At 61.6% G+C, this 57096-nt stretch carries 59 protein-coding genes, 1 tRNA gene and 3 pseudogenes (1 of these 63 only partly in view); 37 read left to right on the top strand and 26 right to left on the bottom strand.

Annotation, left to right across the window (positions count from 1 at the left end):
- Together Q363_RS14340 and eutC are read left to right on the top strand one after the other, a co-directional pair.
- On the top strand, positions 1-49 hold the 3' end of the coding sequence (locus Q363_RS14340; protein ID WP_035351282.1) for an ethanolamine ammonia-lyase subunit EutB. 1346 nt of this gene lie to the left of the window's left edge; only the last 49 of its 1395 coding nucleotides appear in the window; the start codon falls outside the window, past its left edge; its stop codon occupies positions 47-49.
- Positions 46-816, top strand: a complete 771-nt coding sequence (gene eutC / locus Q363_RS14335; RefSeq protein WP_035351279.1) for an ethanolamine ammonia-lyase subunit EutC — start codon at positions 46-48, stop codon at positions 814-816. The genes Q363_RS14340 and eutC overlap by 4 nt, the downstream gene beginning before the upstream one ends.
- Here eutC and bshC read toward each other — a convergent pair whose 3' ends face one another.
- Complete coding sequence (gene bshC, locus Q363_RS14330) at positions 817-2487, bottom strand: bacillithiol biosynthesis cysteine-adding enzyme BshC (protein ID WP_035351276.1); 1671 nt, start codon at positions 2485-2487, stop codon at positions 817-819.
- A 201-nt stretch (positions 2488-2688) separates the two neighbouring features.
- On the opposite strand from bshC, the gene Q363_RS14325 reads away from it, so the two are divergent.
- From Q363_RS14325 to Q363_RS14295, 7 genes are all read left to right on the top strand, one after another.
- On the top strand, positions 2689-3345 hold the full coding sequence (locus Q363_RS14325; RefSeq protein WP_051978767.1) for an NUDIX hydrolase: 657 nt from the start codon (positions 2689-2691) through the stop codon (positions 3343-3345).
- A gap of 172 nt (positions 3346-3517) precedes the next feature.
- The gene (locus tag Q363_RS14320) at positions 3518-3739 is read left to right on the top strand and encodes a cold shock domain-containing protein (protein WP_035351274.1); all 222 of its coding nucleotides are present in this window, start codon (positions 3518-3520) and stop codon (positions 3737-3739) included.
- 170 nt (positions 3740-3909) lie between these two features.
- Positions 3910-5655: a DNA polymerase/3'-5' exonuclease PolX gene (polX, locus tag Q363_RS14315; protein WP_035351272.1), complete on the top strand. Its 1746-nt coding sequence runs from the start codon at positions 3910-3912 to the stop codon at positions 5653-5655.
- Between the two features lie 53 nt (positions 5656-5708).
- Positions 5709-6674, top strand: coding sequence for a heme o synthase (gene cyoE, locus Q363_RS14310; RefSeq protein ID WP_035351271.1), 966 nt, complete (start codon positions 5709-5711; stop codon positions 6672-6674).
- Positions 6674-7234, top strand: coding sequence for a DUF420 domain-containing protein (locus Q363_RS14305; protein ID WP_035351270.1), 561 nt, complete (start codon positions 6674-6676; stop codon positions 7232-7234). The genes cyoE and Q363_RS14305 overlap by 1 nt, the downstream gene beginning before the upstream one ends.
- Before the next feature lie 2 nt (positions 7235-7236).
- On the top strand, positions 7237-7479 hold the full coding sequence (locus tag Q363_RS14300; RefSeq protein WP_245632222.1) for a hypothetical protein: 243 nt from the start codon (positions 7237-7239) through the stop codon (positions 7477-7479).
- Between the two features lie 57 nt (positions 7480-7536).
- Positions 7537-7995, top strand: a complete 459-nt coding sequence (locus tag Q363_RS14295; RefSeq protein WP_035351268.1) for a single-stranded DNA-binding protein — start codon at positions 7537-7539, stop codon at positions 7993-7995.
- A 59-nt stretch (positions 7996-8054) separates the two neighbouring features.
- On the opposite strand, the gene Q363_RS14290 is transcribed toward Q363_RS14295, so the two are convergent.
- Positions 8055-8900, bottom strand: coding sequence for a hypothetical protein (locus Q363_RS14290; protein WP_157466875.1), 846 nt, complete (start codon positions 8898-8900; stop codon positions 8055-8057).
- A gap of 136 nt (positions 8901-9036) precedes the next feature.
- On the opposite strand from Q363_RS14290, the gene cyaY reads away from it, so the two are divergent.
- The 4 genes from cyaY to Q363_RS14270 all read left to right on the top strand — a co-directional run bounded on the left by cyaY (position 9037) and on the right by Q363_RS14270 (position 12445).
- Positions 9037-9381 carry an iron donor protein CyaY gene (gene cyaY / locus Q363_RS14285; protein WP_035351264.1) on the top strand — a complete coding sequence of 115 codons (345 nt, stop codon included), beginning with the start codon at positions 9037-9039 and terminating at the stop codon, positions 9379-9381.
- A gap of 104 nt (positions 9382-9485) precedes the next feature.
- Entirely contained in the window at positions 9486-10367 is an 882-nt protein-coding gene (locus tag Q363_RS14280) for a glycosyltransferase family 2 protein (RefSeq protein ID WP_342667414.1), read from the top strand.
- Between the two features lie 23 nt (positions 10368-10390).
- Positions 10391-12007 (top strand): M28 family peptidase, encoded by a 1617-nt coding sequence (locus tag Q363_RS14275; protein ID WP_051978766.1) that lies wholly within the window; start codon positions 10391-10393, stop codon positions 12005-12007.
- A 21-nt stretch (positions 12008-12028) separates the two neighbouring features.
- Entirely contained in the window at positions 12029-12445 is a 417-nt protein-coding gene (locus Q363_RS14270; RefSeq protein WP_035351262.1) for a cobalamin B12-binding domain-containing protein, read from the top strand.
- Here the strand turns inward: Q363_RS14270 and Q363_RS14265 are convergent.
- The 5 genes from Q363_RS14265 to Q363_RS14240 all read right to left on the bottom strand — a co-directional run bounded on the left by Q363_RS14265 (position 12435) and on the right by Q363_RS14240 (position 17433).
- Entirely contained in the window at positions 12435-13169 is a 735-nt protein-coding gene (locus Q363_RS14265) for an SDR family oxidoreductase (protein ID WP_035351259.1), read from the bottom strand. The two genes, Q363_RS14270 and Q363_RS14265, sit on opposite strands and share 11 nt — an antisense overlap.
- Positions 13170-13215: 46 nt before the next feature.
- Positions 13216-13650 (bottom strand): acyl-CoA thioesterase, encoded by a 435-nt coding sequence (locus Q363_RS14260; RefSeq protein ID WP_035351256.1) that lies wholly within the window; start codon positions 13648-13650, stop codon positions 13216-13218.
- 52 nt (positions 13651-13702) lie between these two features.
- Positions 13703-14485 (bottom strand): enoyl-CoA hydratase/isomerase family protein, encoded by a 783-nt coding sequence (locus tag Q363_RS14255; RefSeq protein WP_035351255.1) that lies wholly within the window; start codon positions 14483-14485, stop codon positions 13703-13705.
- A gap of 51 nt (positions 14486-14536) precedes the next feature.
- A complete protein-coding gene (locus Q363_RS14250; protein ID WP_035351254.1) occupies positions 14537-15406 on the bottom strand; it encodes a hydroxymethylglutaryl-CoA lyase in 870 nt (289 codons plus the stop codon).
- Positions 15407-15720: 314 nt separating this feature from the next.
- Positions 15721-17433: an acyl-CoA carboxylase subunit beta gene (locus Q363_RS14240; RefSeq protein WP_035351251.1), complete on the bottom strand. Its 1713-nt coding sequence runs from the start codon at positions 17431-17433 to the stop codon at positions 15721-15723.
- Positions 17434-17541: 108 nt separating this feature from the next.
- Here Q363_RS14240 and Q363_RS14235 point away from each other — a divergent pair, with 108 nt between their 5' ends.
- On the top strand, positions 17542-18018 hold the full coding sequence (locus Q363_RS14235) for a hypothetical protein (protein WP_051978765.1): 477 nt from the start codon (positions 17542-17544) through the stop codon (positions 18016-18018).
- A gap of 395 nt (positions 18019-18413) precedes the next feature.
- Positions 18414-19052 carry a bifunctional nicotinamidase/pyrazinamidase gene (pncA, locus tag Q363_RS14225; RefSeq protein WP_035351247.1) on the top strand — a complete coding sequence of 213 codons (639 nt, stop codon included), beginning with the start codon at positions 18414-18416 and terminating at the stop codon, positions 19050-19052.
- On the opposite strand, the gene Q363_RS14220 is transcribed toward pncA, so the two are convergent.
- Positions 19033-19656, bottom strand: a complete 624-nt coding sequence (locus Q363_RS14220) for an HD domain-containing protein (protein WP_035351245.1) — start codon at positions 19654-19656, stop codon at positions 19033-19035. The two genes, pncA and Q363_RS14220, sit on opposite strands and share 20 nt — an antisense overlap.
- Before the next feature lie 224 nt (positions 19657-19880).
- Between Q363_RS14220 and Q363_RS14215 the strand changes: the two genes are divergently transcribed.
- On the top strand, positions 19881-20414 hold the full coding sequence (locus Q363_RS14215; protein ID WP_035351242.1) for a helix-turn-helix domain-containing protein: 534 nt from the start codon (positions 19881-19883) through the stop codon (positions 20412-20414).
- Between the two features lie 186 nt (positions 20415-20600).
- On the opposite strand, the gene Q363_RS14210 is transcribed toward Q363_RS14215, so the two are convergent.
- Complete coding sequence (locus Q363_RS14210) at positions 20601-23420, bottom strand: M16 family metallopeptidase (protein ID WP_245632221.1); 2820 nt, start codon at positions 23418-23420, stop codon at positions 20601-20603.
- Positions 23421-23577: 157 nt separating this feature from the next.
- Here Q363_RS14210 and Q363_RS14205 point away from each other — a divergent pair, with 157 nt between their 5' ends.
- Together Q363_RS14205 and Q363_RS14200 are read left to right on the top strand one after the other, a co-directional pair.
- Positions 23578-24495, top strand: coding sequence for an undecaprenyl pyrophosphate synthase (locus Q363_RS14205; protein WP_245632220.1), 918 nt, complete (start codon positions 23578-23580; stop codon positions 24493-24495).
- Between the two features lie 38 nt (positions 24496-24533).
- Positions 24534-24935, top strand: coding sequence for a cupin domain-containing protein (locus Q363_RS14200; protein ID WP_035351237.1), 402 nt, complete (start codon positions 24534-24536; stop codon positions 24933-24935).
- 22 nt (positions 24936-24957) lie between these two features.
- On the opposite strand, the gene Q363_RS14195 is transcribed toward Q363_RS14200, so the two are convergent.
- Positions 24958-25413, bottom strand: coding sequence for a PadR family transcriptional regulator (locus Q363_RS14195; RefSeq protein ID WP_245632226.1), 456 nt, complete (start codon positions 25411-25413; stop codon positions 24958-24960).
- A 224-nt stretch (positions 25414-25637) separates the two neighbouring features.
- Between Q363_RS14195 and Q363_RS14190 the strand changes: the two genes are divergently transcribed.
- The 4 genes from Q363_RS14190 to rseP all read left to right on the top strand — a co-directional run bounded on the left by Q363_RS14190 (position 25638) and on the right by rseP (position 29957).
- Entirely contained in the window at positions 25638-26525 is an 888-nt protein-coding gene (locus tag Q363_RS14190; protein WP_342667413.1) for a phosphatidate cytidylyltransferase, read from the top strand.
- Positions 26526-26602: 77 nt separating this feature from the next.
- Positions 26603-27298 (top strand): hypothetical protein, encoded by a 696-nt coding sequence (locus tag Q363_RS14185; RefSeq protein ID WP_157466871.1) that lies wholly within the window; start codon positions 26603-26605, stop codon positions 27296-27298.
- Positions 27299-27386: 88 nt separating this feature from the next.
- The gene (locus Q363_RS14180; RefSeq protein ID WP_035351231.1) at positions 27387-28574 is read left to right on the top strand and encodes a 1-deoxy-D-xylulose-5-phosphate reductoisomerase; all 1188 of its coding nucleotides are present in this window, start codon (positions 27387-27389) and stop codon (positions 28572-28574) included.
- A gap of 36 nt (positions 28575-28610) precedes the next feature.
- Complete coding sequence (rseP, locus tag Q363_RS14175; RefSeq protein WP_035351229.1) at positions 28611-29957, top strand: RIP metalloprotease RseP; 1347 nt, start codon at positions 28611-28613, stop codon at positions 29955-29957.
- A 108-nt stretch (positions 29958-30065) separates the two neighbouring features.
- On the opposite strand, the gene Q363_RS40500 is transcribed toward rseP, so the two are convergent.
- Positions 30066-30224, bottom strand: a complete 159-nt coding sequence (locus tag Q363_RS40500; protein WP_157466869.1) for a hypothetical protein — start codon at positions 30222-30224, stop codon at positions 30066-30068.
- A 78-nt stretch (positions 30225-30302) separates the two neighbouring features.
- The gene (locus tag Q363_RS14170; protein ID WP_035351227.1) at positions 30303-31292 is read right to left on the bottom strand and encodes a DHH family phosphoesterase; all 990 of its coding nucleotides are present in this window, start codon (positions 31290-31292) and stop codon (positions 30303-30305) included.
- 187 nt (positions 31293-31479) lie between these two features.
- Between Q363_RS14170 and Q363_RS14165 the strand changes: the two genes are divergently transcribed.
- The gene (locus tag Q363_RS14165) at positions 31480-32208 is read left to right on the top strand and encodes a DUF4386 domain-containing protein (RefSeq protein WP_035351225.1); all 729 of its coding nucleotides are present in this window, start codon (positions 31480-31482) and stop codon (positions 32206-32208) included.
- 55 nt (positions 32209-32263) lie between these two features.
- A complete protein-coding gene (locus Q363_RS14160; RefSeq protein ID WP_051978764.1) occupies positions 32264-33307 on the top strand; it encodes a CPBP family intramembrane glutamic endopeptidase in 1044 nt (347 codons plus the stop codon).
- Here Q363_RS14160 and Q363_RS44070 read toward each other — a convergent pair.
- Positions 33297-33779, bottom strand: coding sequence for a cation:proton antiporter (locus Q363_RS44070; RefSeq protein ID WP_035351223.1), 483 nt, complete (start codon positions 33777-33779; stop codon positions 33297-33299). The two genes, Q363_RS14160 and Q363_RS44070, sit on opposite strands and share 11 nt — an antisense overlap.
- A 60-nt stretch (positions 33780-33839) precedes the next feature.
- Positions 33840-34268 (bottom strand): cation:proton antiporter domain-containing protein, encoded by a 429-nt coding sequence (locus Q363_RS44065; protein ID WP_035351222.1) that lies wholly within the window; start codon positions 34266-34268, stop codon positions 33840-33842.
- Positions 34269-34540: 272 nt separating this feature from the next.
- Between Q363_RS44065 and Q363_RS14145 the strand changes: the two genes are divergently transcribed.
- The 4 genes from Q363_RS14145 (at position 34541) to Q363_RS14125 (ending at position 40447) form a co-directional block, all read left to right on the top strand.
- A complete protein-coding gene (locus Q363_RS14145) occupies positions 34541-37273 on the top strand; it encodes a penicillin acylase family protein (protein ID WP_035351221.1) in 2733 nt (910 codons plus the stop codon).
- Between the two features lie 47 nt (positions 37274-37320).
- Positions 37321-37530 (top strand): hypothetical protein, encoded by a 210-nt coding sequence (locus Q363_RS42035; protein WP_035351220.1) that lies wholly within the window; start codon positions 37321-37323, stop codon positions 37528-37530.
- 146 nt (positions 37531-37676) lie between these two features.
- On the top strand, positions 37677-39338 hold the full coding sequence (locus Q363_RS14130) for a hypothetical protein (protein WP_051978763.1): 1662 nt from the start codon (positions 37677-37679) through the stop codon (positions 39336-39338).
- Between the two features lie 62 nt (positions 39339-39400).
- Positions 39401-40447: a polyprenyl synthetase family protein gene (locus Q363_RS14125; protein ID WP_483782890.1), complete on the top strand. Its 1047-nt coding sequence runs from the start codon at positions 39401-39403 to the stop codon at positions 40445-40447.
- Between the two features lie 10 nt (positions 40448-40457).
- Here the strand turns inward: Q363_RS14125 and Q363_RS14120 are convergent, their stop codons facing one another.
- Both Q363_RS14120 and Q363_RS14115 read right to left on the bottom strand, forming a co-directional pair.
- Complete coding sequence (locus tag Q363_RS14120) at positions 40458-41372, bottom strand: DUF1259 domain-containing protein (protein ID WP_245632219.1); 915 nt, start codon at positions 41370-41372, stop codon at positions 40458-40460.
- Positions 41373-41383: 11 nt separating this feature from the next.
- Positions 41384-42313 carry a chromate resistance protein ChrB domain-containing protein gene (locus tag Q363_RS14115; RefSeq protein ID WP_035351215.1) on the bottom strand — a complete coding sequence of 310 codons (930 nt, stop codon included), beginning with the start codon at positions 42311-42313 and terminating at the stop codon, positions 41384-41386.
- Between the two features lie 144 nt (positions 42314-42457).
- Between Q363_RS14115 and dinB the strand changes: the two genes are divergently transcribed.
- Entirely contained in the window at positions 42458-43612 is a 1155-nt protein-coding gene (gene dinB / locus Q363_RS14110) for a DNA polymerase IV (protein ID WP_084080357.1), read from the top strand.
- Positions 43613-43669: 57 nt separating this feature from the next.
- On the opposite strand, the gene Q363_RS36085 is transcribed toward dinB, so the two are convergent.
- The 4 genes from Q363_RS36085 to Q363_RS14090 all read right to left on the bottom strand — a co-directional run bounded on the left by Q363_RS36085 (position 43670) and on the right by Q363_RS14090 (position 47842).
- Positions 43670-44185: a bleomycin resistance protein gene (locus Q363_RS36085; protein WP_051978762.1), complete on the bottom strand. Its 516-nt coding sequence runs from the start codon at positions 44183-44185 to the stop codon at positions 43670-43672.
- Positions 44182-46827 (bottom strand): ABC transporter permease, encoded by a 2646-nt coding sequence (locus tag Q363_RS14100; RefSeq protein ID WP_051978761.1) that lies wholly within the window; start codon positions 46825-46827, stop codon positions 44182-44184. Before Q363_RS14100 ends, Q363_RS36085 begins: the two co-directional genes overlap by 4 nt.
- A gap of 10 nt (positions 46828-46837) precedes the next feature.
- Positions 46838-47164: a PadR family transcriptional regulator gene (locus Q363_RS14095; RefSeq protein ID WP_035351212.1), complete on the bottom strand. Its 327-nt coding sequence runs from the start codon at positions 47162-47164 to the stop codon at positions 46838-46840.
- Between the two features lie 189 nt (positions 47165-47353).
- Positions 47354-47842 (bottom strand): NHL repeat-containing protein, encoded by a 489-nt coding sequence (locus tag Q363_RS14090; RefSeq protein ID WP_211256186.1) that lies wholly within the window; start codon positions 47840-47842, stop codon positions 47354-47356.
- A 655-nt stretch (positions 47843-48497) separates the two neighbouring features.
- Between Q363_RS14090 and Q363_RS14080 the strand changes: the two genes are divergently transcribed.
- The 8 genes and pseudogenes from Q363_RS14080 (at position 48498) to Q363_RS14050 (ending at position 54164) form a co-directional block, all read left to right on the top strand.
- Positions 48498-49103, top strand: coding sequence for an FG-GAP repeat domain-containing protein (locus Q363_RS14080; RefSeq protein ID WP_169746989.1), 606 nt, complete (start codon positions 48498-48500; stop codon positions 49101-49103).
- 10 nt (positions 49104-49113) lie between these two features.
- Positions 49114-49704 (top strand): annotated as a pseudogene (locus Q363_RS46225) (FG-GAP repeat domain-containing protein); the annotation flags it as partial.
- A 137-nt stretch (positions 49705-49841) separates the two neighbouring features.
- Positions 49842-51050: pseudogene (locus Q363_RS14070) on the top strand (FG-GAP-like repeat-containing protein); the annotation flags it as partial.
- Between the two features lie 79 nt (positions 51051-51129).
- A pseudogene (locus Q363_RS46220) lies at positions 51130-51303 on the top strand (hypothetical protein); the annotation flags it as partial.
- Positions 51304-51444: 141 nt separating this feature from the next.
- The gene (locus Q363_RS42030) at positions 51445-51885 is read left to right on the top strand and encodes a hypothetical protein (RefSeq protein ID WP_035351194.1); all 441 of its coding nucleotides are present in this window, start codon (positions 51445-51447) and stop codon (positions 51883-51885) included.
- Positions 51886-52269: 384 nt separating this feature from the next.
- Positions 52270-52641: a metal-sulfur cluster assembly factor gene (locus tag Q363_RS14060; protein WP_035351192.1), complete on the top strand. Its 372-nt coding sequence runs from the start codon at positions 52270-52272 to the stop codon at positions 52639-52641.
- A gap of 4 nt (positions 52642-52645) precedes the next feature.
- Positions 52646-53494 carry a class I SAM-dependent methyltransferase gene (locus Q363_RS14055; RefSeq protein WP_245632218.1) on the top strand — a complete coding sequence of 283 codons (849 nt, stop codon included), beginning with the start codon at positions 52646-52648 and terminating at the stop codon, positions 53492-53494.
- A gap of 103 nt (positions 53495-53597) precedes the next feature.
- Positions 53598-54164, top strand: coding sequence for a redoxin domain-containing protein (locus tag Q363_RS14050; RefSeq protein WP_169746988.1), 567 nt, complete (start codon positions 53598-53600; stop codon positions 54162-54164).
- Positions 54165-54266: 102 nt separating this feature from the next.
- On the opposite strand, the gene rplK is transcribed toward Q363_RS14050, so the two are convergent.
- The 6 genes from rplK to Q363_RS14020 form a co-directional block, all read right to left on the bottom strand.
- A complete protein-coding gene (rplK, locus tag Q363_RS14045) occupies positions 54267-54704 on the bottom strand; it encodes a 50S ribosomal protein L11 (RefSeq protein ID WP_035351191.1) in 438 nt (145 codons plus the stop codon).
- Positions 54705-54814: 110 nt separating this feature from the next.
- Complete coding sequence (gene nusG, locus Q363_RS14040) at positions 54815-55480, bottom strand: transcription termination/antitermination protein NusG (RefSeq protein ID WP_157466863.1); 666 nt, start codon at positions 55478-55480, stop codon at positions 54815-54817.
- 27 nt (positions 55481-55507) lie between these two features.
- Positions 55508-55768 carry a preprotein translocase subunit SecE gene (secE, locus tag Q363_RS14035; RefSeq protein WP_035351189.1) on the bottom strand — a complete coding sequence of 87 codons (261 nt, stop codon included), beginning with the start codon at positions 55766-55768 and terminating at the stop codon, positions 55508-55510.
- A 64-nt stretch (positions 55769-55832) separates the two neighbouring features.
- Positions 55833-55908: transfer RNA gene (locus Q363_RS14030), tRNA-Trp, on the bottom strand.
- A gap of 39 nt (positions 55909-55947) precedes the next feature.
- Positions 55948-56097 carry a 50S ribosomal protein L33 gene (gene rpmG, locus Q363_RS14025; RefSeq protein ID WP_022844519.1) on the bottom strand — a complete coding sequence of 50 codons (150 nt, stop codon included), beginning with the start codon at positions 56095-56097 and terminating at the stop codon, positions 55948-55950.
- A gap of 279 nt (positions 56098-56376) precedes the next feature.
- A partial coding sequence (locus Q363_RS14020; RefSeq protein WP_035351184.1) for an EF-Tu C-terminal domain-related protein occupies positions 56377-57096 on the bottom strand: 720 nt, incomplete at its 5' end.

Genomic DNA, 57096 nt, shown 5'->3' with positions numbered 1-57096 from the left:
CGCAATGAGCCGTCTGTTGCCGGAGATGACCACCTCCAGCCTGCGATGACGCTCGCCGCGCCAGATCCCTGGCAGGCGCTGACGCGATGGACCTCCGCGCGGATCGCGCTGGGGCGAGCGGGAGCGAGTGCGCCGACGCGAGTGAATCTCGACTTCCAGAGAGACCATGCGCTCGCGAGAGATGCCATCCATGCGGCGCTCGACGTGGATGGACTGGAGGCACGGCTGCGGCAGGCGGGGTTCGGAGTGATTCGCGCGTGGAGCATGGCGCGTGAGCGCAGGGAGTATCTCTGCCGGCCGGATCTTGGGAGATCGATTGCGCCGGAGTGCGTGGAGGGCCTGAGGCGCGCGGAGCAGGCTGAGCGGCAGCTTACCGTCGTCATGGCGGATGGGTTGTCCTCGATCGCGGCGGAGACGAATGCGGTTGCGCTGCTCGATGACCTGCGCGCGGGGCTTGAGGGTTGGGTTCTGGATGATGTGGTGATCGCCACGCAGGCGCGGGTTGCTCTTGGGGACGGCATCGGCGAGTTGCGAGGAGCGGAGGCTGTGCTAATGCTGATTGGTGAGCGGCCGGGGTTGAGCTCGCACGATAGTCTCGGGGCCTACCTGACCTATCGGCCTCGAGTGGGGCGAACGGATGCGGAGAGGAACTGCGTCTCCAACATCAGGCCGGGTGGGCTGGGGGCTGATGAGGCAGCATCGAGGTTGGTGCGGCTGCTGAACGGGGCGCGCGCGTTGAAGGCTTCGGGCGTTGCGCTGAAGGACACCTTCGGAATGGACAGCCTTGCCGCTTCGCAGCGTTCGTTCCCGGTTTGACTAGAGGCGGACGACGACGTGGCCGGGACACTGGTTGTTGGCGACCTGCACGAGGCGCTCGATGAGGTCCTCGCCGTAGCGGGCGAGGAACCAGGCACCGGCGAGCAGGCGCTCCTGCGGGTGGCCGTCGGGGAAGAGATTGAGCGTGATGGCCTGGGCGTGCTTTGCGAGCGACGCCTCTTTCTGGAGTTCGTAGGTGGCGGCCATGCGACGCAGGCGACCCATCTGGTAGCGCATCTTGGAGCTGGAGGTCTCGGCCGTGGTCCCGAGGTTGGGGTCGATACCGCGAAGGTACTCGGTCAAGGCGCCAAGCTCAGACTCTAGCGCGTTGCCGACCGCAGCGAGCTTGCGCTTGAGCGGGATGGGCATGGCGCGCGCGCCGAGCCGCAGCGCAAGGTCGTCTGCGGTAGTCATGGCGTCGGGCAGCTGGACCTCGTCCTTCTCCATGACGGCGGTGATGGCGGGCTCGATGAGCGTGGCAGAGAGGCGCGGAAGGACGGGAGTAAGGCGGCCGAGAATCTGTTCGTAGAGCACGGCGCTCTGCGCGAAGTAGGCGATCTCGGCAGGACCGCCAATGTACGCGGCGGTTGGAAATACGGTGTCCTGGAAGACGGGCCGAAGGATGGCGTTCGGGCTGAGGCGCTCAGGGGTACGGTCTAGGATCTCCAGAAGACCCGCGGTGGTGAAGACGTGGGAGTTCGATCGCCACTGGGTCTCGCCGGTGGCAGGGTCGGTGATGCGGTGGAGTGCGATGCGCTCACCTGTGTGCTCGTCGAGGAGAAAGAGGAGCGAGGAGGACTCCGCGACGAGGACCTGGGCGTGGTAGCCGTGGGAGGTGAGCTCGCGGTTGCGTTCGAGCAGAGCGTCGTGGAGCTGATCGGCGCACTCGATGGCGTGGCGCAGCGTGGAGACGCCCATGGCGTGGAACTCGCGGCTGGAGGCGTCGACGACGATGAGGCCCTGCGGGGCGAAGATGTGTGCGATGAGCCTGCCGAACGCCGAGCCGAGTGTTGGCCTTGGGTTGGTCTCGGAGGCGAGGTAAGCCTCGCGGATCGAGTCGGCGATGGGAGCGTAGGCCAGCAGCTCGGTGGCGCGCTCGCGCGCCTGCTCGAGGAGGTGGGCGGTCTCGGGAGTCAGCGCGACCTCGCCGACAGGGATTGGGTGCGGGACGCGCAGGCCAGCCTTGAGGATCTCGACGCTGGTCTTGGTGAGGAGAGCGACCTGATCGACCTCGGGAAGGTCGTGGTCCTCGGTCGCCATCCAGAAGACGGGGACGTGATCGACGCCGGTGATGCGGGTTGCCTCACGCGCGCGGGAGACGGCCGTCGCCGCCTTGAGCAGCGTGAGCAGCGGGCCGCCGAAGAGGACGACCTGCTGGCCGGTGATGACAGCGCGGGCTCCATTGCGAAGGCGCTCGATGTTGGCGAGAGTCTCAGGGCTGGCCGCGAAGGATTGGTTCTGGCGGAGCAATTCGTCGGCGAGCCGGTTGGAGTCGGCAACAGGAGGGAGCGGAGAGCGCATCCAGCCGCCCGCGAAGGGCCCGCCGGAGTCACCGGAGCCATACCAGCGGCGAACCGGAGAGTCCGCTGCGCTGTCGCCCATCACGAGATAGTCGCGGTAGAGCTGCGATATGTGGGGCAACACCGTGATCGGATAACACTCAACGTTCATCGCAGGCCTTCGTCTTCAAGGTCGTTCGTCATGCCGCAGACTCTTGCGATGAATCCGCGAACTATCTCTCTCTACAGATGCTTTGATTTTGCCTTACGGCTCGCCTATTTGATGCGTCCCGGTCGAGATTCGCACTATTTTCTTTGCTTTCGGTTGGATGCCGGTTCAAGCGCTCCCGATGCAGGATGATACCGTAGCCGTATGGCGCAAAAGAAAAAGATTGAGAAGAAAGTGACGGAGAAGAAGTCTCCTGCGGGCAGGCCGGTGAGGAGCCCGGCTGCGACGGTGATCTCTCAGAAGGGGACGAAGACAAACGTGCTCTCGTCGAAGGTCGTCTTCAAGGGCAAGGTCTTCTCGGTCTTCCGGGACGAGGTGATTGAGCCGACCGGCATGAGGAACGTGCGCGAGGTGATCCGGCACAACGGGTCGGTGGTGATCCTCGCGGTGGACGAATCGAAGAATCCCGCCGATCCGGACGTCATCCTGGAGCGGCAGTATCGTCATGCTGCCGGGCAGTTTCTCCTGGAACTTCCGGCAGGGCGGGTCGAGCCTGGCGAGTCGACGCTGGCGGCGGCCAAGCGCGAGATGATCGAAGAGACGGGCTACCGGGCGAAGCGATGGACCTTGCTGACGAAGTACTTTGCCAGTCCAGGATTTCTTGGCGAGTGGATGCAGATCTACCTGGCCCGTGAGATTCGCAACGGCAAGGCGCAGCCGGAGGACGACGAGAAGATCGACGTGGTTCGGATGCCTCTGTCGGAGGCGCTGGCGCTGGTCTCAGCCAATAAAATTCACGACGGCAAGACATTGATCGGGCTGATGCTGTACGACCGCGCGCGACGCCAGGGTTTGCTTTGAATTGAAAGCTCAACGCGTTACCTTTGATGCAGTGGTCTTTACACAATTCCGACAAACTATTTTGTAGGAAACCCGCCTCCTCACTTTTGCGTCAGATGTTTTGAGCTGTCCTGTTTAGGGGGGGACTTCCTCCGGCGGCAGGCACTCGAATCGAACGCAAGGAGTAAGGGTCTTGGCACAGTACAAAGGCACCGTGAAGTGGTTCAACAACGCAAAAGGGTACGGCTTCCTGGGCCGTGATGGCGGAGCCGACGTGTTCGTTCACTACACCTCGATTCAGCGCGAGGGCTACAAGAGCCTGAAGGAAGGCGATGAGGTCGAGTTCGACATTATCCAAGGAGCGAAAGGACCTCAGGCCGATCAGGTCTTCCGTCTCAAAGAAATGGCCAGCTAATCGCTGATTGCGAGTCAGGAGATTCGCTCACCTCTTGATTGCCCTGCCCGCCGCAGCGAGCAGGGCAATCGTTACTTGCGGTGTGTGAGATTTCGCTCCGGGCCGCGGATGCGGCATACTGCTCAGAAGCCAGGTGACTCGAACTCCGGGCTTCGAGCTGGCTTCACACAATGGATAACATCACAATCGCACGAGTGCTGGACGAGACGGCGAATCTGCTTGAGATCGATGCCGCCGATCCCTTCCGCATCCGCTCCTACCGGCGCGCCGCCGAGGCTGTGGAACAACAGACAACACAGCTGGCAACGCTGATCGCGGAGCCGAAACAACTGCTCGCTATCGCGGGAATCGGCAAGGGCATGGCCACGAATATCGTGGACATCGTCTCGACCGGAACGATGCCGCTGCGCGAGGAGCTGCTGACCAAGTACCGCCCGACGATGCTCGAGCTGTTGCGACTGCCGGGCATGGGTCCGAAGACCGTGGCGCTGGTCTGGTCGGCGCTTCAGGTCGCCGATATCGATGCGCTTGAAGAGGCCGCGAAGGCCGGACACCTGAATAAGCTGCCGCGGATGGGCGAGAAGTTTACCGCCAAGCTCCTGAAAGGCATCGAGGACTACCGGAAGAACTCAAGCCGCTTCCGGATCGACCAAGCCAGGGAGCACGCCGACCGCATTTCTATGTTGATCCGCGAGTTTCCGGGCATCGAGGAGATCACCCCGGCCGGTTCCCTGCGGCGCGGGCGAGAGAGCGTGGGCGACCTGGACCTGCTGGTGACCGGCCCGGCGTGCGAGCCGGATGTCGTTACCGCAGCCGTCGAGCATGTCGCGGCGCTGCCGCTGATCGATAAGCTGTTGGCTAAAGGGCAGAACAAGGTGAGCTTCACGCTGAGGAACAACCTGCAGGTGGACGTGCGGCTGCTGCCGCGAGCCAGCTACGGGGCCGCTCTCCAATACTTCACAGGGTCGAAGATGCACAACGTGGCGCTGCGCCAGCGGGCGATCAAGCGCGGCCTGACGCTGAATGAGTACGCTCTGCTGCGCGTGGAGGACAACACGATTGTGGCGGCGGCCACTGAGGAGGCAATCTACCGCGCCCTCGAGATGGACTACATTCCTCCCGAGCTTCGAGAGAACTCCGGGGAGCTGGAGGCAGCGGCGACCCATGCGCTGCCGGAGCTGATCACCCTGACCGACATTCGCGGCGACCTGCATATGCACACCATCGAGACCGATGGATTGAACAGCATCCGCGAGATGGCGGAGGCGGCGTTCGCGCGCGGGCTGAAGTACATCGCGATCACCGACCACTCGAAGAATCTCGCCATGACCAACGGAATGGACGACCGGCGCGCTCTCGAGCACGCAAGGCGCATCCGCGAGGTGGACGGCGAGATGGAAGGACGGATTCGCGTGCTGGCCGGCGTGGAGGTCGACGTCCTTGCCGAAGGCGAACTCGATCTGGCCGACGAGACGCTGGCCGAGATGGACATCGTCGTCGCCAGCGTGCACAGCCGCTTCGATCAGCCGGTCGAGCAGATGACGGAGCGCATCCTGCGCGCAATGGAGAGTCCTCACGTGCGCATCCTGGGGCATCCGACCGGGCGCAAGGTGTTGAAGCGCGATCCTTATGCCGTGCAAATGAACACGATCCTGAAGCGGGCGGCGGAGCTCGGGGTCGCCGTGGAGCACAACGCCAACCCCGCGCGTGCCGACCTTAGCGATCTGCACCTGCGCATGGCGAAGCAGCACGGCTGCCGAATTGTGGTGAACACCGATGCCCACTCCATCGCAGAGCTGGACCTGATGCGATTTGGCATCACGCAGCTTCGCCGCGCATGGCTGACTGCGGCCGATGTGCTCAACACACAGCCTACGGCGGAGGCTTTATTGGCGCAGCTTCGGCCCAGGAGATAAAGCTGCGGCCCGGGCGATAAACGGTTCACGGAAGGACGGGTTATCCTTACAACGTGGCGCAATCCGCGACAACTCCGACGGCCATCTCCGCGCAGAAGTCTGTGGCGGAGCCTGGGCTCTTTGCCGACTACGCGACCCTGTTCAAGGTCCGGGTCACGGTCATGGTCATTATCACGGCCGGGGCCGGGTTCTACCTGGGATCGCTCGCCAGCGGCATCAGTCCGTTTCACGCCGGACTGGTGCAGGCACTGGCCGGAATCGCCGTCGTCACCTGCGGCTCGAGCGCCTTGAATCAGGCCCTGGAGCGGCGCACCGACGCGCTGATGCGGAGAACGTCCAACCGGCCCATGGCCGCGGGACGCATCTCGCTGGCGCACGGGCTTCTGCTGGGATTTGCGGCGATCTTTCTTGGCTCGCTCTACCTGGCGTATACGACGAACCTGCTGACGGGCACGCTCACGCTGCTGACGGCTATCGGCTATGTGGGGATCTACACGCCGCTGAAGCGCATTACGGTCGTGAACACCTTCATCGGTGCATTTCCCGGAGCGCTGCCTCCGTTGATCGGATGGACCGCCGCGCGGGGCGTGATCGAGTGGCCGGCGGTCGCGCTCTTCGCCATCCTCTTCGTGTGGCAGTTTCCGCACTTCATGGCCATCGGATGGATGTACCGCGATGACTACGCCGCTGCGGGAATCCGCCTAACGCCGACGCAGCCGGACGAGCAGTTCGCCGCGCAGTCGACCGTGATCCAAGCCCTCTTCTACGCCGTGCTGATGGTACCGGTGAGCCTGTGGCCGACCTGGCTCGGTGTGACGGGGCACATCTACGGGGTTGTGGCGGCGGTGCTGTCACTCGGCTATCTGTGGTACACAGTGCGATTTGCGCGCATCACCCGCTCGCCGCTGTCTCTGGAGTCGCGCGCCTATGCCCGCGACCTGCTGAAGGCCTCGGTGATCTATCTTCCCCTTCTGATGGCCGCAATGATGCTTGATGCGAAAGGACGCCTGCTCTTCTGATGACGAACGCCCGCTCGACTCTGCCTTCCCCTGAACTTCGTACCCCTCCTGCGATCATCGCGGGAATCATCGCTGTGAGTGCGGCCGCCAGCGCCTTCATCTGCTGGCTGGTGTACTTCCACGCGCCGACGGACGTGGCCGGGACGCAACTCCGCTCGCTGCCGCTGGTGAACGCCATGCTGAACGCGCTCTCGACCATCGCCCTGCTCGCCGGCTACCGGTTCATCCGCGCGCGGCAGATCGCGAAACACCGTGCGGCGATGTTCACGGCCTTCTTCTTCTCGTCGATCTTCCTGGTCTCGTACCTGGTGAACTTTACCCTGCATGGCGAGACGCACTTCGACCGCCTGAGTGCATGGTGGCCCTTCTACTGGAAGCTGCTGCTGTCACACATCCTGCTCTCCGTCATCGCTCTGCCGATGATCCTGATCACGTTCTTTCTCTCGCTGACGGGACGCTTTCCCGCACACCGGCGGCTGGCTCGCTATACCTACCCCATCTGGCTCTATGTCTCGATCACCGGAGTCATCGTGTACTGGATGCAGTCGGCGATCCGCTAACTATGTCCTTCTCTTCCACTATGCAGCCCGACACGCGCAAACTTCTCCGCACCGGCCTCTGGATCTTCGGTACGGGATCGCTGGCGATCCTGGCGGCCTTTACCGTCCTCGGCGGAGTGGGCCGGCAGGGACCGCATACCAACTCCGGCTGGCTGGCGCTGGTGCTGGCCATGGGGTGCCTGCCCACGGGCACACTCACCCTGGTGCTGGCGTTCATGAAGCTGTTTGCTGACCGCCACCGGTGACGCCCAATCTGCTATCCTCAACCTTCATACCTGTAAACAACCAACCGGAGCATCAGCATGGCAAAAGGCGTCAACAAAGTATTTCTTCTGGGCAGACTCGGAAAAGATCCGGAGATGCGCGCTACCGCTGGCGGCATGACCATCGCAAGCTTCACGCTTGCCACTTCCGACCGCCAGAAGGATCAAAGCGGCAACTGGGTCGACAAGACCGAATGGCACAACCTTGTCGCATTTCAGCGTACGGCCGAGATTGTTCGTGACTACTGCAAAAAGGGATCGCAGGTATTCGTAGAAGGTAAGATCCAGACTCGTTCCTGGGATGACAAGGAATCCGGGCAGAAGAAATACCGTACCGAGATTCTCGTCAACGATCTGAGCCTCCTCGACAGCAAATCGTCCGGTGATTCTACCGGCGGCTACTCGCGCTCTAGCACCGCCAGCTTCGACCAGCGCACCGCCGCGTCGCAGCCCGACTATGCCGACCAGGGAATCACGGACGACGACATCCCCTTCTAAACGCGTCCCGCTACGATAAGCAAGGCCCGCCGGCCAACCGATGGCGGGCCTTTTTCATCTCAGAACGCGAAGCGCACGCTGACAACACCGGCGTGGTTGTAGGTATGGATGCTGGTGACCGCCGTCTGGAAGGCGACGCCAGCGACGATGCCGATGCGGCTGTTCGTATCTTCCGGCTTCAGGGAAAACTTGCCGAAGAGGATGCCGGGGCTGAGAAACATCTGGGTCTTTCCATCGCGAGATCCGCCCACATAGGTGGTGGAGTTCAGCTCCAGCTCAGGGAAGAAGTACTTCTTCACGTGGTACTGCGCGACGGTGTTCCAGTGGATGGTGCGCCCGCTGGTCGCGGTCTGCGAGGTCGGAAGACCGCCACCAAGGCTGCTCATGAGCGCGAAATTGCCGAAGCCTTTGCCGGTGAGAAGCGTGGGAGTGAGGACCGCGCTGGGAGCGCCGTTTTTATGGCTGCCGGTGGGGATCGTCCAGGCAAGCGCGCCGCTCACGATGTAGCTGCCATGCTGCTCATTGGCGGAGGCGAAGCGATACTTCAAAAGCAGTGTGGTGTCGCCGATGCCGTCCTCTCCGCCATCGCCATGAACGGCGTAGCCTGGCGGGAGAATGTCGATCTGCGTGTTGGCAAAAGGGATGAGATTGAAGCCCTTGCCGCTGCCGAAGTTCCAGTTTACGTCGCCAGCCGGGGTTATCTGGCGGGTCATGTCGGTGCGGTAGACCTGCGCCAGCTGGGGGAAGGGCGAGATCATCGGGACGGCCCACTTCGGCTGCTTAGCCTGTGTCCTCGTCGCACGCGCCTGCCACTTGTGGGCGAAGTCCTCAACGAAATTGTCGTCCGCCTCGGCGGAAAACGGAGAGAGACCGAGAAACATCAACAGAAATAGAATCCTGCGCAAAAAATGGCTCCTTCTATCCCGTTTGAATCTCAAAAATGAACCTTGCGGAGATCGATGTCCCTCGATCGTCGCCTGTTAGTCTACTAGACGAACGGGTTTAGCTTGGTCGGAAGCGGCCACCGGCTACACTATCTCCATGCTCGACGAAGCCACCTTCCGCCGTGAATCCGACCGCGCCCTTGAGGCCCTGAAGCAATCCCTGATCCTCGCCGAAGAGAAGAGCGACGACGCTCCCTTTGAGACCGAGGAAAAGAACGGCGTGCTGAACGTGGTGTTCGAGGACGACGGCAGCAAGTTCGTCTTTACGCCCAACACCCCCGTGCGGCAGATCTGGATCTCGGCGCTGACGACCAGCTTCAAGCTGGATTGGTCGGAAGAGGCGCGGGCCTTCATCCTTCCCAAGACCGGTGAGGACCTCAAGACGCTCACGTCTCGCCTGCTTCGCGAACAGCTGGGAGATGACGAGGTCTCGCTTTCGTAACCGAAGGGAATGGAACGAAAGAGGGATTCAAAGAACGGCTCATTGACATTGACAATAGCGGGAACGTGTCACAATCCCCTCCAACGCGCCGCTACAATGGAGCCATGCTGAAGTCATCGCTCCTCGGGCCAAAATCCGACAGGTCCGCCGCAGGCGTGTCTCTGCACGATACCCCGAACTCCAGACGGGTCCATGACGAGATGCCCCAAACCCTATCGGTTGCCATCATCACCATGAACGAGGAGCTCAATCTGGCTCGCACGCTGGCCAGCGTTCAGTTTGCGGACGAGGTGATCGTGCTCGACTCCGGCTCGACCGATCGCACGCTCGAGATCGCGCGCTCCTTCGATGCCAAGGTGTACTTCGAGCCGTGGAGGGGCTTCGCTGCGCAAAAGAACTCGGCCATCGAAAAGTGCTCCGGCACATGGATTCTTTCGCTCGACGCCGATGAGGAGCTGACCTTCGATCTCCAGCAGGAGATTCGCCGCCTGCTTGCCCACAATCCCCGGGCGGATGCCTACCTGATCAAGCGCCGAAACCTGTTTCTGAACCGCTGGATACACTACGGCGGCTACTACCCGGACCCCAAACTGCGGCTCTTCCGCCGCCACTCTGCCAACTTCGCTCCGCCGGCGCGCTTTACCGAGAGGCCGGTGCACGAGACGATCGCCTTCGACGGCAACCTTGAGACGCTCCAGTACGACCTGATCCATCACGCCTACCCCACCATTGAGAGCTACATCGAGCACATGGACCGCTACAGCACCCTCGGCGCCGAGATCATCGTCGCAAAGGGCAAGACCGGCCGCGCGTGGTTCGGCTTCTACTACAACGTGCTCGCGATCCCAGCCCTTACATTTCTGTGGAATTACATCTTCCGGTTAGGCTTCCTCGACGGACGCGAGGGATTTCTGCTGCACTTCTATCACTCCACCTACACGAGCTGGAAGTACTCCAAGGCGTGGCAGACTACACGAAACGGCTAGCGCCGCCGTGCTACAACAGACGCATGCCCAGACATTCGGCCCTGTGTATCCTGCTCCTTACTGTCTCTCTTTCTGCGCAAACCACAGGAAAGTCGGCCGCAGAGGCTGCCAGCCTCATTCAGCCTGCCGATCTGAAGGCCGACATCTTCTTTCTTGCCTCGGATGATCTCGCCGGCCGCAATATTGGCAGCCGCGAAGATCGCATCGCCACCGGCTACATCGCAGCGGAGTTTATGCGGCTCGGCCTCAAACCGATGGGCGACGACGGCACCTTCTTTCAGAACCTGGACGTCGTGACCGGAAACCTGGACGCCGAACACACATCACTGATCGCAACCGTTGGCGGCACCGAGCACCACTACAAGCTCAATCAGGACTTCCAGTGGGCCCACCAGAGCCTTCGTCCCACGCAGTCCTGCGGCCAGGTCGTCTTTGCCGGGTATGGCATCAGCGCTCCCGAGTTCGCCTACGATGATCTGGCCGGAGTCGACCTCAAGGGCAAGGTCGCGCTCGTCTTCCTGCGCGAGCCGCAAGCGAACGATCCCGCCTCGAAGTTCCTGGGAATGCTCGACAGCTACCACGCTTTCTACTGGCAGAAGATCGAGGAACTGCGCAAGCACGGCGCCGCCGGCGTGCTCGTCGTTCAGGACCGCGTGCCGCGCGACGTCAAGCCGATCCCCGCGAGTTCGCCGCGCCCATCCGGCGGGCCTTCGTATGCGCTCGCGGGCGAGATGTGGGACATCCCCGTCTTCCTCGTCAAGCGTAATGTCGCAGACCAGCTCCTCGCTCCATCCGGCAAGACGGCCGATGGCCTGCAAGCCGAGATCGACCGCTCGGCCCAGCCGAACTCCTTCGCGGTGCCGCAAAGCTCTGCGTGCCTGACGAAATCATTCACCGCGCTCGAAACCCACAAGGGCCGCAACGTCATCGCCATGCTTGAAGGCTCCGACCCGAAGCTCAAGGCGCAGACGATCATCGTGATGGCGCATCACGACCACATGGGCACGGCCGACGGACACATCTACCACGGGGCCGACGACAACGCCTCAGGCATCGCCGGAGTCCTCGGAGTCGCGCGCGCCATGGTGAAGGGGAACGTCCGTCCCAAACGCAGCGTTCTGTTCATCGCCTACGACGGCGAAGAGCGCATCTTCCTCGGGTCGTACTTCTACGTCACGCATCCCGCGGTCCCGCTCAGCCAGACCGTCGCGACGCTGAACCTCGACATGATCGGCCGCGATGAAGACGACCCCAACTGGCCAACTCCCGCCGACCGCAACGTAAACATGGTGAATGTTCTGGGAACCCGCTACAACCCCGCGCTTCGTGGGATCATTGACCGCCAGAACGCAGCCGAAGGGCTGAAGCTCGACTACAAGATGGACCGGATCGATCCCGATTCGCTCTGGTCGCGCAGCGACCACTTCTGGTTCGCCGCGCTGCACATCCCGCAGGCGGAGTTCCAGACCGGCTTGCACCCCGACTACCACACCGAGAACGACACCTGGCAGAAGATCAACTATCCCAAGACGACGAAGATCGTGCGTCTTGTCTTTCTCTCCGTCGCCGATCTGGCAAACTCAGGCACGCCAATCCCCTTCGTCGCGACAGGATCGCCGTTGCCTGCGGAACAACGCTAATCCGGATATACTCACGAGCGCATGACGAAGCCGCCCATTCGCGTTCTGGTAGCCAAGCCCGGCCTCGACGGCCACGACCGCGGCGCGAAGATCATCGCCCGCGCCCTGCGCGACGCCGGCATGGAGGTGATCTACACCGGCCTCCGCCAGACGCCGGAGATGATCGTCTCCGCCGCAATTCAGGAGGATGTCGATTGCATCGGGCTCTCGATCCTCTCGGGCGCGCACAACGTTATCGTCCCGCGCATCGCCTCCCTGCTGCGGGAACGGAGCGCTGAAGACATCCTGCTCGTCCTCGGCGGAACCATTCCGGACGAAGATTTTGCACGCCTGAAGGAAAGCGGCGTCGCGGCCATCTTCGGCCCCGGAACGCCGCTCGAAACAACGGTTCAGTTCATCCGCGAAAACGTGAAGCCTCGCGGCCTGCTTACCAGCTGATCGGCTGGCCCATGTGGAAGAACCCGCCCGTGGGACCATCGGCGCCCAGCGTAGCCAGCTCCACCTCGGTCTTCGCGCCGTCGACGACATCCATCGGCGCCGCGTCCGTCCCCATGTCCGTCTTCACCCAGCCGGGATGCGCGGAGTTCACCTTGATCTTCGTGCCCTTCAATTCATGCGCCAGATGTACGGTGTAAGCATTCTGGGCCGTCTTCGAGGAGTCATAGGCGAGCGCCTTCGCCTCGTAGATCGGCGATCCCTCCGTGGCGTGCAGCGTCAGCGAGCCGAGAATGCTCGAGACGTTGACAATGCGCCCGGCATCGCTCTTCTTCAGCAGAGGAAGAAACTCATTGGTGACTGTAACGACCGAGAAGAAATTCGTTTCAAAGGTCTTGCGAAGAATCTCCTCCGAGACGCTGGAGCTGTTGTTCCCGCCAATGGGCTCCATCATCACGCCGGCGTTGTTGACCAGAATGTCCAGCCTGCCAAACTCTTTTTCGATCCTCTCGGCAGCCGCCTTCACATCCGCAGGATTCACGACGTCAAACTTCACCGCGCGCGCGTCGATCCCTTCCTTCTTCAACTGCTCAGCTGCCGCCTCGCCTTTGGCAAGGTCGCGGGCTCCAAGAAAGACGACGATGCCTTTCTTACCCAGCTGACGTGCTGTCTCAAAACCAATTCCCTTGTTAGCGCCCGAGATCAGCGCAACCTTCTGTGTGCTCATCGCATTTGCTCCCTTAAGTTTGAATTTGAAATGACACCGATTCAGCCTATCTGATGAGGACCGCGGCGAAACGCTTCGCGTACTTCTCCGGCAGCAAGTGCTTCTTCATGTCCCTGCCCACCACCACATGCACCGTCTCACCCTCGCACAGCAGCGTGTGATCGGCGGCTCTCACAATCCTGTAACCAAACTTCACCACTGCACCGCGCGCCGCCAACAGCCGCGTCTCGATCACCAGCTCGTCATCATAGCGCGCCGGAGACTTGTAGCGCGCCGAGACGTCCACCACGGCGATTCCGATGCCGTCCTCCTGCTCCATCGTGCGGTAGTCCATCCCCATGTTGCGGATGAACTCCACACGGCCCACCTCGAACCACACGAGATAGTTCGCGTGGTACACAACCCCCATCTGGTCGGTCTCTGCGTAGCGCACGCGCACACGCGCCTCGCTGACAAACGGCTTCCCTGCAGCTTCACTCATCCGTTCAGTCTATCGAAGACCACCGCCCGGCGACCCCGCTCCGGCACCAAAACTAGGCCTTCCCCCAGGCCGGCTTGCGCTTCTCCAGAAACGCCGTTACGCCCTCGCGAAAATCATGCATCATCCGGGCCTCAGAGTTCGCCGTGAGCGCATGTGCGATCGCTGCGTCGAGCCACACGCGGTTCTGCTGCGCCATCAGCCGCTTGGTCGCTGCTATCGACTGCGGACTGTTCGCCTTCAGGGTATTCGCCAGCGCCAACGCCCGCTCCGACAGCTCCTCCGGAGGTACCACCTCGTTCACCAGGCCAAGCCCCTCAGCCTCCTCCGACGTGAAGAGACGCCCCGTCAGCAGCAGATCGCGCGCCCGCTTGTCGCCGATCTGAAGCGCGAGAAACGCCGACACCACCGCCGGCACAAACCCAATCTTCACCTCAGTGAACCCGAACTTCACTCCCGGAGCAGCCAGCGTGAAGTCGCAGATCGTCGCGAGGCCGGTGCCACCGGCGATCGCCGCGCCATGCACAACCGCAATCGTCGGCTTCGGCAGATCATAGAGCGTGCGGAAGAGCCGCGAGACGCGCTCGGCATCGGCAACGTGCTCGGACTGCGACTTCCCCGCGATCGCCTGCAGGTGCACCATATCCAGACCGGCGCAGAACGCCTCACCTGCTCCGGTGAGCATCACAACCCGGCAGTGATCAGCTGCTGCCTTCTCGAACGCGGCGATCAACTCGTCTTGCATCTCCGGAGTCATCGCATTGCGCCGCTCCGGACGGTTCAGCATGATCGTCTTCACGCCGTCGTCTTCACTCACCAGAATCGTCTTGTAACTCACCACGTCTCCAATCGTTCACCTGCTGTTTTACTGACTCGCTGACTCGCTCAGTCATTGCACCTTCGCACCGTACTTGCGCGCAATCTCCGCGCTCGCAGCCTGCACGCTGTCCAGCGGACTGAGCGGCGGAAGCTCCGCGCCAAGCGCACGTAACTCTTCCAACACCATCTCGGTGGGAAGGTTGCCCACCAGCACATCCTGCGCAAACGGGCAGCCGCCGAGACCGCCCATCGCAGCATCGAATCGGCGGCAGCCCGCGTTGTAAGCCGCACGCACCAACTCGCGAGCATGGTCGTAACGCGCGTGCAGATGCACACCAATCTCAATACTGTCGTGCACCGCCATCACATCGCTCACCACATCGGCAATCAGCTTCGGCGTTGCGGCACCCACCGTATCGGCAAGCGAGATCTGCTTCACCCCGGAGTCCACCAGCAGATCACAGGCATCGACAATCTCGTCGATCGACCAGGCATCGCCATACGGATTCCCAAAGGCCATCGAGATATACGCCACCACATCCAGCCCCGCCTTATAGGCCATCTCGCCCACACGCTCAAGCGCCTCAAGCGACTCCTCCGGCGTCTGGTTCTGGTTGCGCTGCAGAAATCCCGGCGAGATCGAGTAAGGGAAGCCAAGCGTCTGCACAGCCTCAGTCTTGATCGCGCGCTCCGCCCCCTTGGGATTCACAACGATGCCGATAATCTCCGTGTCATCCGGTGGGTCGAGATACTCCAGCACCTTCTCCGAGTCCGCCATCTGCGGCACCGCAGCCGCCGACACAAAACTTACCGCGTCGATGTGCCTGAACCCCGCCGCAATCAGTAGACGCAAATAGTCCGCCTTGACCTCAGCAGGAATGTGAACCGGCAGCCCCTGCCAGGCATCGCGCGGGCATTCAATAATCTTTACTTCATCCACTTAAAACTCCCCAGTAATCATGCCTCTGCGACGCCCCCTCACATACAAAAACACATCCTGTACAAATGAAGCAAAGAATGCAACCCAGAGAAGAAACGAACTAAGCACGAGCACCTTTGGCCAGACACCAGGCTCTGAATCGATATAACACGGGTCAAAGCCAACCTGTGCCTCTTGAAACGAAACATTGTGTATGCTGCTACGAATTTCACTCTTGTGCAACGACCGGCAGGGACGAGATTCGTAAATCTGGATAGCCAAAAGTAGGCTGGCTGCGATTGCAAGAAAAAAAAGCACGATTGTTCGTTTCCAGATCACGTCTGCAAAACCCCCGGATTGAACTTCGCCACATCCGGATTCAGCGCACACGCTTCGAGCGCCGTCATCAGCACCTCGCGCGTCTTCGCCGGATCAATGATTCCATCCAGCCACATCCTTGCTGCGCCGTACCGGGGATCTGCCTGCGAATCATATGTCGCCTTGATCTCCTCGTAAATCGCCTTCTTCTCTGGGTCCGAGAGATGCTTGCCGCCGCGCTCCATCTGCTTCACCCGCACCTCGACCAGCGTGTTCGCCGCCGAAGCCCCGCTCATCACCGCATACCTCGCCGTGGGCCACGCAAAGATGAAGCGCGGATCGTACGCCTTGCCGCACATCGCGTAATGCCCTGCCCCAAAGGTTCCGCCGATAATGACCGTAATCTTCGGCACCACGCTCGTGCTCACCGCCGAGACCATCTTTGCCCCGGCGCGGATAATGCCACTCCACTCCGCGTCCTTCCCCACCATAAAGCCGTTCACGTCGTGCAGAAAGATCAGGGGCACAAGGTTCTGATTGCAGTCCATGATGAACCGCGCCGCCTTCTGCGCGCTCTCCGTATAGATGACCCCGCCGAACTCCGTGCGCCGGCTGCCGTCGAGCGCGATCTGCTGCTGGTGCACCTTCTGGTTAGCGACGATCCCCACGGCGCGCCCGCCGATGCGCGCATACCCGCACAGCACCGTGCGGCCAAAGTCCGCCTTGTACTCGTCAAACTCCGAGCGATCCACAATACGCGCGATCACCTCATGCATGTCGTAGACGTTGGTCGGCGCCTTCGCCGGATCGGGATCGATGAGCCCATACAAATCCTCCGCCGCATACCTCGGCCCATCCTTCGCAGCGTTGTACGGCACCACGCTGAACGGCGCCCCCGGGCGCTCGCCAATCTTGCTCACCAGCGACCGCAGCCGCGCGATGCAGAGATGGTCGTTCGGCTCCTTGAAGTCAACGGTCCCCGAGATCTCCGAGTGCATCGTCGCGCCGCCCAGCTCCTCGGCACCGGTCTTCTGCCCGATCGCCGCCTGCACCAGCGAAGGTCCCGCAAGAAACAGCCCCGACCCCTCGGTCATCAGCACGGTATCGGTCATCACCGGCAGATACGCCCCACCGGCGACGCACATCCCCATGATCGCCGTAATCTGCGGTACGCCAAGCGAGCTCATCACGGCGTTGTTGCGGAAGACGCGGCCAAAGTCATCCTGGTCAGGAAACACATCCTCCTGCAACGGCAGAAAGACACCGGCCGAGTCGACGAGGTAGAGCGTCGGGATGCGATTCTCCAGCGCAATCGTCTGCGCGCGCAGCACTTTCTTTGCCGTCATCGGGAAGAACGCCCCGGCCTTCACGGTCGCGTCGTTCGCGACGATCATGCACAGGCGCCCACTCACGCGACCCAGCCCGGTCACCACCCCGGCCCCCGGAGCGCCGCCGAACTCCTCATACATCCCGTGCGCGGCCCAAAGCCCCAGCTCCATCAGATCGGTGCCTTCGTCCAGCAACAGCGCCAGCCGCTCGCGCGCCGTCAGACGACCCTTCGCCCGCTGCGCCTCTGCGGCCTTCGCGCCTCCGCCCTGCCGGATCGCCGCCTCCTGCTCGCGCATCTCGCCGAGCAGAGCCATCAACGCCGCACGGTTCGCCGCGAACCGCGCCGCTTTCACATCCAGCTTAGACTCCAGACTCGCTTCCGATTTCACATCCTCTACCATCGCACCATCCACAAAGACCCGTCAGCATAGCATCTTAGTCGCACCCCGCGCTTCAGCATATTTCGAAGGCTGCAAAAGTCGACCGTGTACCCTATCCGTGGAGGAAGAATGAGGATTCACCCGCGTCTCGGCAGGCTGGCCGCACCCGTCCTCGCACTCCTCCTTGCAACCGCTGCGCTCGCACAGAGCCGGGCAGACGTCGACAAGGCCATCGAGACCAACCTCGGCGACCCGGTGAAGTTCCACGAGGCGTTTACTCATCTCCAGCAGGCCGTCGCCCGGCACGATGCTGCCGCCATCGCCGCGATGGTCAGCTACCCCATCACAATCAATCCTCACACCAACAAAGCCATGCGCGTCCGCACCCCAGAGGCCTTCGCCGCCAGCTACGACAAGATCATCACGCCGCACATCGCCAAGGTGGTCAAAGATCAAAAGTACGAGCAGCTCTTCGTCAACTACCAGGGAGCCATGTTCGGCTCAGGCGAGGTCTGGCTCGCCGGCATCTGCAGGGATTCTGCCTGCAAACAAAGTGAAATTAGAATAATTACTATTCAGAACACGACCGACCCCACCAAGAAATGAGTTCGATGCAGATTCCAACTGTCATCCCGCGCTTCACACATTAAAATAATGAACCCAGACGATTGGAAGGTGACACACGCAACGATCACTTCCTGCAGACGTTCCTTCAGCTCTTTCATTTCCAGCGGGAGAGAGTCCTACACAGGTGATCTGCCTACTTCCGAATATGTGGCTACCTTCGAATATCAGGTCGATAAGACAAAATATTCGGGAAAGATGAGAAGAGGCACGCCCGTAAGCCAAGGCCATCGTTTCGAGATCTCTTACGACCCTCGAAATCCCTCGCGCAATACCGGATCAGATTTTCAAGGGCCATGGTGGTTTCGCATTATCACCTGGACTCTGGCAGCTGCGTTGGTTGCGGGCTTGATCTATCTCGACAAGCTCTTCAAATCATGACCATCAATCCTGCCCCCACCGACGCCCTCCTCGTCATCGACCTCCAGAACGACTTCTGCCCCGGCGGCGCGCTCGCCGTCCCGGAGGGCGACCAGATCGTCCCGCTCGTCAACCGGCTCGCGCAGCGCTTCGAGCACGTCATCCTCACCCAGGACTGGCACCCGCGCGGCCACATCTCCTTCGCCTCCTCGCACCCCGGCACGCAGCCCTTCGCGACCATCGAAGTCGCCTACGGCACCCAGACCCTCTGGCCCGATCACTGCGTCCAGGGCACGCCGGGAGCGGACTTCCAGCCCGGCATCCACATCCCTCACGCAGCCCTCATCCTGCGCAAAGGCTTCCGCCGCGAGATCGACAGCTACTCCGCCTTCCTCGAAGACGACCACACGACTCCGACCGGCCTCGCCAGCTATCTCCGCGAACGCGGCCTGAAGCGCCTGTTCCTCTGCGGACTGGCGTACGACTTCTGCGTCCGCTATTCCGCCATCGACGGCACCGTGGCAGGATTTGAATGCTCGGTGATCGAGGATGCCACGCGAGCGGTCGGCCTACCCGGCTCGTTCGAGGACACAAAGATGGCGCTTGCAGAGAAGGCCGTCCGGCACGTGCTTTCCTCTAGTCTGCTTGCTGGATAACGACACCATCCAGCCCCAACTCCCCTGCCCACTCCTGCATCGCCTTCAGACAATTCCCCAGGTGCTCCTCCAGCGGAATCCCCAACAACTCCGCCCCGCCAATGATGTCCTCGCGCTTTACCGCTCGCGCAAACGCCTTGTCCTTCATCTTCTTCTTCACGCCCGCCACCTCGACGTCGTGAATCGACTTCGTCGGCTTCACCAGTGCACATGCCGTCAGAAAGCCTGCCAGCTCGTCGCAGGCAAACAGCGCCTTGTCGAGGTGCGACTCCCTCGCCGTGCCCGAGTAGTCCGCATGCGCCAGGATCGCGTGCAGCACTGGCTCCGGCCAGCCCAGCTCGCGCAGATGTCCGACCCCGATAAACGGGTGCTCCTCGAGCGACGGATACCGCTCATAGTCCATGTCGTGCAGCAAACCCGCGCAGGCATACGGCTCTGCAAACGCCTCGGCCTCGGCTCCGCTCAAGCCAAACCGCTCGGCCTCACGCCGTCCGTACGCCTCCGTGCAGATCGACACCGCCATCCCGTGCTTGCGCAGCGAATCGCTCGCCGTCCACTCTTCCAACAACGCCAACGCCGCAGCCCGTCCAAACCCATCAACCATCTTCTCTCTGCCCTCTCTTCCCTACTCCCTAAACCCTACTCCCTGCTTCCAATCAAGTTACTACTTTGGTTCCTTTCCCGGTTTTTTCGGCATTCTACTAAGAATTTGCGGTTTTCCTCTTGACTCAGAAGTAACCCTAGTGCCACTCTAGGCACATCACAGTGATCCGTTATCGGACATGTGATGCGGTCCTTGCTCTGGGCCCGTCCGCGTCAAGACAACTTATGGCAACCATGATGGCACCCGTCGAACAGCGTGAGGTTCTACGCTGCGACCACTGCAGTTTGGTGCAGTTCCGCACAGCAAATTCCCTGTGCCGCCGCTGCCACAAATCGCTAGAGGTCGAAGAACCCGAACCGACACCGGCACCGCTGTCCATCGTCCCCCCGACCACAACCTCCTCCGACGGCCTCCAGGTCGCCACGGCGGTTCGTGATCTTCGCCACGTACGCAACCTGTCCCAGCGGCAGCTGGCGGCGCGCATGAACGTGCCCCGCACCTACATCTCGAAGATCGAGAACGGCAAGGCCATGCCGACGCTCTCCTCGCTCGACCGCCTGGCAAAGGCGCTGCAGGTCGATATCTCGACCCTGCTCCGCGACCCCAGCACGCGACACCGCGATGAGACCGCGGTCTTGATGACCGACCCCTTCCTCGCCGAGATCGCCGCCTATACCTCGCAGCTCGACGCCCTGCAGCGCTCCATCTTCCTCAACCACGTTCGCGAGCTCGCAGCTGGCCGTCGTCGTACGGCCTAGCAGCGCAGGACGTCTGGATCCGCTGAACAAAACCTCCGTGCCGCACCCGATCGCCTTACGGCGTGACGGTGCGGCACCCTCCGTCCTCACACGAAAGCCAACACAGCAGATGGAGCCCCGCCTTCAGCTGCCCAAAAGAAGAGGGCGCAGCACGAGGCCGCACCCCTTCCCTCTCGAATAGTCGAGCTACTTCTCTTCGCCGACCAGCGCACCACTCACGTCGCGCACCTCCACCGGCCCAAGCCCAGCGTCCTTCAACCCCGGCTCAATCTTGCTGCGGTCGCCGGCAGTCACCACAATCAGCTGGTCTGGATGCAGATACTCCTTTGCCGCGCGAGCGACATCCGCATCCGTTACCGAATCATACTTCGCCGGAAGCTTGGCGTAGTAATCCAGCGGACGGTTGTACAAAAAGATGCCGTCCATCGCGCTCGCCGTCGCCGCTGCCGTCTCAAACCTGCCCGGCAACGAACGCATGGAGGCTTCCTTCGCGCCAGCCAGCTCTTCGGCCGTCGAAGGCTTGCCCACAAAGCCGCGGATCTCTGACATCATCTCCTTGGCCGCAGGGGCGGTCACATCGGTGCGCACCAGGCCGCCGGCAAAGAACTGGCCGCCATCCCGATAGCGCACAAAGGCCGACCGAGCTCCGTAGGTGTACCCATGAACCTCGCGCAGGTTCATGTTGATCCTGCTCGCGAAGCTTCCTCCCAGCGTGTAGTTCAACACGTCGAGGATGTGCGAGTCCGGCGTACTCTCCGGAACTCCCGGGGCAAACGCAAACAGCGCCGTCTGCGGCGCGCCCGGCTTGTCCACGATCACCACATGCGTCGGCTGTGCCGCCGGAACAGGCGGAATCGTCGGCTTGGCCGCGGCATCTCCCGTCCACTTGCCGAAGTACTGCCGCGCCAGCTTCTCTGCCTCCGCACGCGTCACGTCGCCCACCAACACCAACGCCGAGTCCTGCGGCCCGTAGTGCTTCGCATAAAAGCCAGCGATATCGTCCTTCGTCAGGCCGGTAATACTCTCCTTCGTGCCCGTGCTCGACAGGCCATACGGCTGCTCCCCGAACACGAGCTTCGGTCCAACGCGCTGCGCCATAATCTGCACATTGTCGGTCTCCTGCGCGATACGGACCAGGCGCTGCTTCCGTCGGCGGTCAACGTCCTCCTCGCGAAAGGCCGGATGTTCGGCCACATCGGCCAGCAGGTCCAGCCCCTGCGGAGCATGCGCGGTGAGCATGCTCATCGTGAGGATGGCCGAATCCATCCCCGCCGACGTATTGATTCGCGTCCCGATCCTCTCCTGGTCGTTCGCCAGCTTCGAAAGATCGCGCGAAACCGTGCCGTCGTCCATGATCTCCGTAGTCAGCGTGGCCAACCCGCTCTTGCCCGGCTCGCTGTTCTCACTTCCGGCGCGCGACACCAGCTCGGCAGTCAGAATCGGCAGGGCATGATTCTCGACCAGCAGAACGTCGAGACCGTTCTCCAGCTTGAATCGTGCAGGCACAGGCAGGTGCATCACCGGAGCGGGCCCGGCTGCGGGCTTCGTCTTACGCCACTCCTGTGCAGCCTCAAACTCCGCCGTATACGGATTCGAGATCTTCACCTCGGCATCCGTGTTGGCGGGGCTGCGCGGAACGTCGTCCAGCACCTTCCTGCCCGGTACGCAATACACGACGACGGCCGAGTCCTTGCCGAAGTACTTCACCGCCGCAGCCGTCGCGCTGGCCACGGTCACACCCTGGATCATCGCCATGTCCTTCGGAAGAAATCCCGGATCGCCCGTGTACTGGTTGTAGTTGTTCAGCGTATCGGCAACTCCGCCAAACCCGCCCAGCCGCTGCAGCCCGCCGATCTTCCCCGTCAGGTCGAGCGCCTTGGAAGCCTCCACCTCCTCGGCCGTCGGGCCGTCCTTTTTGAGCTTCTCCACCTCGCTCCAGAACGTCGCCTCCAACTCCTCCAGCTTCACGTCCGGCTTCGCCGTCACCGTGCACTCGACGATGCCCGTCAGCTTTTGCGCCTGCACATAGCAGCTCACACTCTGCGCCTTCTGCGACTTGTAGACGAGCGTCTCGTCCAGCCGGCTCGCCTTCGCTCCGCCCAGAGCGTGCAGCGCCGCACGCACGCTGTAGGACTCCGGCGTGTAAGCCGCCGGCGTCAGCCACGCGACCGTCAGCTGCGGCAGCTTCACCGTGTCCGTCACCGTGGCGCGCCGCTGCGAGGTGATCGGCAGCGTCTTTACCGTGACCGGCTCCACCTTCGGGCCAGCCGGAATCGGCCCAAAGTACTTCGCCAGCAGTTCGCGAAGCCTCTTCGCATCGAAGTCACCGGCGATCGCGATCGACGCATTGTTCGGCGTGTAGAACTGCTGATGAAAGTCGCGCACGTCGGCGATCCGCGCCGATTCGATATCCGCGTGGCTGCCGATCACCTGGGCGTAGTAGGGATGGTCCTTCGGAAAGAGCAGGTGGTACGCCGCCTCGTCGGCGATGTAGTAAGGCTGGCCTTCGCCCTGGCGCCGTTCGTTGCGAACCACGTCGCGCTGATTCGCCAGCTTCTCCCGGTCCAGCCCCTCCATCAGGAAGCCCATCCGGTCGCTCTCCAGCCACAGCGCCAGCTCCAGCTGGTTGCTCGGCATCGTCTCGAAGTAGTTCGTCCGGTCGAAGTTCGTCGTGCCGTTCACGTCCGTTGCTCCGGCCGACTGCACATACTTGATATGCGCCTTCTCTCCGACGTGCTCCGACCCCTCGAACATCATGTGCTCGAAGAGATGCGCAAACCCGGTGCGTCCCGGTCGCTCGTTCAGCGGTCCCACGTGGTACCACAGGTCAACGGAGACCAGAGGAAGCCGGTGGTCCTCATGGGTGATCACCGTCAACCCGTTCGGCAGCGTGTACTTCTCATACTTGATCTCGGGCAGCTTGTGCGCGCCCTGCGCAGCGGCCCCCTGAACGGTAATCGAAGCGACGGCAGCAAGAAGGCATAGATGTTTCCGCAAAATTTTCAATGAATTTCTCCTCTTCGAATCCCTGGATCTGTGGATCGCAGAAAAGCATACCCCAACCCCTTTGCGGACTTCACAAAATCTGACAGCATCCGCGCTCCTTCGGCTTTCATTGCACCTCACCCTCCGGTGTGCTAGCGTCATGCTTTGTGAGGTAGTTGTGCCGCCAATCTCTCCCAGCCGCGTACATGAGCTCTCCGCTGACGAGCAGAACATCTACCGGCAGCTCAACCCATCCCGCATCCCCCAGCACATCGCCATCATCATGGATGGCAACGGCCGTTGGGCGGGCAAACGCGCCCTCAAGCGCTTCCTCGGGCACCAGCAGGGCGCCGAGAGCGTCCAGTACGTCGTCGAGACCTCCTCTCGCATCGGGCTCCCCTTCCTCACCCTCTACGCGTTTTCGCTTGAAAATAACCTCCGGCGGCCCAAGTCCGAGGTCAGCTTCCTCATGAAGCTGCTCAAGAACTACCTCATCGGCAACGTCAAGCGGATGAACGACAACAACGTCCGCATGGCCTACATCGGCCGCACCCACGACCTCCCCCAGGAGGTTCAGGACACCATGCAGTGGGCGATGGAGTCCACCGCCCACAACACCGGAACCACCCTCACTCTGGCGCTGAACTACGGCGCCCGCACCGAGATCGTCGACGCCGTCCGTCGCATCCTCACCGACCTCACCACCGAGGCCCACACCCGCGGCTGCTCCGTCGAGGACCTCCTCGGCGCCGGCGCTCTCGACTCGCTCGACGAATCGACCATCGCGCGCGCCCTCTACACCGCGCACATGCCCGACCCCGACCTCATCATCCGCACCTCGGGCGAGCAGCGCATCTCGAACTTCCTGCTCTGGCAGATCGCCTACTCGGAGATCTTCATCACCGACCGCCTCTGGCCCGACTTCCGCGGCATCCATCTGCTCGAAGCCATCGCCGACTACCAGCGCCGCGAGCGCCGCTTCGGCGGCCTTACCGAGAACTCCGACGAGAAGATCGACACCCTCCAGCCCGTCTCCGAGCTCGAGACCGAGATCGCCACTGAGCTCCTACCGCCCCGCGAGCTCACCCGCCGATAACCTCTAATCTCTGCACGCAGTAGCAGAAGGGAGTCGTCATGCCCGTCGAGTATCCCTACCAGACAATCCTCGAAGCCAAATACAAGCCCCTCGAACTGATTGAAGAAAAGCTCACGGCAGATGCTGCGACGCCCTGGTACAACGAAACCATCTGCCACGTGAATGACTCCGTGGTTCGCCTCGGTGTCGTACACGGCGATTACCACTGGCACAAACACTCGCGCGAAGACGAGTTCTTCTACGTAGTCGAAGGCTGCCTCCACATCGATCTCATCGATCCCACCGATCCCTCCACCACAGAGGAAAACCCTCGCACCATCACCCTCAATCCACGCCAGGGAGTCGTCATCCCGAAGGACGTCCTCCATCGTCCCCGCGCACCGCAACGCACCGTCATGCTGATGGTCGAGACCGACACGATCAAGCCAACGGGAAGCTAAGCGGGCATCGTCCCCGGTCGGGTCACACTCTCTCGATCTGCTTCGCCGCGGCGTCGATGATGTCGGTGATCGCGTGAATCTGCTCCGTGGTCAGCGACCCCATCTTCATCCCCATCTTCATTCGTAGCGCCATGCGCAGGTTCTCGACGGCCCGCTCGATCTGCTGCGGACGCTGATTCGCATACTCCGCGCGCACGCTGTCCATCCGCGCAAACAGAGCGTCCACGATCGCCTTGTTCTCCGCCAGCGCCTTCGCTCCCTCCTCCGTGATGCTGTACAGCTTCCGCGTCCCCTCCGTGACCGCGCTTGCCCAACCCATCTCCTCCAGCATCGTCAGCATCGGGTACACGATCCCCGGGCTCGGAGCGTACGTCCCTCCCAGCCGCTCCTGAATCGACTTGATGATCTCGTAGCCGTGGCTCGCCTTCTCTGAGATCAGTTGCAGGATCACGTAACGAAGGTCGCCCGCGCCAAACATGCGCACCGGACCGCCTCCCCAGCGTCCCCTGAAGCTGCACCGCCCTTCGCCAAATCCTACGTGGCCGGCGCCGCACTGTTTATGTTCCTGTCTCTCTCCCCGGCAGCCTTCACCGCCGCGGAAACCTCTGAAGTATTCGTACTGATATGGGTACCTCATGCCGGAAAACAGTATCAAGATATATCTTTATATGTCAAGAGTGATTCAAGATATTGCTTTTACTCGTGGATATACTTGTCTGGGTCTCCATGAAGCGAATCCTTACCGCCACCGTCCTCATTCTTGTCGTCTTTGCCCTTCTCTTCTTCGGTCAGCTCTGGATGATCACCCTCGCCGCAGCTCTCGTCGCCGAGCTGGCAGCCTACGAATACCTCAAGCTGGCCGCCGTAGGCGCCGAGGCGAACGGTGCGCATCTGCGCATCCCCGTCTGGTGGATGGCCATCGCCACTGCGCTCGCCTTCGTCGTCACCGTCAACGGCTTCCCCGTTGAGGCCCAGCTTCCCGTCCTCAGCGCCCTCACCCTCATCCTCTTCGCCTGGAACGGCTTCCGCGCCCCGCTCATCCAGGTCCTCCCTGACACCGCCCAGGGACTCTTTGGCCTCATCTGGATCGCCTATCCCCTCACTCTCATCCCCCTGCTCTGGAAGCAGGAGGACGGGCCCGCGCTCGTCCTCTTCCTGATGGTCTGCGTCTGGGCCGGCGACATCGCCGCGCTCTACATCGGCCGCGCCTTCGGCAAACGCAAGCTCGCTCCCCGCCTCAGCCCCGGCAAGACCTGGGAGGGCACCGTCGCCTCCATCTTCGGAAGCCTCGCCGCCGCCGGACTCGTCATCTGGATCGGCGACCTGCTCACCGCTCGCGGCAACATGGTCCTGCACATCACCGAACCCATCTGGCAGACCCTCACCCTCGCAGCCATCCTCAACATCGCCGCTCAGCTCGGCGACCTCCTTGAATCCGCCGTCAAGCGCGGAGCCGGCGTCAAGGACTCAGGCACCATGCTCCCCGGGCACGGCGGCATCCTCGACCGCATCGACGCCCTCCTCGTCGCGGCTCCCGTTCTCTGGTTCGCCCTGCTCCTCAAGGACACCTTCGGCCTCGGACGTTTCTAGCCCACGGAACCCGAAGCGTCTCTTTCGCGTAATGGCTCTTTATGACGCTGCCGGCTCTCTTTCGCGTAAAGTCAGGATTGCCCTGTCGATTCCTGGCGCTTTTGATTCTGTTCGCCTTCAGTTCCTCCCATCCACCTGCGGCTCAGGCACAGGAGACTCAGAATACGTGTACGGCGCAGCCGCCCATCACCTCATATCGCCCAATCGCGGCTGACCAGAAGGACCCGCAGCACCTGCAGCTCGAACGGGACTTCCACACAAAGGGGCCTCTGGAGATCAAAATCTGCGCCGGGGAGGTTCACATTTTCCCCTCTCAGGACCAGCATCTTCACCTGAACATATCGCTTCGCAAGGCTCCCGGTTCATCTATAACCGTCTACATAAGGCAGATCGAGTCTGACGACAACAAGACAATCGTCTACCTGGCATATCCAAAAGACTTATCCCCTTCCATCACATTGCGTATTCCGTCGAACGCGCCGTTACAAAGTGACATCATGCTTGACACGGGAAACCTGGGCATCCGTGGCGATGCGATTCCCGGCGACCGCCAGATTCATGTAGGAGTCGGGCATGTGACGCTCTACCTGCGAGGAGACGAGTACTCCGAGCTGCAAACCAATGTCGGCATCGGCAACGTTCATGACCACAGGCAGAGCGGAACCTCAACCCACCTCGGGATAGCAACAAAGCAGGCCCTGCGAGGCAAGGGAGATGGAAAGATCACCGCCAACGTAGGAGTTGGATCCATCGAACTGCGGCCCGAAGAGTAAAAACTTTGCTGCACGCGAAATCCAATTCCGGAACGGACCTCTCCGAACGTCACCCTCCGGAAACCTCCAATCTGCGAAAATAACATTCGTGAAAAAACTCGCCATTCTCGGTTCCACTGGCTCCATCGGCACCTCCACCCTCTCCATCTGCGAATCCTTCCCCGACCGCTACCAGCCCATCGCCCTCGCCGCAGGTCTCAACGTCGACGTTGCCTTCGCCCAGTGCCTCCGCTGGCGCCCACAGGTCATCTCCATCGCGACAGAGGAGCTGGCCTCTCAGCTCCAATCGCAGTTCAAAGCCGCAGGCATCACCGGAGTCGAGGTCGTCCACGGCGCGGCCGGAACCGTCCGTGTCGCCACGCTGCCCGAGGTCGACTTCGTCGTCTCCGCTATCGTCGGAGTCGCCGGTCTCGAGGCCACCTACGCCGCAGTCAAAACCGGCAAGACCATCGGCCTCGCCAACAAAGAGTGCCTCGTCGCCGCCGGCGAACTCATCATCGCCGCCGCCCGCGAGCACAACGTCGCCCTGCTCCCCATCGACTCCGAGCATAACGCCGTCCACCAGTGCATGCGCGGCGGAACCCCCGCCGAGGTCCACCAGATCTGGCTCACCGCCTCCGGCGGCCCCTTCCGCAACACGCCGCTCGCCGACTTCGAGGAGATCACCCCCGCGCAGGCCCTCAAGCACCCAACCTGGGTCATGGGCCAGCGCATCACCATCGACTCGGCCACCATGATGAACAAGGGCTTCGAGGTCATCGAAGCCTGCCGCCTCTTCTCCTTGCCCCCCGAACAGGTCCGCGTCACCATCCATCCGCAGTCTACCGTCCACTCCCTGGTCGAGTTCATCGACGGCAGCATCCTCGCGCAGATCTCCGTCACCGACATGCGCCTGCCCATCCTCTACGCCCTCGCCTACCCCGAGCGCGTCGACGCCACCACAGCCTCCCTCCACTTCGATCTCGCCGCGTTGAGTCAGTTGGACTTCTCCGTCCCCGACCTCGCCCGCTTCCCCTGCCTGCGCCTCGCCTACGAGGCCGCCGCCACCGGCGGCGAGGCCTGCATCGCCCTCAACGCCGCCGACGAGATCGCCGTCGCCGCCTTCCTCGAAGGCCGTATCCCGTTCCTTGGCATCCCGCGTACAATAGAGTTAGTGCTACAGCAAACCTCAGCCCGTCACCCTTCGTCTATCCAGGAAGTGCTCGAAGCTGATCTTGCGGCGCGAGCGTGTGCCCGTGATGTAATCGCCCACCATTTCTCCGGCGTTCTCCGATAAGCCGCACAGTTTCTCCGAGCGAGGTTTTTCCCTTCCATGTCTACCATCCTTCAACTTGGCATCGTGCTCGGGATCATGGTTCTCGTACACGAGTTCGGCCACTTCGCCGTAGCCAAGCTCTGCGGCATCCGCGTCGAAGTCTTCTCTATCGGCTTCGGAAAGCGGCTCTTCGGCTTCCGTCGCGGCGAGACCGACTACCGCGTCTCCCTGCTGCCACTCGGCGGCTACGTCAAGATGTCGGGCGACAACCCCGGCGAAGCCCCCACCGACCCCGGTGACTTCAATGCGCACCCGCGCTGGCAGCGCATCCTCGTCGCCCTCGCCGGCCCCTTCGCCAATTTCATCCTCGCCCTCGGCCTGATGACCGGCGCCTACATGCTGCACAACGAGGTGCAGGAATACATCTCTGGCCCGGCCCGGACCGATTACATCCCGCTCAACACGTCGGCCACTCGCACCGGAATCCACTCCGGCGACCTCATCGTTCACTACGACACCATCGAGAATCCCACCTGGGATCAGGTCGCCATCCGCTCGCTGCTCAACATCAATCAGACCGTCCCCTTCGCCTACCTGCACGACGGCCAACGCGTCGACACCAAACTCTTCATCGAGTCAAAAGGTGGCGCCGACAACTTCTCGCTCGACAGGCTCGGCCTCATCCCCAAGATGCAGGACGTGCCCGTCCAGGTCGACTCGCTTGAGCCCAACATGCCAGCCATGCGCGCCGGCCTCCAGCCGCACGACCAGATCGCCTCCATCGACGGCCTCCAGCTTCACTCCGTTCCGGCGCTCCTTGCCTACCTTCAGGACCAGGCCGGCAAGCCTGCCTCCCTCGAGATTCTTCGCGACAGCCAGACAATCCCCGTCCAGCTCACCCCGCAGCTCGCCGAGGTCGGCGACGGAACCAAGGACTACCGCATCGGCTTCCGCCCCGTACAGCCTCCGGTCAAGGTCGAGCGTCTTCCCTTCACCAAAGCCGTCGCCGCCTCCTGGGACTTCAACAAGAAGAGCTCGCTGCTCATCGTCGAGGTCCTCAAGCGGATGTTCACCCGCCAGGTCTCCGTGCGCTCGCTCTCCGGCCCTATCGGAATCGGCCAGCAGATCCACATGGCCGCGTCCATGCCCGGGTGGATGCCCATCATCGGCCTGATGGCGAACATCTCCATCAACCTCGCCATCTTCAACCTGCTGCCCATCCCCATCCTCGACGGCGGCATGATCCTCTTCCTGCTGGTCGAGTCCGTGCTTCGGCGCGACCTAAACCAGCAGCTCAAAGAGCGCGTCTACCAGGTCGCCTTCGTCTGCATCCTGGTCTTTGCAGTCATGGTCATCTTCAACGACATCAGCAAGCTCAACCTCTTCGGCCGCCTCAAACCGTAAGGCAGCGAGTCAGTTAAAAAGCGGTCAGCGAGTCAGCTGAAAGACCGGTCAGCGAAAGCAAACCTTTACCGTAAGCGATTTCCATCGACTCGCTGACTCGCTGACTCGCTAATCATCCTCGCCGCCGCTCACGCGTCCCTTATCCCGAGGCTCTCCTTCCACTGGCTGGTCCAGCTCCGAGCGTCCCCATCTGGTCATTCCCATCGTGACCACGGCAATGATCAGAAGGAGAATGACGATGACACCACCCAACAGAACAGGACTCATCGCTGCCTCCTCGTATCTCTGAGGCCCTGCCGCCGGACAATGGTTGCTCTCGAAGGTTGCTCTCGAACCACTTCCGGCTCAGCCGGCCGTCTCTCGCGCACGCAGCTCTGCGATGATCTCCTTCGCCGCGCTCCGGGCCTGATCCTCCCGGTCCGGAGGAAAGCTGATCGCGCCCACCCTAGCATGACCTCCGCCGCCGTAGCGCTCGCAGATCACCGCCAGGTTCGCGAGCTTCTCTGCCGGAAGCGGCGTCCAGGGATTCGTCCCCACCGCCACCTTCGTCCGGAAGCTCGACTTACTCAACCCGACATTGTACGTCCCCCCGGGGAACAAATAATAGGGGATGAACTTGTTGTAGCCCTCCGTCGGCTGGTCCGTGATGTCAAACGTGATCACGCCGCGCTCCACCGTCGCCCGCGAGCGAATCAGCTCCAGCCCCTTCCAGTGCCGCTCCATCAGCGGCCCCAACAGATTCTGCACAAACGGCTGATCCAGCACCTGTTCCAGCGGCATCTCCGTCAACAGCGGAATCAGCCGCCTTCCCAGCTCTCCATCCTGCGCGCTCTCGATCACCGCCGTCAGCTTCATCGCCGGAGCGGCCATCTCCACCGCCGCCTTCGCGCTCTCGTACTTCGCGCCGTCGACGATATCGGCCCACTTGATCAGCTCCGCCAGCGGCTTCACGTCGAACCCGAACTTCGTCGCCCCCACATGCGCAATCAGGCTCGTGCACGAGACATACTTCGGGTCATAAAACTTCCGCATCGTCTCCGAACCATCCGCCTGCCCACGCTCGTAGTCGGCCTGGTCCTCCGGAGTCAGAAACGCGCTCAGGTGATGATCGAACCACCACGTCACCTTCTCCGACGGCGAGTACTTGAAGTCGACGATTGCATTCTCTCCATTGCCAAAGTCGCCCTCATCAAACAGCGCCCCAGCCCTGTGCACCAAACCCTGGTACGAGTAGCTCGACGCCGTCCCCACGCACTCGCGATGAAACCGCGTAAACACCGAGGCCGAGCACGCCCCATCGAAGCACTTGTCGTGATACAGAACCCGCAAATCCAAGCCGTAAGCCCCCGTCAGCGAACGCCTCACCTGCCGCGCCCGAAGCCTTTAGCATATCCGCACCCCGCCCCATCGCCAAACCAGAGCCCTCCGCAGTAGTTTTTCCTCGTGTGATGAAACATAGGTACAGCCTTTGTCGTATCTACGGCTGTACCCCGCATCGGCCCTTGCAACGCAGGGAGGGAACATGAGCTCAACCCACAACCCAGGCAGAGTCGCCGGAGTCTGGTACCTGTTCCTTTGCATTCTCGGCCCACTGCGCCTCATCTACATTCCCAACAAGCTGTTCGTCTCCGGGAACCCGACCGCAACGGTCCACAACATCGCCGTTCACCCGTGGCTCTTCCGTTTCGGCATCGTTGCAGACCTGATCTGCGCGGTCATCTTGATCTTCCTCGTGCTCGCCCTTTACCGTTTGTTCAAGGGAGTGAACCAATACCTGGCTGTGCTGGTGGTGATCCTTGGCGGTGTCATGCCGTCTCTGCTCTACTTCGTCAACGTCGTAACCGACGCTGGCGCCCTGATGATCGCACGCGGTGCCGACTTCCTCTCCGTATTCGACAAACCCCAGCAGGACGCGCTGGTCGTGCTCCTCCTCCATCTGCACGACTATCAAGTCACCGCCGCGGAGATCCTTTGGGGAGCATGGCTTCTTCCGTTGGGGACACTCGTGTATCGGTCGCACTTCCTGCCACGTTTTCTGGGCGTCTGGCTCGTCATCAACGGCTTCGCTTACATACTCATGAGCTTTACGGGCATACTGTTGCCGCAATATGAGCAAAAGCTGTTTCTCTTCGCCCAGCCCGCACTCTTCGCAGAGCTGGTGTTCATGCTGTGGATCTTGATCAGGGGTGCCAGGCCGCCAGCGCCGAGTGCGACAGCCGCACCGTTGATCGCCGGTGAAAGCTTCAACTGACTCACTACCTCCACCCTCGTATATCCTCACAGCACAACGATCCCCGAGGCACACGTTGACCGACATCATCCACGAATCCCCGAACCCACCCGCTCCCCTCCACGAACGCCTTCCAATCCTCTTCGGCCCAAACGGACTCCGTGCCGGCTGGAGCCTCGTAATCGCCATCGCCCTCCTCAGGGTGTTCTTTACCGGCGCAGGCTTCCTCCTCAAGTCCACCCACCTCATCCCTCCGCACGCGATGGAGCACTCGCCCGGCCCGCTTCCCGTCTTCCTCACCGAAGCCGCGCCCTTCCTCGTCGTCGCACTCGTCACCTGGATCATGTCGAAGGTCGAGCGCCGCCCCCTCTCGGTCTACGGCCTCGGAGGCACGCGCAAGCTCCAGTACCTCCTCGTCGGAATCATCACCGGCCTCGCAGCCAGCTCTCTGCTCATCCTCATCCTCGTCAAAGCCGGCCTGCTCGTCATCGATCAGCGTCTCCTCTTCGGATCCGAGGCGCTCCGCTACGCCGTCCTCTGGATTCCCGGCTTCCTCGCCATTGCCCTCTTCGAGGAGTACCTCTTCCGCGGCTTCCTCCAGTACACCCTCGCGCGCGGCCTCGCCGGACTCGCGCCCCGCCTCTCCTCCAAACTCAACCCCAAGGCATTCGGCTTCTGGGCCGCCGCCATCCTCGTCTCCTTCGGCTTCGGAGCCGTGCACAGCTCCAACCCCGGTGAAAGCCCCCTCGGCCTCTTCTGCGCCGCCTTCGCCTCGCTCATCTTCTGCCTCAGCCTCTGGCGAACCGGCTCGCTCTGGTGGGCCATCGGGATGCACGCCGCATGGGACTACGGCCAGTCCTTCCTCTTCGGCGTCGGCGACAGCGGAGTTTTCGTCAGCCCCCGTCTCCTCCAGACCCATCCCGTCGGCGAGCCCCTTCTCTCCGGCGGACTCACCGGCCCCGAAGGAAGCGTCTTCAGCCTGCTCGTCCTCGCCGCAATCGCCTGCGTCATCCAGCTCACCCAGCGGCCCGGCCCCAACAGCTACGCCGCACAGATGCCCCCGCACCCCACCCAGCTGACGCCCGGCGACTCTGCGGAGTTGCCCGCGCCTACGGCCTGAGATCGAACCTCGTCTCTTCCAGGTCGAGCTCGCGCTCTACCCTTCGCTGCACGTCATCACTGATCAGCCCCTGGTCGCGCAGTCGAATGATCGTCCTGCGCTCAGCCTCGACGGCTCCGCGCGACGCGCGTACAAGCTCGTGATACACCTCCGCCTTTGTGGCAGCGCGTTCTCCACCTTCGCCGCTCACCGCGGCCGCGCGATGCTCGTAGCGGTCGATCAGGTCATCGTACGCGTGCGCATACGCCTCGCTCTTGTCCTGCTTGCTCGCCTCCAGGTAAGCCAGCGCCTCCTTCAAGGCAAGCTGCCGCGCATAACGCTCCTCCGGCTCCATCCCCTTCTTCCCTGCCAGCCCCAGCGCGCGGATCACGGAAGGCAGCGTCAGCCCCTGCAGCACCAGCGTGACCAGGATCACAGAGAACGTCAGGAAGATGATCAGGTTGCGCACTCCAAACGGCTGTCCATGGATCACCTCCCGGGATCGACGATGCCGCCGCCAGCGCCAGCACGCCGCGCATTCCTGTCCACCCAATCACAAACGTCTCCCGCCCGCTGATCTGTTCGCGTCCGTCGTCGAAAGCACCGCCCCCAACAGAAATCCCGCCTTCCAATAAAGAACCGTAATGAAGTATTCCGAGAACGCCGCCACGCCCCACACCGTGAACCCCACCAGTCCGATCGCCAGCAGCGAGATAACCAGCAGGTTCCTGCGAAAGTCCCTCCACGAAACCGTCCACGCCGAGGAGTACAGCAGAGGCGGAAGAAAGATCACGAACACAAGGTTCGGATCCAGAGGAATCCTCGGCATGTGCGGAGCGAGGCTCAGCACCAGCCCCGCCAGCACCAGCACGATCGGATACGGCACCTTCAGCCGGTGCGCAATCACCGCAAACGCCGCCACCATCACTAGCAGCAGCAAAACCACTCTCTCAATGGCATGGAGACTGGCAGCCGACTCCAAAATCACCCTCCTTACACGTGCCGCCACCCCAGTAAAGCAAAACTTCCTCTCCCTGTCGTCACCGACATCGTCATTCCCCACCACCCGTCATTCTGACCCTGAGCGCAGTCGAAGGGGAAGAACCCCCGCATTTGCATTTGCTGTTGCGGTTGCCTTTGCCTTTGCCGTTGCCGTCATTCTGACCCGAGCGGGAAGAATCTCAGTAGTTCTCCTCCACACTCACCCACCTCTCACAAGCCAACCACCCCCACCATTTATCCTTCTCCATAGCGATGAGCCTCTACGAGCCCGAACCAACCCTCCTCCCCCGGCGTCCTCGCACGAGCAACGCCGAACCGCGCCGCCCGCGCCTTCTCCTCAAGTTCCTCACCATCGCCGGCTCCATCCTCCTCATCCTCGGCATCACCGGCTTCTTCGCCGCGCGCAGCTACGTCCACCACCTGCTCACCACCCAGCTCCCCCAGATCGACGGCACGCTCACCGTCCCCGGCCTCTCTGCTCCCGTCGCCGTCCAGCGCGATGCCCACGGCGTCCCCCACATCCGCGCGGCCTCGCTCGACGACCTCGTCTTCGCCCAGGGCTTCGTCACCGCCCAGGACCGCCTCTTCCAGATGGACCTCCTCCGCCGCCACGCCGCCGGCGAGCTCGCCGAAGTCATTGGCCCCAGCCTCCTCGAGCACGACCGCATCCAGCGCACCCTCCAACTCCGCGCCACCGCCGACCGCGCCGTCTCCACCCTCCCCGCCGCGCAGCTCCGCTACGTCGAAATCTACGCCCGCGGCGTCAACGCCTCCATCGCCCTCCAGCGCTCGAACCTCCCACTCGAGTTCCGCGTCCTCCGCTACACCCCTGCCCCCTGGACCCCCCGCGACACCATCCTCGTCGGCCTCGTCATGTTCCAGGACCTTACCAACAGTTTTCCCACCAAGCTCAGCCGCGAGGCCATCGCCGCCCGCCTGCCCGCCGATCTCCTCGCCGACCTCTACCCCGTCGGCTCCTGGCGCGACCACCCGCCCGCTCAGCCCATCGTCGACCTCACCGCCCCGCAGGAGCTCCCCGACGTCCCTCTAGACGAGTCCCAAACCAAGCTGACCGAGCCGGGTGCTCCACGTCCCGATTCTGGGACGTGGGAAAGTAGCGCCACAAAATCGACCGCCTCCCCCGCAGACATCCTCGCCCTCCAGCACGCTCTCGGCCCCGTCTGCGAATCCTGCACCGCCGGCTCCAACAACTGGGTCGTCGCCGGCTCCCGCACCGCCACCGGCAAGCCGCTTCTCTCAAATGACATGCACCTCAGCCACAGAGTGCCCGGCATCTGGTACCAGGTCGATCTCGCCGCCCCTGGCCTCTCCGGGCCCTTTCACGCCGCCGGCGTCTCGCTCCCCGGGATTCCCTTCCTCATCGTCGGCCACAACGACCACATCGCCTGGGGCTTCACCAACCTCGGCGCCGACGTCCAGGACCTCTACATCGAGCACCTCCGCGGCTCCGGCTCCACCGCCGAGTACCAGACCCCCGACCGCGCCTGGCACCCCGTCCTCCACCAGACTGAAGTCATTCACATCCACGGCAAACCCGACGTCACCCTCGACGTCCAGTCCACCCTCCACGGCGGAATCCCGACGCCCATCATCTCTCCCGTCCTCCCCACTGAAAAGCGCGCCCTCGCCCTCCGCTGGACCATCTACGACTCCACCACCCTCTCCGCCCCGCTCCTCAACGTCGCCTCCGCCTCCGACTGGACCAGCTTCCTCGCCGCCTTCTCCCACTTCGGTGGCCCCGCCCAGAACGTCGTCTACGCCGACGACCAGGGCCACATCGGCTACCACGCCTTCGGCCAGATCCCCATCCGCACCTACGGCGCATTTACAACTCCGCCGCCACCACCCCCAACTCCGGAGCCCACCACCTCCGCCCCGCCACCAACGCAGCCCACAACACCATCACCAACACAACAGCCCCCTACCCCCATCAGCCCCGTCCCCGTCGACGCCGTCGCCAGCCACTACGACTGGACCGGTTACATCCCCTTCGACCAGCTCCCCCAGGCCCTCGACCCGCCCAACGGCATCCTCGCCACCGCCAACTCCCGCGTCACCCCCGAGGGCTACCCCTACACCATCACTGATGACTGGGCCGCCCCCTACCGCAACGAGCGCATATGGAAGGTTCTCACCTCCAACAACCACTTCAGCGCCGCCGACCTGCTCTCCCTCCAGACCGACGTCTACTCCGACCTCGACCGCGTCATCGCCCAGCGCCTCGCCTACGCCATCGACCACTCCACCACCGCCTCTCAGAAAGACAAGCGCCTCCACCAGGCCGCCGACCTCCTCCGCAACTGGAACGGCGTCGTCGACGCCAACTCACCCGCCCCGCCCATCGTCCTCGCCGCACGCGAAGCTCTCTGGCAGCTCCTACTCGAGCCCCGCCTCGGCTCCGAGCTTCACTCCAACACCGAAGGCAAGCCCACACCGCTCTGGAAGCTCTACTCCTGGGGCGAAAGGAGTTACGCCGCCGAGCAGCTCATCATGCACACCCCTGACCGCTGGCTCCCGCCCGGCTTCGCCAACTGGGACGATCTCCTCGCCGCCGCCGTCTCCCGCGGCCTCACCGCCGCCAACGCCCCCAGCGATCTCTCCCACTGGAGCCACGGCCAGACCTACCCCGTCGAGATCGAGCACCCCATCTACTCGCACTCCCGCATCCTCCGCGCCCTCATCGGCCTTCCCATCGGAACCGGCGTCCAGCCGCAGAGCGGAGACACCTCCACCGTCAAACAAGTCGGCCGAACCTTCGGACCCTCCGAGCGCTTCACCGCCGACCTCTCCGACCTCGACGGCTCCACCCTCAACCTCGTCCTCGGCCAATCCGGCAACCCCGCCAGCCCCTGGTTCCTCGACCAGTGGCCCGCCTGGTACAACGGCACCACCTTCCCCATGCCCTTCTCCACCGCCGCCGTCAACGCCGCCACTACCCACACCCTCACTCTGACGCCGCAATAGCAGCCTCTAACGTCCGTCATTCTGAGCGAAGCGAAGAACCCCCGCTGATGCTGTTGCCGTTTGCAATTGCCTTTGCTGTTGCCGTTGCCGTTGCCGTTGCCGTTGCATTTGCATTTGCATTTGCATTTGCCGTTGCATTTGCATTTGCATTTGCCGTTGCATTTGCCGTTGCATTTGCCGCTGCATTTGCCGTTGCATTTGCATTTGCCGGCTGCATTTTGCATTTGCTGTTGTTCTTGCCGTTGCTTCTAAGGTAGAGCGGGGCTTCAGCCCCGCTCTAAGCTCGCCGCAAAGCGGCGCTCCTCTCTGCCGAAGGCCGGAGTGAAGTCCGCAGGACGAAGCGACTGTTCTCGCCTTCGTTCTGCGCGAAGCGAAGAACGAAGGCTGCGTTACCCTAAACATAATGCCGCGCTATCGCCTTCCCTACCTCCTCCTCCCGATAGCCGCGCTCATCGCCACCCTCCCCCTCATCGTCCACGGCACCTCCTGCGGCCACGACTTCGACTTCCACGTCATCAACTGGTTCGAAGCCGCCCGCAACTTCACCCACGGAAACCTCCACCCCCAATGGGCCGCCACCCCCGCCTGGAACGCCGGCGAGCCGCGCTTCATCTTCTACCCCCCGCTCTCCTGGACCATAGGCGCTCTCCTGGGCCTCTTGATGCCGTGGACCTGGACCCCCATCGCCTACACCTGGCTCGCCCTCACCGCCGCCGGCCTCGCTCTCTTGCACGCTGCGCGCACCTTCGCCCCCCCGAACGCCGCGCTCCTCGCCGCCGCCGTCTACCTCGCCAACCCCTACACCCTCTACACCGTCTACGAACGCTCCGCCTACGCTGAACTCCTCGGCGCCGCCTGGATCCCCCTCCTGCTCCTCGCCATCCTCCGCGACCGCGTCACCATCCCCGGCATCGCCCTCCCCATCGCGCTCCTCTGGCTCACCAACGCCCCCGCCGCCGTCATGGGCTGCTACGCCCTCGCGCTTCTCACCATCGTGCGTCTCATACTCTCCCATTCCCAGCCACACGCGCGCATCGCTCTCAATACGATCCTCGGAGCCACTCTCGGCCTCGGCCTGGCCTCCTTCTATCTCGTCCCCGCCGCCTATGAGCGCCGCTATGTCCAGATCGCCTTCGCAATCCTCCCCGGTCTGAGCCCGCGAGAGAACTTCCTCTTCCACCACACCTCCGATCCCGAACACGACACCGTCCTCCGCACCGCCTCCATCGTCGCCGTCCTCCTCATCGCCCTCACCGCCATCGCTCTGGCGTCGATTCAACAAACGAACGACTCCTCCATACCCGCGCAGAATGACTCCTCCCCCAAAGATCTCAAGCTCCCGCTGAGCATCCTCGCGCTCGTCATCGCGTTCATGCTCACGCCGCTCTCTTCCGCCCTCTGGGCTCACCTTCCCGAACTTCGCTTTCTCCAGTTCCCCTGGCGACTCCTCGCTCTCCTCGCCGCGGTCTTCGCCCTGGCTCTCGCGCAGGCACTCTCCCGCCTCTCACTCAAACCTGCACACGTCATCGCCGCCGCGCTCCTCGCCCCTCTCGCTCTCACGCTCTCCGCCGACCATGCCTTCCGTCAACGCTGCTACCCCGAAGACACCGTTCCCGAACGCCTCGCCGTCTTCCGCTCTCCCAACCCCGGCTCCGAGCCCACCGACGAGTACACCCCAATCGGCGCCGACAACGACGCCCTCGCCACCACCAACCCCGGCTACTGGCTCGCCCCCACTGCAACCACTCCCGCACCCACATCCTCCGCACCTGCTCCCGCCCCACACCAACTCGAGCTCACACCCACATCTCCCACCACCCTCATCCTCAACCTCCGCGATTACCCCGCCTGGCAGATCACCCGCAACGGCTCCCCCATCACCACCCGCCTCCACCGCCCCGACGGCCTCATCGCCGTCTCGCTCCCCGCCGGCCCCGCCCACATCGAAATCACTCACATCACCCTCCCCGACCGGCGCCTCGGCTATCTCCTCACTGCGCTCTCGATCGTCGCTCTCATCGTCCTGTTGGCGCTTGATAGAAACCACCGCCAATCGCGCTTATAGAAGGCGTCATTCCGAGCCGAGTGCGAAGCACCAAGTCGAGAGCCTGCCCTGAGCGAAGTCGAATGGAACACCTGTATTCTCCCCGCAGCCACGAAGCCATCAGGAAAACGAATCACACCAAAGCGCCCCAGCATCTGCGCCCCGCACCGCTGATTTATCATCAACACCAGATGACCCCCTCTGTACAAGACCTGCTTCACTCCGGCGTCCAGCTCACCGACGCCGCTCTCGAACGCCTTCTTCCCTCGCCCGATACCCCGCCGCACTCCATCCACCGCGCCATGCGCCACTCCGTCTTCGCCGGCGGCAAGCGCCTCCGCCCCATCCTCGCCATGGAGGCCGCACGCATGATCTCCGCCACCGGCGAGATCCCCCAAGGCGCAGCCGAACTCGGCGCAGCCATCGAACTGCTCCACACCTACTCCCTCATCCACGACGACCTCCCCGCGCTCGACAACGACGACCTCCGCCGCGGCCAGCCCACCTGTCACGTCGTCTTCGGCGAAGCCATCGCCATTCTCGCCGGGGACGCCCTCCAGACCCTCGCCTTCCAGACCCTCTCCCAGCTCCCCACGCCCCCCGCGACCACCGTCTCCATCCTCCGCGAGATCTCCCTCGCCGTCGGCACCGGCGTCGGCCCCGCCAGCCCGCTCCCTCCCGGCATGATCGGCGGCCAAGTCGTCGACATCGAGTCCGAAGGCAAGCCCCCCACCGCCGAGCTAGTCGAGTCCATTCACCGCGCCAAGACCGGAGCCCTCATCACCACCTCCATCGTCTCCGGCGGAATCCTCGGCCTAGCCCACACCGACCACGACTTCCACGCCGACACCATCGGCCGCCTCCGCACCTTCGGCGAAAAAGCCGGCCTCGCCTTCCAGATCGTCGACGACGTTCTCGACATGACACAAAGCTCCGAAGAACTAGGCAAGACCGCCGGCAAGGACACCGCCAGCATCAAGGCCACTTGGCCCGCCGTCTTCGGCATCAACCAGTCCCTCAAGGACGCCGAAGAGCTCATCGCCGACGCCTTCGCCGCCCTCGAGCCCTTCGGCAAAGCCGCCGACCCCCTCAAGGCCCTCGCCAGCTACCTCGTCGAACGCAAGCACTAAATCCGTAACTCTATTTGACTTGTGGCTTTTGCGAGTTGGTCACATCAACTGCAGCGCGAAGTCCATGTGCTAGCTTGATGGCATCATCATTGGCCCAGAAGTGCATGAAATAGAGATGAGGCTGCTCAAACAGCATGTGGTTGTGCATGGCTGTCACTTCAATCCCATGGGTCCGCAAAGCCCGAATTACCGGATTTACCTCATGGGCAAGCAGAACAAAATCTCCTGAGATTGCAGCCTTTCCCTGGCCAGTTGGCTGAAAGTTGATCGCCGTGGCAACTCCCATGGCGGGTGGAATCTCCATCTCTCCTTCAGTAATCTTCTCTGCGCGTGGAATCGAGAATTGGAGGATGCCACCGTTGACCTTTCCGCTGTAACCCAGCGCTTGTTCTACCTGGACGGTATTGAGGTCGATAGCAGGAGGCGCAGTTCCAGGGGTCGTGGTTGCAGGCGCAGGAGTCTTCGTCAGAGCAATGGCAGCAGCAAGCGAACGCGCCAACACGACCGGGTCGCCATGCCCTTCGATGTGCATATAAATCACACGCGGGGATTCGCCCAGCAGGTGGTTATGAATGGACGTCTGCTCGATCTTCTCCTGCTGGAGCTTCAACATGACAGGCTCGATCTCGTCCTCGCTTAAAACAAGGTCGCCCATCACCATCGCCTCGCTACCCATCCTCTTGAAGGCCAACCAGGAACCTAGCGCCAGTCCAGGTGCTACCGTCACACCATCCTTCACAACCTTCATGTCCCTGCGCGGCAGTGCGAACTTGTAGACCTCACCCGGCTGGAGTTGTCCAGACCTCCCTAACGCTGCCTCCACAGGCTTCCAGGCTGCGGCCGAATCATCCGGCACCGGTGTAAATGTAGAGCTATAGACAAGCAGGCTTGCCGTCGCGAGCCAAACAATTTTTCCTATCATCATTCCCTCCGTCTCTATGCAATCGAGTGATAGAGCCCCTCGATCAGGCTTATCCCTCGTTCTAATAGTTCGTCATCAGGAAGGCCCTGCTTAGCCCACCCCTTCAGAATCTGGTTGATCGTGATGCCCTCGGTACGGCCGAACTTCTCATCATCGAGGTCGGCATCATGGATAGCTTGGCCGATCAATTGCACCTTCTTGTCCGAAAGACCGAAGCGGGCACAGAGCGTCTCGAACGTGCACTTCTCGCCCTCATGACCAAAGCCGCCAGCCTGATACATGTCGAAGGGCACAGCCTCTGGATGGGCCTTCGGATTACTGTCGAAGATGAAGCCGGCTTTGGCATCAATGAACCGATTAATAAGCCAGGCTGAGGAGACGCGATCAATTCCTGGCCGCGGACGCGTAATCCAGGTGCGATTTTGATATTCCATCTTGGATACCCTTCCTTTCCCAGCACGCACTTCTCTGGGCACTGGATGTTCCGCCTTGTAGAGACTCTCTTCGGCTTGTGCCTTGAGGGAGCTCTCAAAGAAGTCAATCTCGGCGATCTCTTCAAACCTCCGCTTCATTCGTGTCAACTGCGTTGAGAATCCCTGTGCAGAGGGTTTGAGTTTCTTCACATCGCGAATGAGTGCTGCGTAATCAGGTTTGCGCTCCTCGCGGAACCGCTCCTTAAGCACATCGAAGGGGAGGTCATCGATCGTCTGCACCTGAAGCACGGAGGCCTCTCCTTTGAAGCCTCGTATCGCCGTTGCCAGCCATTCGAGCCTCTCCTGATTGACAGGCGTATTCGGTAATACATAGCCGGAGTTACGCAAGGCGAGCGTTCCGTATCTCTGGAGCTTCCTCCATATCCCTACCCTCTCGCTGGTCCTCTTCGAGGGCAAGCTGAAGATCAGCAGCAGCCATAGTGCGCTCTCTTTCAGATTTGTAATACTCATAACACACAAATGTTACGGTAATTTCTCACTATAGGAAAGCGCAGCGCAGGCGATCCAGTACCAAATCCCACACTCGTCAAACTCCCAGCTCCTTAATCTCCTTCGCCAACTTTCTTCGCCCTATCTTCGCTTACAATCAACTCCATGGCCAGCAGCCTGCTTGAGCCACCCCATCCCGCGCCGCGCAAGATCGTCCACGTCGACATGGACGCCTTCTACGCCTCCGTCGAGCAGCGTGACGCCCCCGACCTCCGCGGCCGCCCCGTCGTCGTCGCCTGGAAGGGCAAGCGCTCCGTCGTCTGCGCCGCCTCCTACGAGGCCCGCCAGTACGGCGTCCGCTCCGCCATGCCCGCCGTCACCGCCGAGCGCCTCTGCCCCCAAGCCATCTTCGTCCCGCCCGACTTCACCCGCTACAAAGCCGTCTCCCGCGCCGTCCGCGAGATCTTCCAGCGCCACACCGACCTCATCGAGCCCCTCTCCCTCGACGAGGCCTACCTCGAAGTCACGGTCAACAAGACCGGCCTCCCCACCGCCACCAAGGTCGCCATCGCCATCCGCCAGCAGATCCGCGAAGAGCTCTACCTCACCGCCTCCGCAGGAGTCGCCCCCAACAAGTTCCTCGCCAAGATCGCCTCCGACTGGCGCAAGCCCGACGGCCTCTTCGTCATCCAGCCCGGCGATCTCGCCACCTTCCTCCCGCCCCTCCCGGTAGGCCGCATCCCCGGCGTCGGCAAGGTCACCGAGACGCGCCTCCAACAGCTCGGCATCCGCACCGTAGGAGACCTCCAGACCTTCGACCTCGCCACCCTCGAGCTGCACTTCGGTCGCTACGGCTCCCGCCTCTACGAGCTAGCCCGCGGTATCGATCACAGCCCCGTCACACCCGACCGCCCCACCAAATCCATCTCCGCCGAAGACACCTTCGAGCACGACATCCCGCTCTTCCAGACCGACGACCTCATCCGCCGTCTCGCCGAAAAAGTCTGGACGGCCTCACGCCGCGAGTCCCGCATCGCCCGCACCGTCGTCCTCAAGCTCAAGACCCGCGAGTTCAACATCCACACCCGCAGCCACACCCCACCCACACCACCATCCTCGCTCGAAGAGCTCACCGCTATCGCCCTCGACCTCCGCGACCGCGCAGACCTCGGCCCCAACCGCCTCTTCCGCCTCGTCGGCGTCGGCCTCAGCAACTTTCGTGACATAGAACCCCAGCCGTCTCCCTCTAAGCAGGAGACGCCCGCGCCGCGGCCAAGACTGGAACCCAATTCAGCAAAATACAACGGCGTTTCCCGGTAGTAATCTACCTGTCGTCTCGACGGGGTTCGATGAGATGCGTTGACCTGCTGGACAGATTCATCTGATCGGCGTGCAAAAGCACAGACCGTTACCGTCCGGATCGGTCACCGCAAATTCACGGATGCCCCAGGTTTGATCGACTGGCGCGGTATGAATCGGAGATTCAGGCCGCTGCATCGTGTCCAGACCCCGTGCGCGAAAGGTCGCGTAACGCTCATCCACGTCGTCCACAAAGACGCGATTGACCGAACCGAAGACACCGTCTCCTGTATGGCGAGAGAGCAGCAGCTCGGCTCCGTCTCTACTGAGATGAGCCACTCCGTTGACCTTTTCATGATCTTCTTCGCCGGGCCACTTCCGCTCGAAATCGAGCACTTCAGTGTAAAAACGCACGGACCGCTCCAAATCTCTAGACTTGATCACAGGAACAATCTTCATGACACTCTCCCCGAACGGCACGGCAACAGCATACTGGTTCGGTATACCGATCCGCGATGAGCGTTGTTGATAGCAGGGCAACGCACGCTTTGAACTCCGGTTCTCGGCCTTCGAGAGCGCTTCCCGACGAATCATTCGGACCTTAGCGCCGCGATGGGATCAATGGACAGTGCCTTGCGCGCCGGTACGAAGCACGCCACGCCCGCAACGACTAGCAGAAGCAATGACACGCTGAACACGATGAGTGGATGATTGGTTGTGATTCCCACCCATGTGGAGACGACATGACTCAGGCTGAGGCTCAGTATCAAGCCGACAGCGATACCGGTGCCGACACTCATCCCTGCGGAAGCCGTCGCCACCTTGAGAACATGTCGGCGTGTTGCCCCCAGGGCCATGCGGATCCCGAATTCGTTGCTCCGCTGTGCAACCGAGTAAGAGAGGACGCTGTACAGTCCCACCCCGGAAAGAAAGAGAGCCACAATCGAGAATCCGCCGAATAGAGCAGAGATCAGCCTGCCTCTTGCCCACTCCGGTTCATTCCTGATCCATGTTTCGAGGTCCGCGATGACTCCATAAGTCTGCTGGTCGGGACTTACCTTTGCCAACTGCTTCCGGATGCTGTAGAGAACAGGTGCCGGCGCCTGACGCGTACGGATGAGAATCTGCGTGCCTGTCGGCATGAGCGTGCTGTAAGGGGCAAAGATCGCCGGCCTGACGGGATGATCCGGCCCGTCGTTCACCGAGTCGCCCACGACGCCGATGACCTGCATCCAGTCGTCGGCGCCGGGAGCTGTCAATACATCGGGCGGCCTGCCTTCTAGCGCAGAGACCTTGATGGAGCGTCCCACGATGTCTCCACTCGGGTAGTAGCGTCTGGCAAGTGTCTGATTGACGACCATCAGCGGAGCTCCTTGCGCGACTTCCGCCGCGCTCCAGGTTCGCCCCTGCAATAGAGGCACTTGCAAGGTGCTGAAGTAGCCCGGATCGACAAAATGGACCCTGGCGGTCTGCGCTTCAGGAGAAGCGGAAGGCTTGTCCCGCAACTCAAAGCGTTGCTCCGAACCTGTATGAGGAGGAGTAGCGTTGGTTGAGATGCTGGTGGAGACAACGTCTGGCAACGTGGCAACGCTGGCGCGCAATTGCTCGAAGTAATTTACCCGCGCTTCCCACCTCGTATAGGTGTTGTCCTGCAAAGGAATGCCTACCGAGACAACGTTGTGCGGATTGTAGCCGAGCGGCACGTTCAACAGATGCAGAAAGCCACGGACAGCCGCACCCGCAGCTGTAAGCAGGACAAGTGTGAGCGCAATCTGCGCGGCGACAAGCGCGCTATGTAGGCGCTTGCCGCGCACGCTGCCAACAGTCCTGTTGGTACTCGCCTGCATGACCTGGCCGATATCGGGCTTCGCCATCTGCAAAGCAGGAACCAGCCCGAAGAGTGCAGTGCTCAGTAACGCCAGCCCTGCCGTGAAGATCAACACCGGCACATTGATGCGAATTGCCACATCCGGAGGGAACATGCCGGTCGGCATCCACGCCATCAGCAATCGCAGCAGCCGATAGGCCATCAAGATGCCAAATCCTGTCCCGGTAAACGCTAACAGAAGCGACTCGGTGAGCAACTGGCGCACAATTCTCAAGCTACTGGCACCCACGGCGGATCGCAGAGCAAACTCATGTCTCCGCGCCGCCCCTCTAGCCAACAACAGGATGGAGACATTGCTGCAACCGATCGCCAGGAGCATCGCCACCGCCGCAAACAGCAGATAGAGAGTGCCACCCATGTTGTGCGTGGTCTCGTAGGTCAGCGGGCGGATGTCCACTTTGAATTCTGGAGGGAAACTGTGCGGCTTTTCCCGCGCGAATCGTTCCAGCAGCGGCTGCAGTTCGGCATCGGCGGCGGCGAGGCTTACTCCGGGGCGCAACCTGACAACTACGCCACCGCCCTGTGTCGTCTCCTCGGGCAGATAAACGTCAGCGCCCCAGCCCCAGGTAAAGTGTGGGCGGGTCACGCCAACGATTGTGTACAGCCGGTGATTCAGTTCAAGAGTCTTGCCGATGACGGCGGGGTCGCCGTGGAAGTGACGTTGCCAGAAACGGTAATGCAGCATCACCACCGGCAGCGGCTCCTGTCCCTCGGGGGAGTCGGAAGGACCGAGATTCCGGCCGAGCAAAGGTGGCACACCTAGAGTGACAAACGTTTCGCCTATTCCAAAGAAAGCGATAGCGTTCTCAGGAACGTCATGGCCGGTGACAGTCAGGTGCCGCGAGTTCCAGGTGGCGATGCCGTCGAAGCCGTGCACGTCCCGCAACTCGCGAAACTGCTGCCCCGTGAATCCAGCATCGAAGATATTCCCGCGTGGGTCACTGATGCTGAGATTGGCCAGCCGCGCAACGTCCGCATACGGAAACGGATGGAGAAGCACGCCGTAGATGACGCTAAAGACCGAAACGGTGGCTCCGATGCCCAGCGCCAGGGAGAGGATCGCGGCCAGAGCGAATCCTGGATTCTTGATCAACTGCCGGAGGGCGTAACGAATGTCCGCTCCAATACTGCCGATCATAAGGGCTGCATCTGCGGCGGCGACACGTTCCTTCGTCACTATGCGGTTGCCAAAGCGCACCAGGGCATCGCGCCGGGCCTCCTCAGGCGACATGCCGGCAACGATGTTGTCTTCAGTGCGCAGTGCGATGTGGGTTTGAAGTTCAGCATCGATCTCGCGGTCAACGCGTGAGCGATGCAATAGATTGGCCATGCGGCGGAAAATGGACATCGCAAACCTCTCACGTATAGCGCAACATGGTGCGCACGCCTTTCACCAGTTGTTCGAAGCTCTGCTCGGCCCGCTGTAACTGGTGCCGGCCCTGAGGCGTCAGCTTGTAGTATTTGGCTTTGCGATTAGTCTCAGTGTGCCCCCATTGTGACGCAATCCATCCACTTTGCTCCATGCGATGCAGGGCCGGATAAAGCGACCCTTCTTCCACGCGCAAAAGCTCCTCGGAGGCGCGCTGGATGTGGAGCACAATCCCGTATCCATGCAGCGCACCCATTTGTGCAAGAGTCTTCAGAACCAGGAGATCCAGCGTTCCCTGCAGATCATTCTTCGCCATGTTTCTACCCCTAGACATCTGTGCATTTCCGCAGATTAGCCCTAGATGTCTAGGGGCGTCAATCCCGTAGAGCACCGATTTCGGGCAAGATCACTTCTGGCGGCAGCCCCAGGTCGATGAGCGCGAAATCGCCAAATCACTCGCGACCGCTCTAGCTGCATCGAAGGAACTCCCACCTTCGGGGTCGTTCTACCTTTTCTTTGGTGTGCCATTTGACCGAGTTTTGATCCAGGGGTACAAACCAGGCTTTCCGTCCACCGCAATCGTCAAAGGCTTTCCTTGATAAGGAAATGGAATGACTGCGATATCAGTCCCCGCAACATAAAGGCCAATCTCAAAGTTCCATGGACGCTTTTTAATCTTGGTAGCGCCGCCAGACTCAACCGTATAAAGATTTCCTGCACCGTCGATTGCCATCCCAATAGGAAATGCGGTCGCAGGGATATATACCTCACAACTCAGCTGAGTACACCCGGGTGGCACCTTCACCACGGAAGTGTACTGCATGTCGAAGTAGTACATATTTTCCGATACGTCTACCAACACGCTCAGTGGAGGAGTCAGCCCGCTCTCCAATGTACTCAATGAAGCAGGCGCAAACCCCACGAGCGGCGCTCGCCCTGTTCCGTAAATGTAGCTAGTGGCAATCGCCCCTCCGTAGCGATCAGTCAGCACCACAGCGCCACGCCGCATACCCTGAGATCGCGGCGAAAAACTTCACGTCCACCGTGCAGATATCACCAACGCTGTAGACATGAGAGGTCCCGTTTGTCGTGCAGGTTCCCGTACCGGCGTCTGTAAAATAAAATCCAACCCCGCAGTTCCTTGCATCAGCACGAGGGGAGCACCGATCGTCCCGGCCGTATCGAACATGAAGGTAAGCGTCTGTACAGGGCCACTCGCTCCCACCGCGACCGTATAGAAGTTCACTCCCATGGTCTGCAGTTTCAATACTCGACCGTTGCCTTCTGCGACGAACACGTTCCGATTTGCATCCACCGCCACGCCTGTGGGGTCATTAAGGACAGTGCCAATAGCCTGTTTCGTGTAATTAAAAAAACCGTGGGGATAGCCTGGCGTGTACGTGTACAAAACATTGTCGCCGCTATCCGCACCATCAGGAGATGATGTTTTCTCGTACGTGATCGATACCTCAATCCACGCCCGGGAGTCAGGGTCGGGAAGCAGCGACTAAAAGATCATCCGTTCATAGAAAAACACTTTACTTTCCGGAAGCTCCTCAAGAGAATACGTTTGCATCCAAATCTCCCCAACCTTACCCATGTCTGCACTTATGGGTTTACTTCTGCCACCTCTGGTCAAAAAGGACCCTGTGAAACTGCGAATTCTTCTTGTCGTCTGCCTACTGCCGCTTTTCGCCGCCTCCCTGCTGGCACAAAGCCAGCAACCTATCTTTCCTACGCTGGGGACATATAACTCGCTGCCCGTCTATGCCGGCGTAGTTGGAGACTTCAACGGCGACGGGCTTCCCGACTTCGCCTACTACAGACTCTCCGCACCGCAAGGTCCAATCGACCTGGTCACTCTGTTGAATCAGGGCGGCGACAATGATCCCGTCGTTGTCTCCACGCCGTTCAACTGCAACGGCGCTACCAGTTTTTCGCTGACAACCGCCGACATGAATAAGGACGGGAAGCTCGACCTCGTCCAGACCTGCAACGGCTACGTTGTAGTCGTCCTCGGAAATGGTGACGGCAGTTTTCAAATCCCTTCGAACACCGCTTATTACTCCGTATCCGGAGCCACCCTGTCTGCCGTCGTCCCACCAGTTGACCTCAACGGCGACGGATACCCCGACGTTGTTGCCAACGCAAATGCAACCGTCGGCGGCGCCTCGTCCGTCGCGGTCTTCCTGAACCAGGGCAGTCCGTCCCCCCGGTGCGTTTCTCAATCCTCAGACCTACGCCTTCCCGAATAGCCAGAACGGTGTGATCTCCGGTTTGGGCGACTTCAACGGCGACGGTAAACAGGATGTCATCGTCAGCCCGAGCTCCGGCCCCTTGGCGATCTACTTTGGCAAGGGCGATGGAACCCTTCAATCGGCTCAAGCTCAAACACAGAGCTGTCCCAGCTCCACCGGGTATACCGCTATCGGAGACTTTAACAACGACGGTGATGCTGATATCGCCTGTAGCTCAGCGCAATCCCTGCAGACCTTCCTTGGCAGCACCGGCGGTTCGTTGACCAGCGGACCAACCACCTCGCTAGCGCCATTTGGATATGCCGAAATGGTAGTCATCGGAAAAAACGGCGACAACAATCTTGACCTGGCGATGCACGGTACAACAATTCTGCTCGGCGATGGCCAGGGTGGATTCACCGTTGGTCAAGGCTACGCCGTCCCGGGAACCACCTACCCGTTGCCGCCAGATAGCAACGGTAGAGTAGATCTCCTCATTTACCCGAGCGACGGCAGCTTGACTCGTCTGGTGAGTAACGGCGACGGAACGTTCCAGGCACCTCCACACATCTTTACCCCCGCAGGGTTCGTGACTGCAGATGTCAATAACGATGGTCTCACCGACACTCTTTGGATCGAAAACGATGCTTACACTGGCAATCCTCCGTACGACCTCGGCAACCTGAAGACTGGCCTCGGGCGCGGTAACGGAACCTTCACATATCGAATTCGATCCTTGCGCCTCTCAATGGAATCGTGGTTCCCGGAGACATCAATGGCGATGGCAAGGTCGACGTCGTCGCTCTTCGCCGCGCCAATGAAGCTGACGCAGGGTCTCCAGCAGTGGCAACCCAACTGTTTTCCTACCTCGGGAATGGAGACGGAACGTTTCAGCCGAAGGCCTCGGCCGTTAGCTTGCCGGCCCACGGAGCAACCAACGCTGTACTTGGCGACTTTAATGGTGATGGAAAGCTCGATGTTGTGTTCGGGTACTTCGGTTCGGTTTCAATCACTAGCGGCTTAGTCTTCGTTCCCGGCAACGGAGACGGCACCTTCGGCACTCCCGTTCCTTTTTCACAAACGAATTCGTCGACACCAGGTGAACCTTTGTTCGCCGCCGACCTCAGCAACGACGGAAAGCTGGACCTTATCTGGAACGGATCCGTCTATCTCGGCAACGGAGACGGCACCTTTCGCCAGATACCTCTAGGAATTGCCTGCCCCACTCTGCCACAGGCTGTCGGGGACCTGAATGGAGACGGCAAACTGGACATCGTCGCGGGTTCGAAGGTATACGCCGGCAACGGTGATGGTTCCTTCCAGACGACACCGCTCTTCACCTATTCGGGTGGGAACCTACCCGTCTTCATCGGGGATGTTAACGGTGATGGAAATCCTGATCTACTGACAGGCCTGCCGCCGGTATACCCGAAGAACGAACTCGGCAACTACCAACTCACCGTTTTTCTGGGCACAGGGAACGGCAACTTCGTTCAGGACAGCAACGCCTATATCTACCCGACAGGTTTCCCTGGGATCCCTGGGGTAGCGGCAGGCGGCGCCATCGCACGACTGAACAGCAAGGCCCCCGCACCGCCGAACGACAAGACTCTGGACTTCATCGCGCCCACGTACTTCGGCGCAACATCTCTACTCAACCGGCTCAACCCCGCACCAGGCGCCGCCCAGCCTGTACCCTCGCGTACACAGCTGGCAGCATCCGCGACCAATCTGGTCACCAACCAGGATCTGACCCTCACCGTGACAGTAACCGGCATCGCTCCCACCGGGAACGTCACCTTCCGCTCACCTGGTGGCGAAGGGGTGGCAGCGCTCGTATTTGAGGTGCCTATAACAAACGGCATCGCTTCCATTACAACCGGGCGGCCCGCAGGTACCTATAGCTTTACCGCGAGCTACTCCGGCGACACCAATAACAACGCCAGCACCTCCAACACTGTCACCGTCACAGTTACGCCGGCTCCCACCACAACCGCACTCTCAGCCTCGTCCTCCAACGTTAACCAGGGCCAGCTGATCACCTATACCGCAACCGTCACGGCGAGGTACCCCCCCCACGGGAACCGTAACCTTTACCTCGGGCACCACTACACTCGGCAAGAGCGACCTCACCTACAGTTCTCCGCAATACCTTTCGGTCGGTGTGGCATCGCTTCCAGTCTTCGCCACCACAGCAGGAACCTACAGCGTGACGGCCAGCTACTCAGGCGACGCCAACAACCAGCCCAGCACCTCGAGCGCGGTGTCGATCACCGTCGTCGCGTCCGACTTCACTCTGACCTCCAACTCTGGCTCGGCGACCGTAAAGGCAGGACAGACGGCGAGCTTCTCCATCAGCATGACCTCTGTCGGCGGCTATAGCGGAACCGTGAAGCTCTCCTGCGGCAGCCTTCCCGCGGAGGCAATCTGCACCTTCTCGCCCGCCACGCTCACCGGATCGGGAACCTCGGCAAACAGCACCCTCACCATCACCACCACGGCGCCTACAGCGATGCTGGAGCGCCCGGGTTCATCCTCCGCTCGTATCGCAGTGTGGGCGGTTCTGCTGGGGCTTTGCCTCTCGCCACGGCGCGTCCTGCGATCGAGAAAGAATCTCGCTCGTATCATGACTGCTCTTCTGCTCACTATGGGAAGCCTGGTCTACCTGACTGGATGCGGCGGCTCCTCCACTCCAAAGGACGCAGGAACCCCAACCGGAACCCAGACAATATCGGTGACCGGAGCCGACTCAGGATCCGGCCCCTCGCACAACCTCAACCTCCAGCTCATCGTTCAGTAAGACAGGACGACCAAGCCACACAAACACAGAAGCCTCGGGTCACTCCCGAGGCTTCTGTCGTTTTTCAGGAATCTCGAGCCGCATTCGCACCAATGTCAGGTCTTGAAGGAACGAGCCCGGTTACCGCATAGGTCGAACTGAGCAAAGGCCAGAAAGCTGATGTCAATCCCCTCCATTCGTGGAAATTCCATACAATCTACACAAAACAGGCAATTTATCTTCAAAATCAAAGTTGCCGATGAATTACCGTCCGCTCGCTAAAATAGAAATAGATGGAAGGTAAGGAAAATCCCTCCATAGCAAGGCATCCAAACCAAAGTACCAACCTAAACTATCTGTTTCGAAGACTTTGCACACTTTTGAGGGGGAGGAGGGTAGTCACCGGTGCTGACCGAATCGAACATCCTGGACGCCCTGCGCGACTGCTTCGACCCCGCGCTCCCCTGCAACATCGTCGACCTCGGCCTCGTCCGCTCTGTGTCAGTTGCACACGACCCCGAAGCCCCCGGCGCCGGAGTCCCCGGAGTCCCCCAGAAACACCTCATCCAGATCGGGCTCGCCCTGACCAACCCCACCGAGGAGGCCGCTGCACAGCTCACCGCGCAGATCCTGAACCGCCTCGCCGGACTCGAGGAGGCCGGCGAAACCACCATCACCCTCGTCGACCATCCCGCCTGGACCCCGGTCGAAATCACCCCAGCTGGCCGCCGCATCCTCGGTCTCGACGGCAACCCCAACCTGATCCAGATCCGCTAACCTTATGTCAAAGAGCCGTCATTTCGACCGGAGTGGCTCACGAAGTGAGACGCGCAGTGGAGAAACCCGCTTCTCTACCAAAGCCGCCTCCCAGTCCACTCCCATCCGCCCCCGCGACCTCCTCCGTCCCACCACCCACCCCATCCACCCCTTCGACCAGATCCACTCCACCGACACCAGCGGCCTCGTCCCCGCCCGCGACCTCGCCACCGGACACCCCAACGACGAGCACGTCACCGCCTACTACGGCGTAGCCCCCTCCATCCTCCGCTCGCTCGTAGAGCAATGGATCGCCACCGCCCCCTTGCACCACATCACCGACTACACTTTCCTCGATATCGGAGCCGGCAAAGGCCGCGCCGTCCTGCTCGCCAGCGAGTTCCCCTTCCGTCAGATCATCGGCGTCGAGCTCAACCCCGCCATGGCCGCCATCGCTCAGAGCAACGCCGACATCTGGCACCGCGCCCACGCCTCCGACCCCACCGCCTCCGCGACCGCCCCCATCCGGATCCTCCAGGACGACGCTCTCAACATCGACCTCCCCCCCACTCCCACCCTGGTCTTCCTCTTCCACCCCTTCGAGGACCCCGTTCTCAAAGCGCTTCTCCGCCGAATCGAGACCGCCTTCGCCGAGCACCCCGGCACCCTCGACCTCCTTTACGTCAACGCCGAGCACGGCGCCACGCTCGATCGCCACCCCGCCTTCTCCCTCCTCTGGCAGGGTCAGATCCCCATGAGCCCCGAGGATCACGCCGCCGATCTCGAAGCCATCGCCCAGCAGCAGGAGTACGGCTCAACCGGCGACGAACTCTGCGCTGTCTACCGCTACGCCGGCCGCGGCCGAAAGCGCTAACCCTAGCCCACACAGCAACCTGCGCTCCATCGCCGCGTACCGCGCTGCACCCAAAGTTGTATTACTGCCAGGTTGCTCCACTCCTACAATCGCGGCTATGAGCATGCGCAGATTGTTCCTCCTCCCCGCCCTTCTGCTCGCTGTCTCGCTTCCCTCCGTCGCTGCAACACCCGGCGTCGGTCAGCGCGCCCCCGACTTCACCCTCACAACCCTGGATGGCACTCCCGTCTCCCTCAGCTCCTACACGAGCAAGGGCCGCGTCGTCCTCATCCTGCTTCGCGGATATCCCGGTTATCAGTGCCCGTTCTCGCAGCAGCAGTTCCAGAGCTACCAGCAGGCCGCCGCACAGTTCTCCGCCCTCGGAACCCAGGTCATCTTCATCTACCCCGGGGCCGGCAGCAAGAACCTCGCTGACGACGCTGCCCAGCTTCTCGGCAACCAGCCCCTGCCGGCGAACATGCACCTCGTGCTCGACCCGGACTACGTCTTCACCAATCAGTACAGCCTGCGCTGGGACGACCCCAACCAGACCGTCTACCCCAGCACCTTCCTGATCGCACAGAACGGCATCATCTTCTACGCTCACACCGGCCGCTCCTCAAGCGATCTCACCCCGCCCTCCGACGCGCTCGTCGTCCTGAACGCCAACACCAACGCAGTCAAGAACTGACCCCAGAGCAGCGCAAAAAAGAACCTGTAGCATGCCAGCGTCGGCATACTGCAGGTTCTCTTTTTGACTTCAATCCGAGCCATTTGGCATCGGAGGGTAAGACTAGGCGACGACGTCGATGCCCATCGAGCGCGCTGTGCCGCGAATGGTCTTCGCAGCGGCCTCGACCGTGGCAGCGTTCATGTCCGGCATCTTCTGCTTGGCGATCTCGAGGATCTGCTTCTCGGTGACCTTGCCCTTCTTCTCCTTGTTCGGAGTGCCCGAGCCCTTCTCGATGCCGGCCGCCTTCAGCAGAAGCACTGGCGCCGGAGGAGTCTTGGTGACGAAGCTGAAGGTGCGGTCGGCGTACACCGAGATCACGACCGGAACCGTGAGGCCCGCCAGCGCCGGGTCCTTGCTCGTGCGCTCGTTGAACTGCTTGCAGAACTCCATGATGTTGACCTGCGCCTGACCGAGCGCGGGACCGACCGGCGGTGCCGGTGTCGCCTTGCCCGCCATAATCTGCAGCTTGACGTATCCAGTGATCTTCTTCGGTGCCATTCGGGTAAATCCTCTTTACGCTTCCTGCGGCGGCCTCACGGCCAGCGCGCATATTTTGATGTTTACAAACTCAACTGTTCTCAGGACGCGCCATCGCGCTGCCCCAAAGCCTATTCGGTAACCTTGTCCACCTTCGAGAACTCGATCTCGACCGGGGTGGAGCGACCGAAGATGCTGACCATCACCTTCAGGGTCTGCTTGTCCTCGTTGATCTCGTCCACCGCGCCCGTGAAGTTCGCAAACGGACCCTCGTTGATGCGAACCTGCTCGCCCTTGTCGAACTTGATCTTGAGCGTCGGCTTGTCCTTCGAGACATCGGAGCGGAACAGGATCGAGCTGACCTCCTGCTCGGAGAGCGCGACCGGGTTGTCGCCGGTGCCCAGGAAGCCCGTCACCCGTGGCGTGTTCTTGATCACGTGCCACAGGTCGTTGTCGAGATCCATCTCGATCAGCACATAGCCCGGAAGGAAGACGCGCTCGATGGTGTACTTCTTGCCGTTGCGCAGCTCCGTCACCGGCTCGGTCGGAATCATGATCCGGCCGATCTTGTTCTGCAGGCCGAACGCAGCGATGCGGCTCTCCAGCGACTCGCGCACCTTGCGCTCGAAGCCCGAGTAGGCATGGATGATGTACCACTTGAAGTTCTCGTTGACCGGCGGAGCAAGCTGTTCGGTCGGCTGCTCGGAGCCCGCCTCACCGCCTGCGTTCAACGCTTCGGGATTCTGCTCTTCCGGGTTATGCTGCTCTTCCGCCATGGTTGTGCCTTCTTTGCGCATCGTCTGGTTCTCGTCTCTGCCGCCGAACTACTGATTTCCCGCGAGGCGCAAAACAGACTCGACGCCGCGTCCAATGATGTTGTCCACCAGCCAGAAGTACGCGGCGAAGATGAAGACCGTCACGATCACTACGGTCGTCGTCGACTGAACCTCAGCACGCGATGGCGACACCACCTTGCGCATCTCGCTGCGCACGTCCTTCAGAAAGCTTCTGGTGCGCTCCGGCAGCGACTTGATCTGCTGGACTCCAGTGCTGGTTTGTTCCGCTACCGCTACCGTCTTGGCCATAACGCTGCCTCTAATCTTCCTGCTGCTGACTTGGTCTCAACTGCCGCCTGCGGGTGAGGCAGGATGGCGGGGGAGCTCGGATTCGAACCGAGAAGTTCGGTTTTGGAGACCGACAGTTTAACCGTTGAGCTTACTCCCCCGTTTGCGATTAGCTCTTCAAGCTAACGGCTAACGACGGCTTACTTCGTCTCTTTGTGAGCCGTGTGCTTGCGGCAGGTGTTGCAGAACTTTGAGAACTCCAGACGGCCGGTGGTCGTCTTCTTGTTCTTCGTGGTCGAGTAGTTCCGATTCTTGCACTCCGGGCATTGGAGGGTGATGATCTCGCGCATTTTGTCTTCTTCTCCTTCTAACGTGGCCAGCCACCTCGGCTGGCAAGCAGCTTGTCCTTGTGAGGGAGGCTTAAACCCCACCCACCTGACACGCCGCGACGCAGGGGTAAGGTCCCTGCAACCTGGATCCTGAGTTGTAATCCGGAAGAGAGGAGCGGTCAGGCCACGCTCGTCCTTGTCTATTATCCACGAAATTCGGGGATAAAGAAAGCTCCGTACGGTGAAAATCAGCGGCGACCCGGAAGGCCGCCGCTGATCAGGAAATAGTTGAGATCAGGGTTACTTGATAATCTCGGAGATGGTTCCTGCGCCGACGGTCCTGCCGCCCTCGCGGATGGCGAAGCGCAGGCCCTTCTCCATGGCCACCGGGGTGTGCAGCGTGATCTCCAGCGCGATGTTGTCGCCCGGCATCACCATCTCGGTGCCCTCAGGAAGCTTCGCCGAGCCCGTCACGTCCGTCGTGCGGAAGTAGAACTGCGGACGGTAGCCATTGAAGAACGGTGTGTGACGCCCGCCCTCTTCCTTCGACAGAACGTAGACCTCGCCCTTGAACTGCGTGTGCGGGGTGATCGAGCCGGTCTTGGCCAGAACCATGCCGCGCTCCACGTCCTCCTTCGCAATGCCGCGAAGCAGAAGACCGGCGTTGTCGCCCGCCAGACCCTCGTCCAGCTGCTTCTTGAACATCTCGACGCCCGTCACCACGGTCTTGCGCGTCTCGCGGAAGCCCACGATCTCGGCTTCCTCGCCAACCTTCACCTTGCCGCGCTCGATACGGCCGGTGACTACGGTGCCGCGGCCCGAGATCGAGAAGATGTCTTCGATCGGCATCAGGAACGGAAGGTCGACCATGCGGTCCGGCTGCGGAACGTTCTTGTCGACAGCGTCCATCAGCTCGTCGATCTTGGCCTCCCACTGCGCCTCGCCGTTCAGAGCGCCCAGCGCCGAACCGCGGACCACGGGAACGTCGTCGCCCGGGAAGTCGTACTTCGACAGAAGCTC

The sequence above is a fragment of the Edaphobacter aggregans DSM 19364 genome (genome assembly GCF_000745965.1).
In the GTDB taxonomy this organism is placed as follows: Bacteria; Acidobacteriota; Terriglobia; order Terriglobales; family Acidobacteriaceae; genus Edaphobacter; species Edaphobacter aggregans.
Note: the sequence above shows the minus strand (reverse complement) of the source record. Positions and strands in the feature narration are given on the sequence as shown.

Bases quoted from the DNA above. Each gene is read 5' to 3' on its own strand.
- Q363_RS14050 (WP_169746988.1), top strand. From the start codon at position 53,598: ATGCGCAGATTGTTCCTCCTCCCCGCCCTTCTGCTCGCTGTCTCGCTT.
- Q363_RS14275 (WP_051978766.1), top strand. From the start codon at position 10,391: ATGCCCAGACATTCGGCCCTGTGTATCCTGCTCCTTACTGTCTCTCTT.
- Q363_RS36085 (WP_051978762.1), bottom strand. From the start codon at position 44,185: ATGATTCGTCGGGAAGCGCTCTCGAAGGCCGAGAACCGGAGTTCAAAG.
- Q363_RS14125 (WP_483782890.1), top strand. From the start codon at position 39,401: ATGGAACACCTGTATTCTCCCCGCAGCCACGAAGCCATCAGGAAAACG.
- Q363_RS14260 (WP_035351256.1), bottom strand. From the start codon at position 13,650: ATGAGTGAAGCTGCAGGGAAGCCGTTTGTCAGCGAGGCGCGTGTGCGC.
- Q363_RS14100 (WP_051978761.1), bottom strand. From the start codon at position 46,827: ATGTCCATTTTCCGCCGCATGGCCAATCTATTGCATCGCTCACGCGTT.
- Q363_RS14240 (WP_035351251.1), bottom strand. From the start codon at position 17,433: ATGGTAGAGGATGTGAAATCGGAAGCGAGTCTGGAGTCTAAGCTGGAT.
- Q363_RS14280 (WP_342667414.1), top strand. From the start codon at position 9,486: ATGCTGAAGTCATCGCTCCTCGGGCCAAAATCCGACAGGTCCGCCGCA.
- Q363_RS42035 (WP_035351220.1), top strand. From the start codon at position 37,321: ATGCTGTTGCCGTTTGCAATTGCCTTTGCTGTTGCCGTTGCCGTTGCC.
- Q363_RS14145 (WP_035351221.1), top strand. From the start codon at position 34,541: ATGAGCCTCTACGAGCCCGAACCAACCCTCCTCCCCCGGCGTCCTCGC.
- Q363_RS14115 (WP_035351215.1), bottom strand. From the start codon at position 42,313: ATGAGTATTACAAATCTGAAAGAGAGCGCACTATGGCTGCTGCTGATC.
- Q363_RS14270 (WP_035351262.1), top strand. From the start codon at position 12,029: ATGACGAAGCCGCCCATTCGCGTTCTGGTAGCCAAGCCCGGCCTCGAC.
- Q363_RS14055 (WP_245632218.1), top strand. From the start codon at position 52,646: ATGTCAAAGAGCCGTCATTTCGACCGGAGTGGCTCACGAAGTGAGACG.
- Q363_RS14235 (WP_051978765.1), top strand. From the start codon at position 17,542: ATGAGGATTCACCCGCGTCTCGGCAGGCTGGCCGCACCCGTCCTCGCA.
- rpmG (WP_022844519.1), bottom strand. From the start codon at position 56,097: ATGCGCGAGATCATCACCCTCCAATGCCCGGAGTGCAAGAATCGGAAC.
- Q363_RS14200 (WP_035351237.1), top strand. From the start codon at position 24,534: ATGCCCGTCGAGTATCCCTACCAGACAATCCTCGAAGCCAAATACAAG.
- Q363_RS14165 (WP_035351225.1), top strand. From the start codon at position 31,480: ATGAGCTCAACCCACAACCCAGGCAGAGTCGCCGGAGTCTGGTACCTG.
- secE (WP_035351189.1), bottom strand. From the start codon at position 55,768: ATGGCCAAGACGGTAGCGGTAGCGGAACAAACCAGCACTGGAGTCCAG.
- rplK (WP_035351191.1), bottom strand. From the start codon at position 54,704: ATGGCACCGAAGAAGATCACTGGATACGTCAAGCTGCAGATTATGGCG.
- Q363_RS40500 (WP_157466869.1), bottom strand. From the start codon at position 30,224: ATGAGTCCTGTTCTGTTGGGTGGTGTCATCGTCATTCTCCTTCTGATC.
- Q363_RS14215 (WP_035351242.1), top strand. From the start codon at position 19,881: ATGGCAACCATGATGGCACCCGTCGAACAGCGTGAGGTTCTACGCTGC.
- Q363_RS14220 (WP_035351245.1), bottom strand. From the start codon at position 19,656: ATGGTTGATGGGTTTGGACGGGCTGCGGCGTTGGCGTTGTTGGAAGAG.
- bshC (WP_035351276.1), bottom strand. From the start codon at position 2,487: ATGAACGTTGAGTGTTATCCGATCACGGTGTTGCCCCACATATCGCAG.
- cyaY (WP_035351264.1), top strand. From the start codon at position 9,037: ATGCTCGACGAAGCCACCTTCCGCCGTGAATCCGACCGCGCCCTTGAG.
- Q363_RS14120 (WP_245632219.1), bottom strand. From the start codon at position 41,372: ATGATGATAGGAAAAATTGTTTGGCTCGCGACGGCAAGCCTGCTTGTC.
- rseP (WP_035351229.1), top strand. From the start codon at position 28,611: ATGTCTACCATCCTTCAACTTGGCATCGTGCTCGGGATCATGGTTCTC.
- polX (WP_035351272.1), top strand. From the start codon at position 3,910: ATGGATAACATCACAATCGCACGAGTGCTGGACGAGACGGCGAATCTG.
- Q363_RS14130 (WP_051978763.1), top strand. From the start codon at position 37,677: ATGCCGCGCTATCGCCTTCCCTACCTCCTCCTCCCGATAGCCGCGCTC.
- Q363_RS14305 (WP_035351270.1), top strand. From the start codon at position 6,674: ATGACGAACGCCCGCTCGACTCTGCCTTCCCCTGAACTTCGTACCCCT.
- Q363_RS42030 (WP_035351194.1), top strand. From the start codon at position 51,445: ATGACCTCTGTCGGCGGCTATAGCGGAACCGTGAAGCTCTCCTGCGGC.
- Q363_RS14300 (WP_245632222.1), top strand. From the start codon at position 7,237: ATGTCCTTCTCTTCCACTATGCAGCCCGACACGCGCAAACTTCTCCGC.
- nusG (WP_157466863.1), bottom strand. From the start codon at position 55,480: ATGCGCAAAGAAGGCACAACCATGGCGGAAGAGCAGCATAACCCGGAA.
- Q363_RS14095 (WP_035351212.1), bottom strand. From the start codon at position 47,164: ATGGCGAAGAATGATCTGCAGGGAACGCTGGATCTCCTGGTTCTGAAG.
- Q363_RS14265 (WP_035351259.1), bottom strand. From the start codon at position 13,169: ATGAGCACACAGAAGGTTGCGCTGATCTCGGGCGCTAACAAGGGAATT.
- pncA (WP_035351247.1), top strand. From the start codon at position 18,414: ATGACCATCAATCCTGCCCCCACCGACGCCCTCCTCGTCATCGACCTC.
- dinB (WP_084080357.1), top strand. From the start codon at position 42,458: ATGGCCAGCAGCCTGCTTGAGCCACCCCATCCCGCGCCGCGCAAGATC.
- Q363_RS14325 (WP_051978767.1), top strand. From the start codon at position 2,689: ATGGCGCAAAAGAAAAAGATTGAGAAGAAAGTGACGGAGAAGAAGTCT.
- Q363_RS14295 (WP_035351268.1), top strand. From the start codon at position 7,537: ATGGCAAAAGGCGTCAACAAAGTATTTCTTCTGGGCAGACTCGGAAAA.
- Q363_RS14195 (WP_245632226.1), bottom strand. From the start codon at position 25,413: ATGTTTGGCGCGGGCGACCTTCGTTACGTGATCCTGCAACTGATCTCA.
- eutC (WP_035351279.1), top strand. From the start codon at position 46: ATGACGCTCGCCGCGCCAGATCCCTGGCAGGCGCTGACGCGATGGACC.